Origin of the sequence: Pantoea sp. YU22 (assembly GCF_003970755.1) — a bacterium.
GTDB classification, from domain to species: Bacteria; Pseudomonadota; Gammaproteobacteria; order Enterobacterales; family Enterobacteriaceae; genus Pantoea; species Pantoea piersonii.
The window spans coordinates 57,672-115,342 of sequence record NZ_RYDU01000004.1; the positions used below are offsets into that span (position 1 = coordinate 57,672).

The 57,671-nt window shown below is 57.4% G+C and carries 48 protein-coding genes and 3 pseudogenes (2 of these 51 cut by a window edge); 30 read left to right on the forward strand and 21 right to left on the reverse strand.

All coding sequences use genetic code 11. The features are described 5' to 3' along the window. A protein-coding gene (gene tssH / locus EKL29_RS08385) for a type VI secretion system ATPase TssH (RefSeq protein WP_126689357.1) crosses the window boundary here: on the forward strand, window positions 1-1,020 show its 3' end. It extends 1,611 nt beyond the left edge of the window; only the last 1,020 of its 2,631 coding nucleotides appear in the window; its start codon lies off the left edge, out of view; its stop codon occupies window positions 1,018-1,020. Beyond that, complete coding sequence (locus EKL29_RS08390; RefSeq protein ID WP_126689358.1) at window positions 1,017-2,531, forward strand: serine/threonine-protein kinase; 1,515 nt, start codon at window positions 1,017-1,019, stop codon at window positions 2,529-2,531. Before tssH ends, EKL29_RS08390 begins: the two co-directional genes overlap by 4 nt. Here EKL29_RS08390 and EKL29_RS08395 read toward each other — a convergent pair. From EKL29_RS08395 to EKL29_RS08410, 4 genes are all read right to left on the reverse strand, one after another. Beyond that, the gene (locus EKL29_RS08395; RefSeq protein WP_126689359.1) at window positions 2,528-2,914 is read right to left on the reverse strand and encodes a hypothetical protein; all 387 of its coding nucleotides are present in this window, start codon (window positions 2,912-2,914) and stop codon (window positions 2,528-2,530) included. The two genes, EKL29_RS08390 and EKL29_RS08395, sit on opposite strands and share 4 nt — an antisense overlap. Further along, complete coding sequence (locus tag EKL29_RS08400; protein ID WP_120456646.1) at window positions 2,911-3,711, reverse strand: glycoside hydrolase family protein; 801 nt, start codon at window positions 3,709-3,711, stop codon at window positions 2,911-2,913. Before EKL29_RS08400 ends, EKL29_RS08395 begins: the two co-directional genes overlap by 4 nt. 285 nt (window positions 3,712-3,996) lie before the next feature. Further along, window positions 3,997-4,356, reverse strand: a complete 360-nt coding sequence (locus EKL29_RS08405) for an NUDIX hydrolase (RefSeq protein ID WP_126689360.1) — start codon at window positions 4,354-4,356, stop codon at window positions 3,997-3,999. After that, the gene (locus EKL29_RS08410) at window positions 4,350-4,943 is read right to left on the reverse strand and encodes an NUDIX domain-containing protein (protein ID WP_126689361.1); all 594 of its coding nucleotides are present in this window, start codon (window positions 4,941-4,943) and stop codon (window positions 4,350-4,352) included. The genes EKL29_RS08405 and EKL29_RS08410 overlap by 7 nt, the downstream gene beginning before the upstream one ends. 80 nt (window positions 4,944-5,023) lie before the next feature. On the opposite strand from EKL29_RS08410, the gene EKL29_RS08415 reads away from it, so the two are divergent. After that, window positions 5,024-5,773 carry a DeoR/GlpR family DNA-binding transcription regulator gene (locus tag EKL29_RS08415; protein WP_126689362.1) on the forward strand — a complete coding sequence of 250 codons (750 nt, stop codon included), beginning with the start codon at window positions 5,024-5,026 and terminating at the stop codon, window positions 5,771-5,773. Between the two features lie 49 nt (window positions 5,774-5,822). Here the strand turns inward: EKL29_RS08415 and EKL29_RS08420 are convergent, their stop codons facing one another. The 3 genes from EKL29_RS08420 to EKL29_RS08430 all read right to left on the reverse strand — a co-directional run bounded on the left by EKL29_RS08420 (window position 5,823) and on the right by EKL29_RS08430 (window position 8,067). Beyond that, window positions 5,823-6,578, reverse strand: coding sequence for an alpha/beta hydrolase (locus EKL29_RS08420; protein ID WP_126689363.1), 756 nt, complete (start codon window positions 6,576-6,578; stop codon window positions 5,823-5,825). Between the two features lie 103 nt (window positions 6,579-6,681). Beyond that, window positions 6,682-7,362, reverse strand: coding sequence for a type 1 glutamine amidotransferase domain-containing protein (locus tag EKL29_RS08425; RefSeq protein WP_126689364.1), 681 nt, complete (start codon window positions 7,360-7,362; stop codon window positions 6,682-6,684). A gap of 99 nt (window positions 7,363-7,461) precedes the next feature. Beyond that, entirely contained in the window at window positions 7,462-8,067 is a 606-nt protein-coding gene (locus tag EKL29_RS08430; RefSeq protein ID WP_120456636.1) for a TetR/AcrR family transcriptional regulator, read from the reverse strand. A 118-nt stretch (window positions 8,068-8,185) separates the two neighbouring features. Here EKL29_RS08430 and EKL29_RS08435 point away from each other — a divergent pair, with 118 nt between their 5' ends. Continuing rightward, window positions 8,186-9,004, forward strand: coding sequence for an arginase family protein (locus EKL29_RS08435; RefSeq protein ID WP_126689365.1), 819 nt, complete (start codon window positions 8,186-8,188; stop codon window positions 9,002-9,004). On the opposite strand, the gene rluF is transcribed toward EKL29_RS08435, so the two are convergent. Beyond that, the gene (rluF, locus tag EKL29_RS08440) at window positions 9,001-9,936 is read right to left on the reverse strand and encodes a 23S rRNA pseudouridine(2604) synthase RluF (RefSeq protein ID WP_126689366.1); all 936 of its coding nucleotides are present in this window, start codon (window positions 9,934-9,936) and stop codon (window positions 9,001-9,003) included. The two genes, EKL29_RS08435 and rluF, sit on opposite strands and share 4 nt — an antisense overlap. A gap of 250 nt (window positions 9,937-10,186) precedes the next feature. Between rluF and EKL29_RS08445 the strand changes: the two genes are divergently transcribed. The 5 genes from EKL29_RS08445 (at window position 10,187) to EKL29_RS08465 (ending at window position 16,504) form a co-directional block, all read left to right on the forward strand. After that, window positions 10,187-11,626 carry a cytosine permease gene (locus EKL29_RS08445; RefSeq protein ID WP_120456631.1) on the forward strand — a complete coding sequence of 480 codons (1,440 nt, stop codon included), beginning with the start codon at window positions 10,187-10,189 and terminating at the stop codon, window positions 11,624-11,626. A 529-nt stretch (window positions 11,627-12,155) separates the two neighbouring features. Beyond that, on the forward strand, window positions 12,156-12,848 hold the full coding sequence (locus EKL29_RS08450; protein ID WP_126689367.1) for a DUF1120 domain-containing protein: 693 nt from the start codon (window positions 12,156-12,158) through the stop codon (window positions 12,846-12,848). A gap of 61 nt (window positions 12,849-12,909) precedes the next feature. Further along, complete coding sequence (locus EKL29_RS08455) at window positions 12,910-13,590, forward strand: fimbria/pilus chaperone family protein (RefSeq protein ID WP_126689368.1); 681 nt, start codon at window positions 12,910-12,912, stop codon at window positions 13,588-13,590. Between the two features lie 14 nt (window positions 13,591-13,604). Continuing rightward, complete coding sequence (locus tag EKL29_RS08460) at window positions 13,605-15,959, forward strand: fimbria/pilus outer membrane usher protein (RefSeq protein WP_158618928.1); 2,355 nt, start codon at window positions 13,605-13,607, stop codon at window positions 15,957-15,959. Then, complete coding sequence (locus EKL29_RS08465; protein WP_126689370.1) at window positions 15,956-16,504, forward strand: hypothetical protein; 549 nt, start codon at window positions 15,956-15,958, stop codon at window positions 16,502-16,504. Before EKL29_RS08460 ends, EKL29_RS08465 begins: the two co-directional genes overlap by 4 nt. A 14-nt stretch (window positions 16,505-16,518) precedes the next feature. On the opposite strand, the gene malT is transcribed toward EKL29_RS08465, so the two are convergent. Beyond that, entirely contained in the window at window positions 16,519-19,221 is a 2,703-nt protein-coding gene (malT, locus tag EKL29_RS08470; protein ID WP_126689371.1) for an HTH-type transcriptional regulator MalT, read from the reverse strand. A gap of 281 nt (window positions 19,222-19,502) precedes the next feature. Between malT and malP the strand changes: the two genes are divergently transcribed. After that, on the forward strand, window positions 19,503-21,905 hold the full coding sequence (gene malP / locus EKL29_RS08475; RefSeq protein ID WP_126689372.1) for a maltodextrin phosphorylase: 2,403 nt from the start codon (window positions 19,503-19,505) through the stop codon (window positions 21,903-21,905). An 8-nt stretch (window positions 21,906-21,913) separates the two neighbouring features. Further along, a complete protein-coding gene (malQ, locus tag EKL29_RS08480; protein ID WP_126689373.1) occupies window positions 21,914-23,983 on the forward strand; it encodes a 4-alpha-glucanotransferase in 2,070 nt (689 codons plus the stop codon). A gap of 72 nt (window positions 23,984-24,055) precedes the next feature. Here malQ and EKL29_RS08485 read toward each other — a convergent pair whose 3' ends face one another. The 5 genes from EKL29_RS08485 to malK form a co-directional block, all read right to left on the reverse strand. Further along, window positions 24,056-24,472: a type II toxin-antitoxin system VapC family toxin gene (locus EKL29_RS08485; protein ID WP_126689374.1), complete on the reverse strand. Its 417-nt coding sequence runs from the start codon at window positions 24,470-24,472 to the stop codon at window positions 24,056-24,058. Then, window positions 24,469-24,699, reverse strand: a complete 231-nt coding sequence (vapB, locus tag EKL29_RS08490; protein WP_120456616.1) for a type II toxin-antitoxin system VapB family antitoxin — start codon at window positions 24,697-24,699, stop codon at window positions 24,469-24,471. Before vapB ends, EKL29_RS08485 begins: the two co-directional genes overlap by 4 nt. Before the next feature lie 144 nt (window positions 24,700-24,843). Beyond that, complete coding sequence (gene malM / locus EKL29_RS08495) at window positions 24,844-25,758, reverse strand: maltose operon protein MalM (RefSeq protein ID WP_126689375.1); 915 nt, start codon at window positions 25,756-25,758, stop codon at window positions 24,844-24,846. A 116-nt stretch (window positions 25,759-25,874) separates the two neighbouring features. Continuing rightward, window positions 25,875-27,176, reverse strand: coding sequence for a maltoporin (locus EKL29_RS08500; protein WP_120456612.1), 1,302 nt, complete (start codon window positions 27,174-27,176; stop codon window positions 25,875-25,877). A gap of 41 nt (window positions 27,177-27,217) precedes the next feature. Further along, entirely contained in the window at window positions 27,218-28,327 is a 1,110-nt protein-coding gene (malK, locus tag EKL29_RS08505) for a maltose/maltodextrin ABC transporter ATP-binding protein MalK (protein WP_120456610.1), read from the reverse strand. 360 nt (window positions 28,328-28,687) lie between these two features. On the opposite strand from malK, the gene malE reads away from it, so the two are divergent. Genes malE through malG form a run of 3 tightly spaced genes read left to right on the forward strand, consistent with a single transcriptional unit; the run spans window position 28,688 to window position 32,369 of the window. After that, window positions 28,688-29,878 (forward strand): maltose/maltodextrin ABC transporter substrate-binding protein MalE, encoded by a 1,191-nt coding sequence (gene malE / locus EKL29_RS08510; RefSeq protein ID WP_147402116.1) that lies wholly within the window; start codon window positions 28,688-28,690, stop codon window positions 29,876-29,878. A gap of 58 nt (window positions 29,879-29,936) precedes the next feature. Further along, window positions 29,937-31,469, forward strand: coding sequence for a maltose ABC transporter permease MalF (gene malF / locus EKL29_RS08515; protein WP_126689376.1), 1,533 nt, complete (start codon window positions 29,937-29,939; stop codon window positions 31,467-31,469). Window positions 31,470-31,478: 9 nt separating this feature from the next. Further along, window positions 31,479-32,369: a maltose ABC transporter permease MalG gene (gene malG / locus EKL29_RS08520; RefSeq protein WP_126689377.1), complete on the forward strand. Its 891-nt coding sequence runs from the start codon at window positions 31,479-31,481 to the stop codon at window positions 32,367-32,369. A 219-nt stretch (window positions 32,370-32,588) separates the two neighbouring features. On the opposite strand, the gene nudI is transcribed toward malG, so the two are convergent. The 4 genes from nudI to EKL29_RS08540 all read right to left on the reverse strand — a co-directional run bounded on the left by nudI (window position 32,589) and on the right by EKL29_RS08540 (window position 37,904). Beyond that, on the reverse strand, window positions 32,589-33,014 hold the full coding sequence (nudI, locus tag EKL29_RS08525) for a nucleoside triphosphatase NudI (RefSeq protein ID WP_120456605.1): 426 nt from the start codon (window positions 33,012-33,014) through the stop codon (window positions 32,589-32,591). 579 nt (window positions 33,015-33,593) lie between these two features. Next, window positions 33,594-34,679: an aldo/keto reductase gene (locus tag EKL29_RS08530; RefSeq protein ID WP_126689378.1), complete on the reverse strand. Its 1,086-nt coding sequence runs from the start codon at window positions 34,677-34,679 to the stop codon at window positions 33,594-33,596. A 426-nt stretch (window positions 34,680-35,105) separates the two neighbouring features. Further along, window positions 35,106-36,926: an ABC transporter ATP-binding protein gene (locus tag EKL29_RS08535; RefSeq protein ID WP_126689379.1), complete on the reverse strand. Its 1,821-nt coding sequence runs from the start codon at window positions 36,924-36,926 to the stop codon at window positions 35,106-35,108. Between the two features lie 66 nt (window positions 36,927-36,992). Then, on the reverse strand, window positions 36,993-37,904 hold the full coding sequence (locus EKL29_RS08540; protein WP_126689380.1) for a LysR substrate-binding domain-containing protein: 912 nt from the start codon (window positions 37,902-37,904) through the stop codon (window positions 36,993-36,995). A gap of 116 nt (window positions 37,905-38,020) precedes the next feature. On the opposite strand from EKL29_RS08540, the gene EKL29_RS08545 reads away from it, so the two are divergent. Both EKL29_RS08545 and EKL29_RS08550 read left to right on the forward strand, forming a co-directional pair. Then, window positions 38,021-38,650, forward strand: coding sequence for a LysE family translocator (locus tag EKL29_RS08545; protein WP_126689381.1), 630 nt, complete (start codon window positions 38,021-38,023; stop codon window positions 38,648-38,650). Between the two features lie 22 nt (window positions 38,651-38,672). Further along, entirely contained in the window at window positions 38,673-39,176 is a 504-nt protein-coding gene (locus tag EKL29_RS08550) for a DUF1543 domain-containing protein (RefSeq protein WP_126689382.1), read from the forward strand. A 4-nt stretch (window positions 39,177-39,180) separates the two neighbouring features. Here EKL29_RS08550 and EKL29_RS08555 read toward each other — a convergent pair. After that, a pseudogene (locus EKL29_RS08555) lies at window positions 39,181-40,291 on the reverse strand (class II histone deacetylase). A 227-nt stretch (window positions 40,292-40,518) separates the two neighbouring features. On the opposite strand from EKL29_RS08555, the pseudogene EKL29_RS08560 reads away from it, so the two are divergent. Continuing rightward, window positions 40,519-42,002: pseudogene (locus EKL29_RS08560) on the forward strand (aldehyde dehydrogenase family protein). A gap of 27 nt (window positions 42,003-42,029) precedes the next feature. Here EKL29_RS08560 and EKL29_RS08565 read toward each other — a convergent pair. Together EKL29_RS08565 and hpaR are read right to left on the reverse strand one after the other, a co-directional pair. After that, window positions 42,030-42,695 (reverse strand): LuxR C-terminal-related transcriptional regulator, encoded by a 666-nt coding sequence (locus EKL29_RS08565; protein ID WP_271153429.1) that lies wholly within the window; start codon window positions 42,693-42,695, stop codon window positions 42,030-42,032. Window positions 42,696-43,053: 358 nt separating this feature from the next. Next, window positions 43,054-43,503, reverse strand: coding sequence for a homoprotocatechuate degradation operon regulator HpaR (gene hpaR / locus EKL29_RS08570; protein WP_120456971.1), 450 nt, complete (start codon window positions 43,501-43,503; stop codon window positions 43,054-43,056). A 341-nt stretch (window positions 43,504-43,844) separates the two neighbouring features. Here hpaR and EKL29_RS08575 point away from each other — a divergent pair, with 341 nt between their 5' ends. From EKL29_RS08575 to EKL29_RS08635, 13 genes and pseudogenes are all read left to right on the forward strand, one after another. Further along, complete coding sequence (locus EKL29_RS08575) at window positions 43,845-45,128, forward strand: fumarylacetoacetate hydrolase family protein (RefSeq protein WP_126689383.1); 1,284 nt, start codon at window positions 43,845-43,847, stop codon at window positions 45,126-45,128. Continuing rightward, window positions 45,125-46,579 carry a 5-carboxymethyl-2-hydroxymuconate semialdehyde dehydrogenase gene (hpaE, locus tag EKL29_RS08580; protein ID WP_126689384.1) on the forward strand — a complete coding sequence of 485 codons (1,455 nt, stop codon included), beginning with the start codon at window positions 45,125-45,127 and terminating at the stop codon, window positions 46,577-46,579. The genes EKL29_RS08575 and hpaE overlap by 4 nt, the downstream gene beginning before the upstream one ends. Window positions 46,580-46,638: 59 nt before the next feature. Continuing rightward, window positions 46,639-47,712 (forward strand): 3,4-dihydroxyphenylacetate 2,3-dioxygenase, encoded by a 1,074-nt coding sequence (gene hpaD / locus EKL29_RS08585; protein ID WP_120456965.1) that lies wholly within the window; start codon window positions 46,639-46,641, stop codon window positions 47,710-47,712. Between the two features lie 52 nt (window positions 47,713-47,764). Then, window positions 47,765-48,145: a 5-carboxymethyl-2-hydroxymuconate Delta-isomerase gene (locus tag EKL29_RS08590; RefSeq protein ID WP_120456963.1), complete on the forward strand. Its 381-nt coding sequence runs from the start codon at window positions 47,765-47,767 to the stop codon at window positions 48,143-48,145. Window positions 48,146-48,155: 10 nt separating this feature from the next. After that, the gene (locus tag EKL29_RS08595) at window positions 48,156-49,622 is read left to right on the forward strand and encodes an NAD-dependent succinate-semialdehyde dehydrogenase (protein WP_120456961.1); all 1,467 of its coding nucleotides are present in this window, start codon (window positions 48,156-48,158) and stop codon (window positions 49,620-49,622) included. Window positions 49,623-49,624: 2 nt separating this feature from the next. Beyond that, window positions 49,625-50,428: a 2-oxo-hept-4-ene-1,7-dioate hydratase gene (gene hpaH, locus EKL29_RS08600; RefSeq protein WP_120456959.1), complete on the forward strand. Its 804-nt coding sequence runs from the start codon at window positions 49,625-49,627 to the stop codon at window positions 50,426-50,428. A gap of 9 nt (window positions 50,429-50,437) precedes the next feature. After that, on the forward strand, window positions 50,438-51,238 hold the full coding sequence (gene hpaI, locus EKL29_RS08605; RefSeq protein ID WP_126689385.1) for a 4-hydroxy-2-oxoheptanedioate aldolase: 801 nt from the start codon (window positions 50,438-50,440) through the stop codon (window positions 51,236-51,238). A 16-nt stretch (window positions 51,239-51,254) separates the two neighbouring features. Continuing rightward, window positions 51,255-52,606, forward strand: a pseudogene (gene hpaX, locus EKL29_RS08610) (4-hydroxyphenylacetate permease); the annotation flags it as partial. Between the two features lie 15 nt (window positions 52,607-52,621). Next, window positions 52,622-53,491: a 4-hydroxyphenylacetate catabolism regulatory protein HpaA gene (gene hpaA, locus EKL29_RS08615; RefSeq protein ID WP_120456953.1), complete on the forward strand. Its 870-nt coding sequence runs from the start codon at window positions 52,622-52,624 to the stop codon at window positions 53,489-53,491. Window positions 53,492-53,717: 226 nt separating this feature from the next. Continuing rightward, window positions 53,718-55,280, forward strand: coding sequence for a 4-hydroxyphenylacetate 3-monooxygenase, oxygenase component (hpaB, locus tag EKL29_RS08620; protein ID WP_120456951.1), 1,563 nt, complete (start codon window positions 53,718-53,720; stop codon window positions 55,278-55,280). An 11-nt stretch (window positions 55,281-55,291) separates the two neighbouring features. After that, window positions 55,292-55,810: a 4-hydroxyphenylacetate 3-monooxygenase, reductase component gene (gene hpaC, locus EKL29_RS08625; protein WP_120456949.1), complete on the forward strand. Its 519-nt coding sequence runs from the start codon at window positions 55,292-55,294 to the stop codon at window positions 55,808-55,810. 44 nt (window positions 55,811-55,854) lie between these two features. After that, a complete protein-coding gene (pckA, locus tag EKL29_RS08630) occupies window positions 55,855-57,477 on the forward strand; it encodes a phosphoenolpyruvate carboxykinase (ATP) (RefSeq protein WP_126689387.1) in 1,623 nt (540 codons plus the stop codon). Between the two features lie 155 nt (window positions 57,478-57,632). Beyond that, a protein-coding gene (locus tag EKL29_RS08635) for an FAD-binding oxidoreductase (RefSeq protein WP_120456946.1) crosses the window boundary here: on the forward strand, window positions 57,633-57,671 show its beginning. 1,263 nt of this gene lie beyond the right edge of the window; only the first 39 of its 1,302 coding nucleotides appear in the window; the start codon lies at window positions 57,633-57,635; its stop codon lies off the right edge, out of view.

Sequence of the window (57,671 nt, forward strand, 5' to 3'; positions counted from 1 at the left end):
AGCGTCGTCGCCGCCGTGGTCGCCGACTGGACCGGCATTCCGCTCGGCCGCATGCTGCGCGACGAGGCGGCATCGGTGCTCAATCTGCCCGCAGCGCTGGCGCGGCGCGTTGTCGGCCAGCCTCACGCGCTGGCCGCCATTGCGCATCGCATTCGCACCGCGCACGCGCGCCTCGACGATCCCCATAAGCCCACCGGCGTTTTCCTGCTGTGCGGACCCTCCGGCGTGGGCAAAACCGAAACGGCGCTGGCGCTGGCGGAGGCGCTCTACGGCGGCGAACAGAACCTGATCACCATTAATATGAGCGAGTTCCAGGAGGCGCATACGGTCTCGACGCTGAAAGGCGCGCCGCCGGGCTATGTCGGCTACGGCGAAGGCGGCGTGCTGACCGAGGCGGTACGTCGCCGTCCCTACAGCGTGGTGCTGCTGGATGAGATTGAAAAAGCGCATGCCGACGTGCACGAGCTTTTTTTCCAGGTGTTCGATAAGGGCTGGATGGAGGATGGCGAAGGCCGCCATATCGATTTCCGTAACTGCGTCATTATCCTTACCTCCAATATCGGCAGCGAGCTGATCGAGGGGCTGTGCGCCGATGAGAGTCTGCTGCCGGAGCCGGAGGCGCTGACCGCGATGCTGCGCCCGCCGCTGCGCCAGGCGTTCCCGGCGGCGCTGCTTGGGCGACTGACGGTGATCCCCTACTATCCGCTCAGCGACGCGATGCTGATGCGTATCGTCGGGATGCGCCTGGAGCAGATCCGCCAGCGGCTGCTGACGCATCACCGCATTCAGGCGGAGTTTGCGCCGGAGGTGGCGCAGCAGATCGCCAGCCGCTGTCAGGAAACCGAATCGGGCGGGCGCATGGTTGACGCTATCCTGACCCAGACGCTGCTGCCGCAGATCAGCGAGCGGCTGCTGACCGCGACGCTGGAGAAACAGCAGTGGAGCGCACTGCGGGTCAGCTATGCGCATCCGCAGTTCAGCTACCACTTCAGCGAGGAACAGGCGGGAATTTCTCAATGAGCGACAACCGTTCACAGGCGTTGCCGCAGGGCTATCGCTTTAATGAGTTTGAAATTGAGCAGGTGATTGGCGAAGGCGGCTTCGGCATCGTCTACAGCGCCTGGGATCATCAGCTGGAGCGCCGGGTGGCGATCAAGGAGTATATGCCCGCCTCAATGGCGGTGCGCGGGGAGAACCTGCATCTGCAGCTGCGCAGCGAGCGCTTCGTCGCTGTATTTCAGGCCGGTATGAACAGCTTTATTCAGGAGGCGCGCATCCTGGCGCGTTTCTCCCATCCCGGCCTGCTCCATGTGCTGCGCTTCTGGCAGGATAACGATACTGCCTATATGGTTACGGAGTTTTACAGCGGCGACACCCTGAAAAACCGCTATCAGAAAGAGCCGCAGCTGGTGAACGAGACGTGGATCCGTTCGCTGCTGCCGCCGCTGCTCAGCGCCTTGCGCACGTTGCACGACAACGGCTATCTGCATCGCGATATCGCGCTGGATAATATTCAGATTCAGGAGAACATGCTGCCGGTGCTGCTCGACTTTGGCTCGGCATGCAAAGAGATCGGCCATCTCACCGATAAAACCGAGATTATGCTCAAGCCCGGCTATGCGCCGATTGAACAGTACAGCGAGGGACGCGATGGCGACCAGGGGCCCTGGACCGATATCTACGCCCTCGGCGCGGTGCTGCATATGCTGGTCGCTGGCGAACCGCCGCCGGTCAGCGTCGTGCGGCTGATCAGCAATAACTATCAGCCGCTGGCGCAGCGCCAGCCGCCGGGCTTCTCTCTGTCGCTGTTGCAGCTGATCGATGAGATGCTGCAGCTGCAGCCCGAAGATCGTCCGCAGAGCATTCAGGCGCTGGCGGCGCGGCTGATGAGCCTCGACCGCGACCTTGCCGAACGTGAAACGGCATCTGTCCCTGAGGCGATCCCCACCCCGACGGCGTCGCTCCCGGCGACATTGCCGGTGGCGGCGTCCCCTGACACCCTGCTGCCGGTGCCTGCGGTGCCTGATGCCGCGCAGTCGGTGAGCGTGCAGCCAGGGAGAAAAAGCGCCGCGCGCCGTCTGCTGATACTGGCGGCCGCGGCGGCCGCGGGCCTCGCCGCTGTGGTGGTCTGGCTGGTCGCCCGGCCCGCGCCGTCCGAACCTGCGGTGGCAGCTGTGGCGACTCCCGCTTCGCCCGCTGCCACGCCGCCGCCCAGACCTGCGCCCGCGTCATCGCTGGCCGCTGCCTCCGCGCCATCATCGACGCCTGCGCCTGCGCCGCTACCGGCACCGGCTGCGAAGCCGCCTGTCGCCCAGGCGCGCGTCTATCTGAATCTTCAGAAGGACGACGCTCTCTTTCTTGACGGCGAGGCGCAGCCCGCTGCCACCGCTGACGAGCCGCGACTGCTACGGCTGGCGCCGGGCCATTATCAGCTGGCGGTGAAGCGAGGCGAGCAAAACTGGACGCAACAGCTGGAGATTACGCAGGCTGGCACCTGGCTGGTTAAGGTGCCTGAGCGCTTTACGCCTTAACGACTGACGCTGCCGTTTTCCCGGAAAACCACATCGTCGCCGTGCGGTGTGGTTTTGGTAACCTGAAGGAACCAGGCGTTGTTTTCGCTACTGCCCTCTTCCGCCGGGGCCAGCACATAGGTGTAGGGCGCCTGGCGGAAGATATAGCCGCGAAAGTCGCGCGACGGCCCGATATTCAGCGTCGAGCCTTTCAGGGTCAGCTGGTGGTGATTATTTTTATTCACCGCATGGTAGGTGACCTGATCGCACTCAATATCCTCGGCGGTGCATTTCCCCAGGGAGAGATAGACGTTATAGCTTTTGCTCTGGAAAAAGGGCTTATTATCCTGCGCCAGAGAGTGAAATGAGCAGGCCAGCAGACATAGCGCCATCAGCTTTTTCATATTTTTAGATAAACTCCTTCGTGGTATACCTTCAGTTCGCTTTTTCGCCGGTTAATTAGCCCGCGCATCGGTTTGCCGTGCGAAAGCGTATAACGCATCCAGGCGTTATCAAGGTTTTCGCCTGACTCACCGTTTATTATTTTCAAAACGGTGGAGTAGTAAAATCCCGCATGATGCCGATCGTCTCTGCTGCCGATATTGAACGCGAAGATTAATAACGCGTCAAATTCGTTCTGGGTTAAATCCACCTTCACATAGTCGCGCACCGTCGCAATAAAGGGTTTCAGATCGCGCGCGAATAATGCCTCGGCGTCGCTCTCTGAAATTCCTTCTTTATATTGCGCAAAATCGCTCTTACGGCTTATCCAGTGACCGTAACCGATGGTGGCGCCGCTGGTCCAGCTGTCGATAGTCATGGAGGTCTGGTCATCGTAGGGCAAGGTGTGCAGCTGCTCATACTGCATCAGCAGGCGCAGGCAGCGGTAGCTGGGCAGTATCTGGCGCGGCTGGCGCCGCGTGCCCTGCCGGTTCGTGCTGGTCGCGCCCTGCGGCCCGCACGGCGGCGAGGCGTTTTGCGTCAGGTGCTGCAACGTTTTCCTGCCTGGCGTCACTATCCCGTCGGGCAGATGATAAAGACGTTTCTGGTAATCGATAATGGCTTTAAGGGTATTACTGCCGCAGATTCCGTCGACCCTGAGCGCAGGGAAGCCGTTTTCACGCAGTAATTTTTGCACGACGACGACATCCTGAGGCCGGTTGACCGCACCCTTACCTACCGGGGAAGTTATGGTTTCCATCTGAGATCCGTTAATATCAGAAAGGTTTGCCAGACGCGTGCGGCGCAAACTGATCCGCAACGCCTGACTTTATCCGCAACGTATGACAGCCAGATGAAATTTAACTTTTTATCTCCTTTTAATCGGCGGGAAAATAGAGCTAATGCGGCGTGCATTAATTTCGCCAGCCGCGCCTGTTGATATTTCTCTTCAACAATGTCGATGGGGATGTTTAATTAATTGTCTCCAGGAATCTCCTGAAAATGCTTTTGCCTCTGCCTGGTTTGGACGCTATTTCCCACGCGATCACGCCTCTGCGGCAGGAAGGCTCTCTGGTGAGGTGAAAATCTGCAGCCCCAGCGACTGGCCGAGGCGAACATCATTATCGGCACCCTTCGACGCGCCAGGCATGCGCGGAATAGCGTCGCAGCAGGCGATTAAGCGATGCGCGACCGGATAGAGAAAAGCCTCGCTGATCTCGTCGCCGATGCGCGTAGATCCGGCGGTGGCGGCCAGCGGCAGCGCCAGCCACTCGCCGATAACAGGCGTATGGCCGCGTTGATAGATCGCCAGCGCCATACGGTTCATCTTCTCAAGGTTGGCGTGAATCAACGCCTGGTCGCCATTCGTGCCGCTGCGAACCGGTCCTGCAATCAGAATCAGCATCGATTTTTCTCCTGAAAAATGTCGTTGAGCGCCAGGTACTGCAGCAAAATGATGGTTTTCGCATCCTCAATCTCGCCGCTGCGTACCGCCTCCAGCGCGCGGCTGAAAGGCCATTCCAGCACGTCGATCTCTTCGCCTTCTTCCGCCAGTCCGCCGCCAGCGCCGCGGCGATCGCTGTCGCTGTATTCGGCAATGAAAAAATAGAGTTTTTCCGTCACCGAGCCGGGGCTCATGTAGGCTTCCAGCACCTTTTCAATCTGCGTGACCCGGAAGCCCGTCTCCTCTTCCGCTTCTGCCATAATGCGTGCTTCTGGCGAAGCGTTATCAAGCAGACCCGCCGCCGCCTCGATCAAATAGCCGTTGTGGCCGTTGATATAGACCGGCAGGCGAAACTGTCGGGTCAGCACCACGTGCTTTTTTGCGCGGTTGTAGAGCAGGATCACGGCGCCATTGCCGCGATCGTAGGCCTCGCGGCTCTGCTCCTGCCAGCTGCCATCGGCGCGCTGCTGTTCAAAGGTATATTTCTTTAGCGTGTACCAGTTATCGGATAACAGTTGCTCACGCATATGGCGTATTTTCGGCTGCATGTTTTCTTCTCAAGGTAGTGACAGAAAGCACGCTATCATGCACAATCGTGCAATATCAAGAAAAAACAAAGGTTGTAATTATGCTGAGTTCACAGCGCAAACAGCAGATTCTGGCGATCCTTGCCGCAGAGAAACAGGTCATGTCCAGCGAGCTGAGCCAGCGATTTAACGTCTCAGAAGACTCTGTTCGGCGCGATCTGCGGGAGCTGGCGGCAGAAGGGTTGCTACAGCGCGTACACGGCGGCGCGTTGCCGGTTTCAGCCGCAGTCGCCCCGTTTGAAACACGCAAAAACGTGCAAACAGGCTCAAAAAGGCTCATCGCGCAAAAAGCGGTCGGGCTTATTCAGCCGGGGCAGGTCGTGATTATTGACGGTGGCACGACCACTGAGGCGATGGTGCGCCAGCTGCCACAGGATCTGGTGTTTACTGCCGTGACCCACAGCCCGAGCATCGCCATGGCGCTGGTCGATTATCCTCAGGTCGAGGTGATTATGATTGGCGGCCTGCTCTATCGTCATTCCGTGGTCGCGGTCGGCGCATCGGTGCTGGAGTCCGTGGCGCGCATCAATGCCGATCTCTTTTTTATGGGCGTGACGGGCGTACACAAAAGCGCGGGATTAACCACCGGCAACTACGAAGAGGCAGGGGTTAAACGGGCACTGGCGGCGCGCGCGTCGGAAACGGTGGTGATGGTTTCGCAGGAGAAGATGAATTCAGCCTCGGCATTTGCCATCGGCGATTTGACGCTGGCCAGCACGCTGGTGGTCGACGGCGAGCCGGATGCGGAGATGCGTGAATTGCTGGCACAAAAGCAGATTGCGGTTATCTGAGCAGGCGGCGGGCGTCGCTCGTTGCGCCCGCCGTCTGCTCTATGAAACGTTACTTTGACAGCCGCTGCGCTGCGCGTTCGATAACCGCGGCGATTTTCGCCGGCTGCGAGGCGTAAATCGCATGGCTGCCCTCAACCTCAGATGTCTCACTGTGGGCGCGCGTCGCCATAAAGCGCTCCAGTTCAGGATTGATGGAGCGATCCTGAGTGGCGACGATGGCCCAGCTCGGCTTGACGCGCCAGGCGGGCTGCCCGGCAGCACTATTAAACGCGGCAACCGCAGGCATCACCTGGGCGCGCGCCATCATTGCGGCCTGTTCGGCAGGGAGATCCGCGGCGAAATCGGCGCGGAATTTCTCAGGTTTGATAAAGAGAAAGTGATCCGGCGTTTCAGCGATCGCCTTGCCCGCGGGCGGGTACTTGCCCGCCAGGCTGAGCAGACTTTCGCCCTTGTCAGGCTGAAACGCCGCGACGTATACCAGACCGGCCACCGATGGGCTGTTTCCCGCATCGCTGATGATCATGCCGCCGTAGCTGTGTCCGACCAGCAATGTTTTGCCACTCTGCTGAGCCAGCACGCGTCGGGTTGCGGCGACGTCGTCGGCCAGCGAGGTTTGCGGCTCCTGCACGATAGCGACCTTATAGCCATCTTTATCCAGAATACGCGCCACCGGATCCCAGCCGGAACCGTCGGCGAAGGCGCCATGCACCAGTACTACATTTTTAACCGGCTCGGCCAGCGCGCTTTGCGCATAAGCAGAGACCGCCAGGCTGAACGCCAGCGCAGCAAAAGATTTTTTCATTATTCTCTTCTCTCATCAGGTCTGGAAACGGCCGTCGCACGCTTTCGCTCAGCCGGGACAGTGAATTAGCCGATTCTGCGGCGGCGCGCCGCCGCAGGCTAAGCGATTATTTAGCTAACGTTTTCAGCAGCTGCGCCGCCGCTGCCGCCGAAGAGCCCGGGTTCTGGCCGGTGATCAGCAGGCCATCCTGAACGACATACGACCCCCAGTCTTCGCCTTTAGAGTAGAGGCCCCCTTTGGCGATCAGCTCGTCTTCCACCAGGAAAGGCACGATGTTCGTCAGGCCAACGCCCTCCTCTTCGCTGTTGGCGAAGCCAGTGACTTTTTTGCCCTCGACCAGCGGACGGCCCGCTGAGGTTTTCACATGGCGCAGTACGCCTGGCGCATGACAGACCAGCGCAACGGGTTTGCCTGCTTCGATAAAGCGTTCAATCAGGGCGATTGAATGACTGTCTTCCGCCAGGTCCCATAACGGGCCATGACCGCCCGGATAGAACACCGTGTCGAAATCAGCGGCGGAAACGCTATCCAGGCGCACCGTCGACGCCAGCTGCGCGTTGGCTTCCGCGTCCGCTTCAAAGCGATGCGTCAGCTCTGTCTGGAAATCGGGCTCATTGCTTTTTGGATCCAGCGGCGGGTTGCCGCCTTTCGGCGAGGCCAGGGTAATATCGGCGCCAGCATCTTTGAAGGCGTAGTAAGGCGCGGCCAGCTCTTCCAGCCAGAAGCCGGTTTTACGTCCGGTATCGCCCAGCCGATCGTGTGAGGTCAAAACCATAAGTACTTTCATATCCGTTCTCCGCGTTGTGAATGTGACATTTAAATAGTAGACCAGTCGTCTAGATTCTGCTGATAAAAAAAGCCGTCTCCGACCTGTTGTGCTGCCTCCTCAGGAGGCAGCGTTAAGACTTTGCTGCGTCAGCACCATGGCTGACTCAAAGGGCTGCTTGTTGCGAACAATCTTGACCATCACGCTGGCACCCAGCCAGAGCTGATAAAGACTTTCCGCCACAACGTCTGGCTTCTGTTCGATATGGAGCGAACCTTCCGCTACACCCGCCTCAATGGCGTCAGTCAGACGTGCTACGATCCCGGCTGTTCCCTTTTGCAGGGTCTGCCGCATCGCCTCAGAGAGATCGGCGACTTCAGCGCCCAGCTTGACGGCCAGACATTTACCCTGGCAGTCCTGAAAAGATTGCGTATCCTGCCACTGTTGCCAGTAATGCATAAGCCTTTGCTGCATCGTGCAGTTAGGCTGGCCCAGCGTCTTATCCATACTGGCGAGATACTCTTCAAAATAGCTTTCCAGCATGGCGACGCCAAAAGCGTCTTTCGAACCAAAGTAGTGATAGAAAGAGCCTTTCGGCACGCCTGCTTCGGTCAGGATCTCGTTGAGACCGACAGCCGAGTATCCTTTGCTGGCCATAATGCGTTGGCCTGTCGCAAGAATATGTTCGCGGATGTCTTCTCTGTGTTTGTGAGCGACTGTGTTCATGGGATAAAGATAGCCTTTATTAGACCGGTCGTCTAGAGGTAATGGTGATTTTTTTGCGTCTACTCTATCACGTATCGCGGTAAAGCGTTAAACGTCTTTTTAATCAAGGATATAGGTGATGAAAAGAAAAGTGGCCTGTACGATTTTTCAGGGCGTCGCTGGCGACCACAACGATCTGGCGATACCGGGCGCAAAAGCTCTCGGCGAACAACTGGCGCAACGCAGCGGCGCTACGCCGGTGGTTATCGGCTTCCCCGCGGCGGCGACCAAAGCGGACTGGCGTGAAGCGCTGACGGCAGCGCTGCCCGATTTGCAGGCGATGCGCGCCCGCTTTGAACAGATTTTCAGCGCCGGGGCGATCTCCGTGGCCGCCACCAGCCGCTGCGCCGTCTCGCTGGCGACCCTGCCCGCGCTGGCGAAATATCATCCTGACGCCTGTGTGCTGTGGTTTGACGCTCATGGCGATCTCAATACGCCTGAATCGTCCACCTCCGGTTTTCTGGGCGGCCTGGCGCTCTCGGGGCCCGCCGGGCTGTGGCTTTCCGGGCTGGGAAGCGGGCTGCGTCTCGATCAGCTGGTGCTGGTCGGCCAGCGCGATCTGGACCCCTTTGAAGAGAATCTGATCGCACAGCATAACGTCCCGCTGATTGCACCCGGACCCGATGTTGCGGAACGCCTGCGAAAAGCGGTGGCTGGTCGGCCGGTTTATCTGCATCTGGACTGCGACGTGCTGGAACCGGGTATCGTCCCGACGGACTACCGCTCAGAAGGCGGCCTGACGCTGGCGGATCTCTCCGCCTGCTGTGACGCGCTCGCAGAGAGTCCCTTTTCAGGCATTGAGATTGCGGAGTTCCAGCACGCCTGGCGGTCGGGCGGCGCGCCGGTGTCGCCCGAACCGCTCCTTGAGGCGCTGACGCCCTTGTGGAGAAGGCTTTAACGTCCTTTCTTTTTGCGTCCTGGCTGGGTAAAGCGTTTGCGGTTGCCTGCGCGCTCATCGCTCTTTTCGCTTCTCTTCGGCGCGCTGCTGATTACCGGCTTTTTCACCGCGCTGCTTTTGGCCGGCGTTTTTTTCTTCGCGGGTTTATCCTCGGAGGAGGAGTTTTCGACCAGCTTAAACAGCTCAGCCAGTTCGTCGTCGGTAAGATCGCGCCATTCGCCCAGCGGGATACCTTTGAGGTTAACGTTCATAATGCGCGTACGCTCCAGCTTCGTCACCTCAAAGCCGAAGTGCTTGCACATGCGGCGAATCTGGCGGTTCAGGCCCTGCACCAGCGTAATGCGAAACACGAAAGCGGACTCTTTGACCACCTTGCATTTTTTAGTCACGGTGCCGAGCATCGGCACGCCTGCGCCCATGCCGACGATAAACTCGTCGGTGATCGGCTTATCCACGGTCACCACATACTCTTTCTCATGGTTATTGCCCGCACGCAGGATCTTGTTGACCAGATCGCCGTTGTTAGTCAGGAAGATCAGCCCCTGGGAATCTTTGTCCAGGCGGCCAATGGGGAAGATGCGTTCGCTGTGATTGACGAAGTCGCGGATATTGTCGCGCTCTCCCTCTTCCATCGTTGTGATAATGCCGACCGGCTTGTTCAGCGCAATCAGCACCAGATTCTCTTCGCTGCGCGGCTCGATCAGTTGGCCGTTTACCTTGACGCTGTCACCCGGAAAGACCTGCGCGCCGACAGCGGCACGTTTGCCGTTGATAAACACGTTGCCCTGTTCGATATAGCGATCGGCGTCGCGGCGTGAACAGATACCGCTTTCGCTGATGTATTTGTTCAGGCGTGTGGATGAGTTAAGCAAGGGAAACCTCCAAAAAGCGCGGACTATACAATAATCTTGCGGGTAAATCCTGCGCTTCATGCAGGTTAGCCCGTTCTTCTCAACCTGCCCCGTTTATCACGACGGCAGAGTGCGCTTATGTAGCATATTCCCGCTTTCTTTTCTCCTGTTCCTGATGTCAGGCTTGCCAGCGCCATCACAATTTCCAATGACCCGCCGCCTTGTAAGTTTTACAGCCGCATGACAACATCCGTACATGTATATACATCTTGCATCACAACGGTTAACAAAGGGCAGATAATAACTAACAACCCAGCTTAGCGAGGAAACTATGTCAGCGGAACTTCCTGCAACAGAGCGTTCGGACAGCGAGAGCAAGCGGCTTTCTGAAACCCGATCGATTGATTTTATTCCCCACCGCGAACGCCACGGACATCCGTTCAGTCAGTTCACGCTATGGTTTGGCGGCAACCTACAAATTACGGCTATTGTGACCGGCGCGCTCGCCGTGGTACTGGGCGGCGATGTGATCTGGTCGCTGATCGGCCTGCTTGTCGGCCAGATTATCGGCGCGGCGGTAATGGCGCTGCACGCCGTACAGGGGCCGCGTCTGGGCCTGCCGCAGATGATCACCAGCCGTATCCAGTTTGGCGTGTTCGGCGCGGTGATCCCGCTGGTGCTGGTGTGCATTATGTATATCGGCTTCTCCGCCAGCGGCACGGTGCTCGCCGGCCAGGCGATGGCGAAGCTGCTGCACATCAATAATGCCGCCGGTATGATCCTGTTCAGCCTGATTATTGTGGTGATTGCGGTACTGGGCTACCGGGTGATCCATAAGCTGGGTAAAGTCGCGAGCGTTATTGGCGTGCTCGCTTTCCTCTATCTGTTTATCACGCTGCTGTCGACGCACGACCTGACGCAGGTCTGGCAGAACCGCCACTTCGCCTTCTCCACCTTTTTACTCGCCGTCTCCCTCTCGTCCTCATGGCAGATCGCATTTTGTCCCTACGTCTCTGACTATTCGCGCTACCTGCCGGAAGATGTGTCCGCCAGGCGCTTGTTCGGCTCCGTGTTTTTTGGCACCGTGCTGGGCACGCAGGCCTCAATGACGCTCGGCGTTATCGTCGCGGCCATCGCGGGCAGCGCGTTTTCCGGCAATGAGGTCGGCTATATCGTTGGATTAGGCAGCAGCGCCACTATGGCGATGGTGATCTATTTCGCTATCTGCTTCGGCAAGATTACCTTTACCACGCTGAATGCCTACGGCAGCTTTATGTCGCTGACCACGATTGTTTCCGGCTTCAGTCGCCAGACCTCTCTGAGCCAGCGCGGACGGATTAGCTTTGTGGTGCTGATGGTGGCGATCGCCTGCGTTATCGCGCTGGTCAGCGAGCCCGCTTTCCTCAAGTCCTTTACCCATTTCCTGCTGTTCCTGCTGGCGTTTTTCGTACCCTGGAGCGCCATCAGCCTGACCGATTTTTACCTGATCACCAAAGGCCATATTGATATCCCCGCGCTGTCGCAGCCTGACGGACGGTATGGCCGCTGGAACTGGCCGGGTATTGCGACCTACTTTATTGGCGTCCTGATCCAGCTGCCGTTTATCGACAACCCGCTGCACCATGGCTCGCTGACCTGGATCTTCGCCGGGAATGATGTCTCCTGGATCATCGGCTGGTTCGCTACGGCGCTGCTGTGGCTGGGCATGAGGCGTTTCGACCGTCGCGGCGTATTAACAGAAACGGTTTATCCGACGCGGACAAGCCTCTAGCGACCAGCGATCGTTTTATTCTTTTCTGCTTTAGTGAAAAAACCAGGCCCCATCGGCCTGGTTTTAATTATTCGGCGCAGGCGCCAAACCGGGGGCATAAGATGGCAGGCTGGCATAGTGTAAACCAGCAAATTTCTGAATCTGCCTGTTCCGTTCCCTAAATATATCCTCATCTGGATCTGCTTGTTAATCAGCTGTTGCCCTGGCGGCGTTATTTTCCCTTTATACGTCCCTTTAATAAGGAAAGGTACAATTAATTAACTTCATCATTACTTCCTTTCTAATGCGGGAGTGGATTATGGCCTGCACTAGGTATCCCGAGCGTTTTCAAATGTTATCATGCCTTGAAACCTGAATTACCTTAACGATTAACGTCATATCGTTATAAAAACGTTGCGAAACATGTTTTTAGCCTTTTATGTTTCGCAGCATATTCAGGTTTAACGCGAGGTCATAATATTAAGTTTTTAAATCGATATTATTTTCATGACCCTTTCGTACGGAAATCTTTAATAAAGAAAGGAATACTATGCGCAAGATTATTTTATCCTCTGTTATTTCTGTAGCGTTGGGAACGGCGAGTTTTGCAGGTTTTGCTGCGACCACTGCCACGCTGGCTGTAAAAGGTTCCATAGAACCGACATCCTGCGATATTTCGCTGAGCACTGCATCCATTGACTTTTCTACTATCTCTGCTGCAAGCCTGACGGACCCTGTTAATTCAAAAATGGGCGCTCCATTTACCCTGAATCTGACCTGCAGTGGGGCCACTGCCGTCGCGGTTCAGACGACTGACAACCGTGCTGCCAGCGCAATGACCACAGCGGAAGTTCTGAGCGATATGGGAGTAAACATGGGCACCACAGTGGCTAATGCATCGCTTTTTGGCATTGGCACCCACAACACAGATAAAAAAGTCGGCTTTCTGCAGTTGAGCATGAGTGAGGCGAATCTGAATGGTACCGCCAGCAGCAATCTGCTCACAAGCAGTGATAAACGAACCTGGAATAGTAAAACAGTTTCATCAAGCAAGAGATTTTCTTTAGAGAAGGACGGTTATTTTTCCCTCGCGAGCAGCGCCAGTTCCAGTACGCCGGCAGCGGCTACCAGCGCCAGTTATACCCTTACGCCTGCAATTGTTCTGAAGCACGGCGATCATTATCCAGGAGGCGAAGCGGTCAATATTGACGGCAACGTGACATTCTCAGTGGTCTATATCTGATTTTTACTTTTTTGCGAAGGCATATTGCCTTCGCTTATTTTTTTCAAATGATACTAATCCTATGTTACTTAAAAACAGCCTTATTATTGCTCTTCTCTTTTTATCCGCTTCCAGCGCTATTGCGGCGGGTATGAAACCTCAGGTTCCGGTGTTATTTATTGACGATGAAAATCGTGAGGCGACCATTACTGTAGAGAATACAGACAGCAGCCCAGCCTTACTGCACAGCAGCCTGCAAACTATTCCGGAAGATCGCGAAAACAAATTAATTCTCACGCCGCAGCTTGCACGGGTTGAGGCCGGCGATAAGCAGCAGGTACGGGTGGTTTTAAAGGAGGGCATCACGCTGACCACTCAAACCATGCAGCGCATTAATTTCACCCCTGTGCCCACTGACGACGGCAAGAAAAACCGTGCGCGCGTGACTATCGGCCAGAATATTCCCGTTATTCTCTCTCCAGCGAGCCTGCCGCTGAATACCACGCCGTGGCAAGGGCTAACAGTCCAGCGTGCCGGCACGTCCCTCTTTATTAACAATCCAACGCCCTATATCGTCCGGCTGACGACGCAGATCGATCTGCTGCCAGGCAAAACCAGGGTGGAATTGCCGAAAACCTATATTTTGCCACACGAATCGATCACGCTTGCGCTGCCCCAAGGTGTCAGTCACGCGCAAAGCCTCCGGTTGCATCCCGTTACCCGGTTCGGCATTCTGACGGCGCCTTATGAGCTAAGGCTGTGACTGACATGATAAGAATGGCGATCTTCACAGCTTCGGTGATAGCCTCAGCCAGCGCGGCGGCGACGGTAAAATATGACAGGGAGATGCTCGCATCGCTTGGTTACGATCCCAGCGCAGCGGCGTTGTTTGAGGCTGGCGCACATTTCTTTCCCGGCGAGAACGCCGTTAATATTAGCGTCAACGGGAAAAATAAAGGCGTGCATCGGGTCATTTTTGACAGCGCTGGCTCGCCCTGCTGGAACGAGGCGCTGCTGCGCAAGCTGGGCATCGATTCGCTCAGCTTTGATGGATACAGACCTGCCTGCCTGAAGCCGCTGGCGAGCAGTAAAATAAACATCAAAGAAGAGGTCAGGCGTAGCCGTTTGCAGCTACAGGTCCCCGTTAGCAGCCTGCTGCGGGAGGTACAGTATGCGACCGGCGGCAAGGCGGCTATCGTTAATTACGATGCCAGGCACTATCAGTTTCAGAGCCGTAGCGGCGAAAACCATCATTCTCAATCGCTGACGTCAGAAGTCGGCGCGAATATCAGCCACTGGATCCTTCGCAGCGGGCAGAGCTATTCGGCGCTTGATAATCAAAACACCTTCACCCGCCTTTACAGCTACGGGCAGCGATCGGTTCCTGCCTGGACGTCGGTTATACAGGTCGGTGAAATCATCTCCAGCGACGCTCTCTTCTCAGGCATCACGCTGACCGGCGCACAAATCGTGCCGGAACGCGCCACCCAAAATGGCGGGATGAATCTTGTCAGTCTCAACGTGCTTATTCCCCAGGCAGGCAGCGCTGAAGTCTGGCAAGGCAACGTTTTGCTAAAAACCTTTACCGTCACTGCCGGTATGAACAGACTGAGCAGGATACCTGCGCTTAATCATCAGGATGATTTTGTTATCATCATTCGCGATGAGAGCGGTAATCAACAACAGCAAACCTTTCCCGTTATCCAGGCGATGCCGGAAACGCTCCTGCTTGATATGGGGACCTCTCTGGCGCTGGGACAGCTGCGTTTGACGCAAGAGAAATATCCGTTGCTGTTGGGGTCAACGGGCATTTTTCAGCATCCGAGGATGGCGGTTGGCGTTGGCGGGCTGGTAAGCGAAGCCTATCAGGCGGGCGGCTGGCGCGCCTCTGTACGGCTTTCCGAATACCTGCTGGCGACCCTGTCGCAGACCTGGTCCCTTGCGCATAAAGGCGCAGATAGCGAAGGAAGAAAGCAGGGACTTAATCATCAGGCCGGGCTGATTTATCCCGTGACGCAGCGACTCTCGCTGACCGCCTCAATGAATACCCGCAGCCGTAACTATGTTGATACCAGCAGCTCCTGGTCCTCTCATAAAACCGCTGCAGAAACCGGGCAAATCAAATCGCAATATGCGGCAGGCGTGAGTTACAGCCATGAGTGGCTGGGCGTTTTCTCGTTTACCGGCAGTCAGGCCCGCAGCTGGCAAGGCGGCGATATGCTGGGGTATACGCAGGCATGGGGACGGGCCTTTGGCAAGGTCAACGTTAACCTGGGCATACAGAAAAACCGGCTGACAAGCGATCGGCGTCATTATGATAATCGTTACGCCTATCTCAGTTTTTCGCTGCCGCTGGGAGAAAACCGAAGTCTGCGCAGCTGGATTAGCAACAATGACGGGAGATCGCAGGGTGGCATCGGCTACGATCAAAGCCTGAACGATAAATTCGCATGGAGCCTGTCGAGCGAGAAGAATCAGCGCGACGACCCCTCTCTGGCTGGCTCGGCCAGCTGGACAAGTAAATATACCCAGCTAAGCGGCGGCGCGTCGCGCAGCGATACCAGCACCAGCTTTAATGCTGGCGCGCGTGGCGGCGCGGTGCTGCATAGCGAAGGGCTTACCTTCACGCCGCGCAGCGTGGGCGATACGTTTAGTGTTATTTCACTCAACAATGCCCTGCCGGACGTCGAGATGCGGACGCCCGCCGGCGCCGTGTGGAGCGACCGCGGCGGCTATGCCATTTCATCATGGATGCCCTGGCAGAAGAATACGGTGCACATCAACCCGAAAAGTCTGCCGAAAAATGTTCAGGTCCCCGGCGGCATTATTGACGTCTTGCCCTACCGCGGCGCTGTTGTTCCTGTGACGCTTCCCGCTTTCACCGTGCGTCGCACGCTGCTGAGCTTTCCTGCCAATGAAAAGCCCGCGCCGGGCAGCGCCGTAAAAGATGAAAAAGGGCTGCTGCTGGCATTTGTTAACGAAGACGGCACGATCTTTTTCGACGATCTGCCTGACGGCAGGCTTTACGTGCAGCTGTCCGACGGCAAACGTTGCGTTATCACGCTGACTTCGCCATGGGCTGCGGGCCCAGGCGCCCTTTATGCCTCCCTTTCTGCGAGATGTGTAACGTGAAACAACCTCTACTCCTTTCCCTGACGCTGGCGGCTGGGGTGCTTGCCACTGCAGACGCCAGCGCAGCGTGCCAGCTCCAGCTCAGCGACGCGCAGATTATTTATGCTCCGGTTACCCGCGGCGAACTGCTGACACGCGCAGGCAACCATTTCTCCGACAGCGAGCTGCGCGTCGGAGAACCGCGCGATCTGGATATTCTCATGACCTGCGATCGCCCTGCCCGGCTGACGCTGCAGTTTATCGGACCAGCAAAAGAGAGCGGCAGTTACCGCTTTGGCGCCTCGGGCCGGGCGACGCTGCTGCTGCACGATCTCTTTATCGACGATCGTCAGGCGAAAATCGGCAACGCGGGCAAAGAGGAGAACGAAATGGCCTTTACGCCGGGAGCCGTGCTGACCTTCTGGCAGGACGGCCGTCCCGCCACAGGCAGGGTTATGCGCGCTAAAGTGACGATCGCCGCCTGGATGTCCGCCGACGCGACCAACGTGAATGAGCAGGAGAGCTGGCAACTCAACGGCAGCTTTGTTTCAGGCGACGACAGTTAAAGCCAGGGACGCAGCTATACGTAACCCATCATTTTCAACATCGACTGCGCCTGATGCATCGCTTCGGCGCGCTGGGTCACGCCCAGCTTCTGATAGAGGTTACGGATATGGGTTTTAATGGTGGTAGCGGCGACATCAAGCTCGCTGGCGATTTGATCGTTGCTGTAGCCGGAGTAGATCAGGCCCAGTACCTGCCATTCGCGCTGCGTAAGGGGACTGGTGCGGATCAGCTCCGGCACGTCAGGATGATTCAGTAAGCGGCTGACGAAGCCCTCATCGAAATGGGCAAACTTATGGCGATGGTATTTATTGATCTCATTGAGGATGCGGCGCGCGCGATGGTTGTCCAGCTCCTCCAGCGTGTTGAGCTGAATAAGCTGACGCAGCTGCTGCGCCATGATCTCACCTTCAATAACAAAGTGGCTGATAAAACCGGTGCTGCGCGCCAGCTTCAGGGCTTCGATTAACGTGCGCTGCGCTTCGGCTTTACGCCCGGTCTGCCAGTAAATCTGATTGAGCAGCAGCAGGTTGCGGTTCATATCGCTCATCAGGCGCAGCGCGCGTGCGTTCTCGTTGAGCTCTTCCAGCACCACTTCCGCCTGAGTGAGATTTCCCTGCAGGATCTGCGCCCGCGCCACGTTGCGCCACTGTCCCTGTAAGAAGTGATTATTGGCAAAGGCGGGCTTGGCGGTATGCCGCATCCAGTGGCTGGCGCTCTGCGCATCGCCCGTCATCTGCCAGTAGATCACTCTGACCTTGTCGGCGTTAGCGATCCAGTCGCTGTGCAGGCTGCCGTTGTTCAGCAGATTTTCCAGACGGTTAAGATAGCTGCGCGCGTTATCCAGATTGCCGCGCGCCAGCGAGCACTGCACCAGCAGCCCCAGACACTGGATCTGCTGCTGCGGCGGGTAGCCTTTCAATACTTTCATTCCTTCACGCGCCGCCTGCTCCGCCTCGTCCAGCCGGCCCCACGCCCACATCAGCTGGGCGCGGATGCGCAGCAAAAACTCGTGCAGCGGGAACTGCGCCAGATGCTGCTCGCCCACCAGCACGAACCCTTTCTCCTGAATCTCCCAGGCGGCCTGCAGGAATCCCTGCGCGAAAAGAATTTCGCTTTGCTGGATCAGACTCCAGAGCACGTAGTGCCAGGCTTCATCTCGCCGCGCCATCTGTTCGGTCTGACGCATCAGCGCCAGCGAACGACTCAGCTCGCCTTTGCAGTGCATCACTTCGCCATGCACCGATGTAGCGACGATGCGGCTGTAGCGACGGGTTTCAGGCAGCGTCTCCAGCGCCAGCTGGGCAAGCCGCTCCGCCTCCTCGGTGTTGCCGTCGTTGATCGCCACCTGTGCGCGCACGGCGTTGAATTCGCCCTGCAGCGCCGCGTCGATCTCGCAGTTGCACGCCTGCTCGAACTTCGCCAGCAGCAGGTTGACTTCAGAAAAGCGATGCTGGCTCTGCATCAGCCAGGCCTGCAGCAGCACCAGCCTGGGATTTTCCAGCAGCATCGTCCAGGGCAGCGCCTTAAGGGAGGTCTCCAGCAGCGCCAGCTCGCTCTGATTAAACAGCGTCCAGGCGTGCTCCAGCAGCACGTCGCGCAGCATATCGACATCGCCGGAGGCGAGCGCATGACCAATCGCCTCGCCGGGAAATCCCTGCGCCACCCAGCTTTCGGCTGCCGCGCGATGCACCGCAGGCAGCTCGGCTGCCAGCTCCCACTGACAGCGCTGGCGCAAAAAAGAGCCAAACAGCGGGTGATAGCTGAACCACTGTCCTGAATCATCCATACGCTGCAGGAAGAGTCCCTGCCGCTCAATCTCCTCCAGCCGCATGCGCCCGTTGGCTTCACCCGTCACGCTGGCGACGAGCGCATCATTCATGGAGCGCAGCAGTGCGGTCTTCAGCAGAAAATGACGCGTCGCGTCGTCGACATTATCCAGCACCTCTTCCACCAGATAGTCGGCAAGGTGGCTGGCGTTGATGCCGGAGAGCCGTCGGGCGGAATCCTGCGCCGAGCCGCCGCCCTGACGCGCAGAGAGCGCGATCAGCTGCAGCGCGGTCGCCCAGCCCGCGACATCGTCGCACAGGCGTCCGCTCTCCTCAGTGGCGAGCGGCGCGCTCAGCCGACGGTCAAAAAACTGCTTCGCTTCGTGATGGGTAAACGCCAGCTGCTGACTGCCCAGTTCAAGCAGCTGCTCGCGCACGCGCAGATTGGCGATGCCGAGCTGCGGCAGATTGCGCGACAGCACCACCAGCGTAAGGTTGTCGGGCTGATGGCGCAGAAAAAAACGCATCGCCTCATGGATCGCGGGATTAGTGATGTGATGATAGTCATCAATAATCAGCCAGAGCGGCTGCCGCCATTCGGTCAGCTCAATAAACAGCTGGGCGAACAGCGCGTTGAGGTTAACGTACTGCCGCTTTTGCGCCAGCGTTTCGCTGCGACGGCAGCCCCCCTGCGTCGCCTGTTGCATCGCCGCGATAAGATAATCAGCAAAACGCTCCGGCTGATTGTCGCCCTCGTCTAATGAATACCAGCCCAGCTCCTTTTTATCCGCCGCCCACTGGGATACCAGCGTGGTTTTGCCGTAACCCGCCGGGCTGGTGATCAAAACCAGCCGATAGTTGGCCGCTGCGGTGAGCTTTTGCAGCAGGCGATCGCGGGTGACGGTGCTTTCAAGGCGAACGGGTCGACTGAGTTTCGAGGGTATTAACATGGGCGCACGCTTCTCCATTAACGTTTAGCGCATCATTTTTTTACGCTTCGTAATTAATCTTCATACACGTTCAGCGATTCGATGAGTGAATGCAAGCAAACCTGTAAGGCAGCCTTAACAAAAGCGAGTGTAATCACATTACTGCGCCGCTTTCAGATTTACCCTGGCTTCTCCGCCCTCGTTATCCTCCCTGCTGAATTTGATGCGGGAGGAGGAGCGCCAGAACCACGGCAGGCACACTGGCACGCATACCCTTTTCGTTCTGACAGGAAGCACAACACATGAACCCGCAACCCTTCGACACCGACCGTTTTACCGCCGCGCTTACGCGCCAGTGGCAACGCTTTGGTCTGCGCGACGCGCAGGAGATGGCTCCTCAACAGTGGTGGCACGCACTCAGCGGCGCGCTGGCCGAGCTGATGGCTGACCTGCCTGCGCAGGCGGCAAACGGGCCGCAGCGCCACGTTAACTATCTCTCCATGGAGTTTCTGACCGGGCGGCTGACGGGAAATAACCTGCTCAACCTGGGCTGGTATCAGCCGGTCAGCGACGCGCTCGCCGGTTGCGGCGTTGACTTGAGCGGGGTGCTGGAGCGCGAGACCGATCCGGCGCTCGGCAACGGCGGCCTGGGTCGACTGGCGGCCTGTTTTCTCGACGCCATGGCGACCACCGGGCAGCCTGCTATCGGCTACGGCCTGAACTACCAGTACGGCCTGTTTCGTCAGCATTTTGTCGAGGGCGCGCAGCATGAGCAGCCGGACGACTGGGGGCGTGACCGCTACCCCTGGTTTCGTCACAACGCTGCGCTGACGGTGCAGGTCGGCCTGGGTGGCAAGGTCACGACGGAGAACGGCCTTCCGCGCTGGGAACCCGCTTTTCTGTTGCAGGGCGAAGCCTGGGATCTGCCCGTTGTCGGCTACCAGAACGGCGTGATCCAGCCGCTGCGCCTCTGGCAGGCAAAACATGCGCATCCTTTCAATCTGCAACGCTTTAACGACGGCGATTTTCTGCGTGCCGAACAGCAGGGTATCGATGCGGAGAAGCTGACGAAGGTGCTCTACCCCAACGACAACCATCTGGCGGGGAAAAAGCTGCGCCTGATGCAGCAATATTTCCAGTGCGCCTGTACCCTGGCCGATATCCTGCGACGCCATCATCAGGCGGGCCGCGCGATTGAGTCGCTGCCCGACTATGAGGTGATCCAGCTTAACGATACCCACCCGACGCTGGCGATCCCTGAGCTGCTGCGCCTGCTGCTCGACGAGCATCAGCTGTCGTGGGAGCAGGCGTGGCGCATTACGCAGCGCACCTTCGCCTACACCAACCATACGCTGATGCCGGAAGCGCTGGAGTGCTGGAACCTGCGTCTGGTACGCACGCTGCTGCCGCGCCATATGATGATTATCAACACCATCAACGCACAGCTGAAAAAAGAGGTGGAGGCGCGCTGGCCGGGCAACGAAGCGATCTGGGCGAAGCTGGCGGTAGTGCATAATCAGCAGCTGCGCATGGCGAACCTTTGCGTGGTCAGCGGCTTCGCGGTCAATGGCGTAGCGGCGCTGCACTCGAAGCTGGTGGTGCAGGACCTCTTTCCGGCGTATCACGCGCTGTGGCCGGAGAAGTTCCATAACGTCACTAACGGCATCACGCCGCGCCGCTGGATCCAGCAGTGCAACCCGGCGCTGGCCGCTCTGATCGGCAAAACCCTACGTCGCCCCTGGCTTAACGATCTGGATGCGCTCAGCGATCTGGCACCGCTGGCGGAGGATGCGGCGTTTCGCGCGGAGTATCGTGCCATCAAACAGGAGAACAAGGCCGCTCTGACGCGCTGGATCGCCGAACAAACCGGTATCCGCGTTCAGCCCGACGCGCTGTTCGACGTACAGATTAAGCGTTTGCACGAATATAAGCGCCAGCATCTGATGCTGCTGCATATCATCGCCCTGTGGCAAACCCTGGTCAGCGATCCGCAGGCGAACCTGACGCCGCGCGTGATGCTGTTCGGGGCCAAAGCTGCGCCGGGCTATGCGCTGGCGAAAAATATCATCTATGCCATCAATAAGGTGGCCGCGGTGGTCAACGCCGATCCGCGCGTCGGCGATCGCCTTAAAATCGTATTTATTCCCGACTACAACGTCTCTGTAGCGGAGCGGCTTATCCCGGCCGCCGATCTCTCCGAACAGATCTCTACGGCGGGCAAAGAGGCTTCCGGCACCGGCAATATGAAGCTGGCGCTCAACGGCGCGCTGACAATTGGCACGCTGGACGGCGCAAATGTGGAGATTGCCCAGCAGGTCGGCGAGGAGAATATCTTTATTTTCGGTCATACCGTCGAGCAGGTCAGCGCGCTGAAGCAGGCGGGTTACGCACCGACAACATGGCGTAAAAAGGATCCGCAGCTTGATCGGGCGCTGACCGCGCTGGAGGACGGCACGTTCAGCGACGGCGACCGGACCGCCTTCGCCGCGCTGACGCACAGCCTAGGGCCGGAGGGCGGCGATCCTTATCTGGTGCTGGCCGATTTCCGTCACTATCTCAACGCCCAGCAGCAGGTTGAAGCGCTGTGGGCCGATCGGGACGCCTGGACGCGCGCCGCTATCCTGAACACCGCGCGCTGCGGCATGTTCAGCGCCGACCGCGCCATCCGCGACTATCAGCAACGCATCTGGCAGGCCGCGCGCTGAGGATCGCCATGAAACCAAAAAACCACCTTGATCTTGCGGCGGATGGCCTGATTGCGCCTGATTATATTGACGCCCACGGGCGGCCGCAGCAGGTATCTTCCTTTACCCGCGAGCGGCTGCTGGGGCTGATGCAGCCGTTGAGCGGCAGCGCGTCGCCGCTGCCGCCTGCAGCTATCTTTCGCCAGGGGGAGCCGCTGGCGCTCACGCCGGTTCTTTTCGCTGCGGCCGACTGGCAGCTGACCAGCGAAGCGGGCGAATGCTGGTCTGGCCGCTGTGCGGTCGGCGAGACGCTTTCGCTGCCGCTTTTGCCGGATGGCTACCACCAGCTGACGCTGGAGCATGAGGCGCAGCGCTACCGCTGCTGCATTATCGTCGCGCCGCCGCGCTGCTATGAGCCGGCCGCGCTGCTTGCGGGCGAATCGCTGTGGGGCAGCTGCATTCAGCTTTATACGCTGCGTTCGGCGAATAACTGGGGCATCGGCGACTTTGGCGATCTGCGGCAGATGATCGGTGAGACGGCGAAACGCGGCGGCGCCTTCGTCGGGCTGAACCCGCTGCACGCCCTCTTCCCTGCCGAGCCGGAGAGCGCCAGTCCTTACAGCCCCTCTTCCCGCCGCTGGCTCAATATTCTCTACATTGACGTCAACCAGGTGGCTGATTTTCAGCAGAGCGACGCGGCGCAAACATGGTGGCGGCTTGAGGCGACGCAGCAGGCGCTGCAGGCGGCGCGCAGCGCTGAATATGTCGATTACCGCGCCGTGACGCGCCTGAAGCTGGAAGGGTTGCGGCTGGCCTGGCAGCAGTTTCGGCGTCGTGACCCAGAGGATGCGGAGACGGCGGCGTTTGATGCCTTCGTCGAGGCGGGCGGCGACAGCCTGCTCAGCCAGGGACTGTTCGATGCGCTGCACGCCGAGCGGCGCGAGCAGGATAGCGACTGCCACGGCTGGCAAAGCTGGCCGGAAGCCTTTCAGCATCCTGACAGCGCCGCCGTGCTGGCGTTTCGCATCGAACAGAGCGACGAGGTGCGCTTCTGGCTCTGGCTACAGTGGCTGGCGGCGCAGCAGTTCGCAGGCTGCTGGCAGCTTTGTCAGCAGCAGCAGATGTCGATTGGGCTCTATCGCGATCTGGCGGTAGGGGTGGCGCGCGACGGCGCTGAGACATGGCGTGAGCGGGAGCTTTACTGCCTTGAGGCGAGCGTCGGCGCGCCGCCCGATATTCTTGGCCCGCTGGGGCAAAACTGGGGGCTGCCGCCGATGGATCCGCAGGCGATGGCGGCGCGCGCCTTCGAGCCCTGGATTACGCTGCTGCGTGCCAGTATGCAGGACTGCGGCGCGTTGCGTATCGACCATGTGATGGCGCTGCTGCGTCTCTGGTGGATCCCGCAGGGCGAAAGCGCGGCTGAAGGTGCCTATGTTCACTACCCGGTGGACGCGCTGCTGGCGATCCTGGCGCTGGAGAGCCAGCGCCACCGCTGTATGGTGATAGGCGAAGATTTAGGCACTGTGCCCGCGGCGATTGTCGATAAGTTGCGCGACGCCGGCGTTTACTCCTACAAGGTGCTCTATTTCGAGCAGACGTCGAAGCAGGCTTTCCGCCCGCCAGCGCAGTGGCCGCGTCAGGCGATGGCGGTCACCACTACCCACGATATGCCGACTTTGCGCGGCTGGTGGCGAAGCGACGATCTTCATCTGGGAAGCGAGCTTGGCCTCTATCCCGATAAAACCATTCTGGCCGGGCTTTACCGCGACAGACAGGCGGCGAGACAAGCGCTGTTGAGAACCCTGCTGCGTAGCGGCGCGCTGCCGCCGCGTCAGCGGTTTCAGCGCGGCCGTGCGCGTATGACCGGGATGCTCGGCCGGGCGATACTGGGTTATCTGGCGGGGACGCAGAGCGCGCTGCTTGGCCTGCAGCCGGAAGAGTGGCTGGATATGGCAACACCGGTAAACGTGCCGGGCACCACCGATGCCTATCCCAACTGGCGACGCAAACTCAGCGCAACGCTGGAGGAGATGTTCAGCGACGCTGCTGTCGATGCGCTGCTGGCGCAGGTTAACAGAGGCAGAAAAGAGGTTAAGTAGCGGTTAAACGTTAGCCCGCCGCGTGCGGGCTGACGTTCTTGCGCCAGCGATATTCGCGGCGCAGTCGGGCGATCATTTGCACCAGTCTTCAAAAGTAAGTCCGGGTACGCGCTCAAATTCTTTTATGTTATTGGTAACAAGAATAGCGCTGGTCGCAATAGCATGCCCGGCGATGGCGGTATCATTTGGACCTATGGGGTTGCCGGCAGCGGTCAGGACAGCTTTGATTTCCGTGGTCGCGTCTACCGCGTTGCGATCCCAGGGCAGAATGGCGTCAAGTCGCGCACAGAAAGCTTCAACCAACTGCGCATGGCGGGGCGACGCTTTCTTGCCAATCGCACCAAAACGCATTTCGGCATAGGTTATCGCTGACACTACGATCCTGTCACGGCTTAGCACTGCCTGTTCAAGGCGCATTAGCACCGCCTCCGGCTGCTCTCGCATAATAAAAGAGCAGATATTAGTGTCCAGCATATAGGTTTTACTCACAACTCAAAGCGTCCTTCATCGCTGACCACTTCTTCGCGTTCCGTCATAAAGTCTGGATCAGCTTTTTCTTGCTCGCGGAATGAGCGCCAGCTGGGCTTGACAGGGCGCAGGAGCAAGGTGTCGCCTTCACGAATAATCTCCAGCTCGTTTACGCCATCGAAATCGAGATCGCGAGGCAAACGAATTGCCCGATTATTACCATTTTTAAATACAGATACTGTTCGCATGATGTTACCCTCCGCGTTAAAGCATATGCCAAGTATATGTGTGTCCGGAAGCGATGTATAGCGATGTGCAGTAACCTACTTTCTCCATAAAAAAGGTGCGCCGTAGCGCACCAGGTGGGGCAACTCAGCACTGTCGGGGCAGCTTCACCCCTTGCCTTTAACACTGCTGATAAAGGTTTTACGCGCCGACGTCGAACCCAGTCGTTCCGCCTCGTCCAGCAGCCTGAGCGCCTTGTCGATATTGCCCTGATCCACCGCCTGACGAATGCTCTGATTAAAGTAACTTTCGGTGTCGCTCACCAGCGGCGCCGACGGCGTCGCGGGCGCGGTACGGACCGTCGCCTGCGTAACCGGCTGAGCGCTGCCGATCGTGACCGGCGCCGGGCTGGCGGAGCCAAACAGCGGGCCGACCAGAATCGAGGAGGCGGAGCTGGTAGAGACTTTCAGCTTAATCTTGCCGTCTACGCCGTGACGCGCGACGGGATCGGGAATATCGGGCACCGCATGGCCGGTGCCTCTGGCGTAGGCTTTTGCCGGATCGACCAGCGTGGTGGTCTGGTTGAGATCCTGCGCGGTGGTGAAGACCAGCAGATAAATTTTCTGCTGACCAGGCGCGGGCGTCAGCTTCATCACCCCTTCCAGACGGTCGGCGCTCATGACGCCCGGCTGCTGATAGGTAAAAAAGCGGCTCGGAAACCAGGCGGCGGGACGCAGATTCTCGTCAAGCACCAGCACGTTAGGGGCGAATACCTGATTGTGCGACACTTCGCTGCTCAGCGTTACCGTCATTTCGCCCTGGCTGGCGGGCAGGCTGTAGGCGGCGACCGGCCCGGTGATGCCGCTGGCCTCAAGCTGGGTACCGCTGGTGGCCAGCGTGGTGATCTGTGGACGCGAAGAATCAACGGGCTGCCAGTTCAGGCGCTGCAGGCTCGCTGTCGGAATAGTGGGTGCGGCAGAGAGATCCTGCGGCACCAGATTGATCTCAGCATGCGCTGGCAAGGCGAAGCTCGTCAGCAGCGCGGCGCTCAGACAGAGCGCGGTAAGCGTTTTCTTTTTCATTTTAGGTTCTCAACAGGCTATCGGGCAGCCGCTCAGGCCTGGCAATGGCCGCTGCCGCCCAGAAAATGCCGTACGCTGAACGTACGGCTTCTGCTTGCTTTACAGGACGAGGCGGCTTACCACCAGATTTCCATCTGCGCGCCGAAACTCCACTCATCGTTGTCGCCGCGGCTGTTGGTGAACAGGCCGTTGCCGGTGCTATCCGCGGCAGCCAGCGTCGTCAAATCGCCCGAAGCGTCTTTGCTGTAGCCCCACTTCTCATCCCATTTGGCGTAGGTGGCGAACAGACGCAGCGCCGGACGCGACCAGATGCTGTCGCCCGCCTGCCACTGCTGGGCCAGGGTGATTTTGTACTGGCCGTTGCGTTCGCTGACCTGCTGCGACTTCACGTTGTCGTAGCCCACTTCCAGCAGGGTGCTCATGATGGGCGTCCATTTGTACATAGGACGCACGCCGACGGTGTACCACTCGGTGCCGCGGTTGTTATCCAGATCGACGTTCTGGTACATCGCGACATACATCAGGTCCCAGCGATCGGCGAGGGAAATCGCGCCGTGATCGAGAACGCGGTACATGCTGCCGTTGTTGTTGATGTTGGTGCCCTGCGGCACGCCTTTACCCTGCGACGTCAGCGCATCGGTGGCGTACTGCAACACGAACTTGTTGTAGCCTTTGAGCATGCTCTGGGTATGCTCCGCCGTAAACATCCAGCCATCTCTCGACGCGCCGTCTTCGATACGGTAGCCGTCACGCGCGTTGGCGCGGCCATAATCGACGCCCAGCTCCAGCACGCCGTTCGGGTTGGTTTCCAGTCCGGCAAGGCGCACGTCGAAGACGTCATTAGCGGTGCTGGTGGCATAGTCGCGGATGCGATCGCTGGAGAAGGTGTAGGAGCCGCCCGCTTCGGAGGAGCGCGTCGCCGCGAACGAGAGCTTGCCGAAACCGAGATCCACATCTTCCAGACCGGCGCCGGGACCAGAGATATCCCAGTAGTAGAAGTCGATCATATGCACGTCGTGGCGCTGATAGAAGCGTTTACCCGCCCAGATGGTAGAGCCAGGCAGCGCGTCGATCAGGTTTTTGCCTTTGACGTTCGCCTCGCGGAAGGCGGGTGAAGTCGCTTCCCAGTCATTCTGTTGCGATACTGAGTAGGCGACGTTGGTGTCGAAGTAGAAGCTCTTGTCGCCCTCTTTCCACACTTCCTGTCCCAGTTTCAGCTCGGCATAGGTTTCGCATTCGTTGCCCAGACGGTATTTGCTTTGCGCGCCGGTGGCCTGAAAGCACTGTTGTTCGCCGCCGCTGCCGGTCCAGCCGATGCCGGAACGGGCGTAGCCGGTAAAATCGACCGCCATCGACGGGGCAGAGATCGTGCCCGCCGCAATGGCGATAGCGAGGGGAAGTTTGCGCAGAGTTATCATTTTCTGTCTCCTGAGGTCATTGCTTTTATTGTTTTGCAGGGCTAAACACCAGGCTCCTGATGCAGCCTGCGACAGGCGCTCCCGTCCTCGCGGAACAGGTGACAGCGCTCCGGCGGCAGGCCAATGCCCATCACGGCGCCCTCTTCTACCAGCACGACGTCCTCCTGGCGGTAAACCAGGTTCTGACGGATAGCGGGGATTTGGATATGAATTTGCGTTTCGTTTCCGAGCTGCTCGACCACCTGTACCTCGCCCTCGAGCGTGACGTCGGCGATATCGCTGGAAAGCAGGTGTTCGGGACGAATGCCTAACGACATATTGCTGCCGACCTGTACGCCTGCGCTCTCGACCGGCAGCCAGATGCGCTGATCGTTGGGCAGGCGAACCTGCACCTGATCGATGGCGGTGGCGGTGACCTTGACGGGCAGGAAGTTCATCCTCGGCGAGCCGATAAAACCGGCGACGAAGCGATTGGCAGGATAGTGATAGAGCTCCAGCGGCCGGCCGATTTGCGCGATGCGTCCGGCGTCCAGTACCACGATTTTGTCCGCCAGCGTCATCGCCTCGATCTGATCGTGCGTGACGTAAATCATGGTGCGCTTCAGACGCTTGTGCAGACGTGAAATCTCAATGCGCATCTGCACGCGCAGCGCGGCGTCGAGGTTGGAGAGCGGCTCGTCCAGCAAAAAGACGCGCGGCTCGGCGACCAGCGTGCGGCCGATCGCCACGCGCTGACGCTGTCCGCCGGAAAGCGCTTTAGGACGACGATCCAGCAGATGCGCCAGCTGCAGCACTTCCGCCACCTGGTTGACGCGCTGCTGGATCTCGCCGCGCTTAACACCCGCCAGTTTCAGGCCGAAGGACATGTTTTCCGCCACGGAAAGGTGTGGATAGAGCGCATAGGACTGAAACACCATGCCGATGCCGCGCTCAGCCGGCGGCACCTCGTTCATCCGCCGATCGCCGATCAGCAGCTCGCCGCTGGTAATGGTCTCCAGACCGGCGATCATGCGCAGCAGCGTGGACTTACCGCAGCCCGAAGGGCCGACGAATACCACGAACTCTCCTTCGCCGATTTCCAGATTGATGTCCTTTGAGACCAGGGTATCGCCCCAGGCCTTGGTGACATTGCGTAACGCGACGCTCGCCATTGCTTTCCTCTCCGCTTGCTCACTCTTGCCCGCATCGCCGCAGGCAGACTCCGGCGACCACTATGGGAAAGGTTCAGTCGCCGCACATCCTCCGCCGTGGGCGGTTTAGCTGGGGGATGAGAGAGGAGGAGGAGATCGCCGCGCAGGACGGTGCGAAGGCGGCAACCTGCTGTTTTTTGTGATCGAACGCGCAGAGTCGCGGCGACGAGAGTGTGCGCCAGCCCGTGATAACGGTGCCGTTTTGCAACGGCGATCACGGCTTAGGGTCAGCAGGCGTAGAGCGCGGGAGGATGAGAAGTCGCAGCGGATCGCCACAATGTGCGGGAAAACGATTTCCGTTTCCGCTAACAGGATGGAGTTATGAAAATGAAAACCGGCGCACGTATTTTTGCCCTTTCCGCCCTTACGGCCATGCTGTTTTCGGCCTCGGCAATCGCGAAGATAGAAGAGGGGAAACTGGTTATCTGGATCAACGGCGACAAAGGCTATAACGGGCTGGCCGAGGTGGGTAAAAAGTTTGAGCAGGATACCGGCATTAAAGTGACGGTAGAGCATCCGGATAAGATGGAAGAGAAGTATCCGCAGGTAGCCGCCACCGGCGACGGCCCCGATATTATCTTCTGGGCGCACGACCGCTTTGGCGGCTACGCTCAGTCAGGCCTGCTGGCGGAGATTTCGCCGGATAAAAGCTTCCAGGAGAAGCTCTTTCCCTTCACCTGGGATGCGGTGCGCTTTAACGGCAAGCTGATCGGCTATCCCGTGTCGGTCGAGTCGCTGTCGCTGATCTACAACAAAGACCTGCTGCCCACTCCGCCGAAAAGCTGGGAAGAGATGGCGGCCGTTGACAAGCAGCTGCGCGCGAAAGGCAAAAGCGCCATTATGTTCAACCTGCAGGAACCCTATTTCACCTGGCCGCTGCTGGCCGCAGGCGGCGCTTATGCCTTTAAAAAGACCGACAGCGGCTACGACGTTAAAGACACCGGCGTAGATAACGCTGGCGCGAAGGCGGGCATGCAGTTCCTCGTCGATCAGGTCAAAGCCAAAACCCTCAACGCCGACACCGATTACTCTATCGCTGAAGCCGCCTTCAATAAGGGGCAGACCGCGATGACCATCAACGGCCCCTGGGCCTGGAGCAATATCGACAAGAGCGGCATCAACTATGGCGTAACGCTGCTGCCGACCCTCAACGGCAAGCCGTCGAAAACCTTTGTTGGCGTGCTCAGCGCAGGCATCAACGCGGCCAGCCCGAATAAAGAGCTGGCGAAAGAGTTCCTGGAAAACTACCTGCTGACCGACGCCGGTCTGGACGCGGTGAACAAAGATAAGCCGCTGGGCGCGGTGACGCTGAAGTCGTTCCAGCAGACGCTGGAAAAAGATGAGCGTATCGCCGCCACCATGAACAACGCGCGCAGCGGCGACATTATGCCAAATGTTCCGCAGATGGCGGCGTTCTGGTACGCGATGCGCACCGCCACGCTTAACGCCCTGAGCGGTCGCCAGAGCGTAGACGCCGCGCTGAAAGATGCGCAGGCGCGCCTGAATAAGTAATGCCCCCTCGAAGCCGGCTTGCGCCGGCTTACCACTGGCTGTTAAGGAACACCGAATCATGTCAGGAAAACCGAAAACAGGAGGCGCCAGCCAGCTGCTGAAGCGCGTTCTCGTCGGGATCTGCTGTCTGCTGGTCGGCTACCTTCTGGTGCTGATGTATGCGCAGGGCGAATATCTGTTTGCGCTGGTGACGCTGATTGTCAGCGCGGCGGGCATCTGGATTTACGCTAACCGGCGCGCCTATGCCTGGCGCTATGTCTATCCCGGCCTCGCCGGTATGGCGCTGTTTGTGCTCTTCCCCCTCGCCTGCACTGTGGCGATCGCTTTTACCAACTACAGCAGTACCAACCAGCTTACCCAGGCGCGCGCGCAGCAGGTGCTGCTGAGCCGTCAGTATCAGGACGGCGCGGGAATGAACTTCGCGCTCTATCCGGCGGGCAGCCGCTGGCAGCTGCTGTTAGCCAGCGAGAGTGAAAATTACGTTTCGCCGCCGTTCGATTTTGGCGGCGATCAGCAGCTCAGTATGACCCGCGCCGCGCCGCCTGCGGGCCAGCGCGCGACGCTGAAGGTCATCACCAGCAATCGCCAGGCGCTCAGTCAGATCCGCGCCCGGCTGCCGGACGGCCGCGAGCTGGTAATGAGTTCGCTGCGGCAGTTCTCCGGCACGCGCCCGCTCTATCTGCTTACTGCTGACCAGCAGTTGAAAAATCAGCAAAGCGGTGAGCTGTATCAGGCGAATGATAAAACCGGCTTCTTCCAGCGCGTCAACGCCGACGGCAGCTGGGGCAGCGAGCAGCTTAGCCCGGGCTTTACGGTGAATGCGGGCTGGAAGAACTTTGTGCGCGTCTTTACCGATGAGGGGATCCAGAAGCCTTTCCTGGCGATTTTCGGCTGGACGCTGCTCTTCTCGCTACTGACCGTGGCGCTGACCGTCGCCGTCGGCATGGTGCTCGCCTGCCTGGTGCAGTGGGAAGCGTTAAAGGGGAAAGCGATCTATCGCGTGATGCTGATCCTGCCCTATGCCGTACCGGCCTTTATTTCGATACTGATATTTAAGGGCCTGTTTAACCAGAGCTTCGGCGAGATTAACGTGCTGCTCAACGCGCTGTTCGGCTTCCAGCCCGCCTGGTTCAGCGACCCTCTGCTGGCGCGCGCCATGCTGGTGATCGTCAATACCTGGCTGGGCTATCCCTACATGATGATCCTCTGCATGGGGCTGCTGAAGGCGATTCCAGACGACCTGTACGAAGCATCGGCGATGGATGGCGCAGGACCGTTGCAGAATTTCTTTTTGATTACGCTGCCGCTGTTGTTGAAGCCGCTTATGCCGCTGATGATCGCCAGCTTCGCCTTTAACTTTAACAACTTTGTGCTGGTGCAACTGCTGACTAACGGCGGCCCCGACCGGCTTGGCACCACAACGCCTGCGGGCTATACCGACCTGCTGGTGAACTATACGTGGCGCATCGCCTTTGAGGGCGGCGGCGGGCAGGATTTCGGTCTGGCGGCGGCGATCGCGACGCTGATCTTCCTGCTGGTAGGCGCGCTGGCGGTGATTAACCTGAAAGCCGTGCGGATGAAGTTCGACTAAGGAGGCGTTATGGCTATGGTACAACCTAAATCGCAGAAGCTGCGTTTGCTGCTGACTCATCTGCTGCTGCTCGCGTTTATCGCCGCGATTCTTTTCCCGCTGCTGATGGTTATGGCAATTTCACTGCGCGCCGGCAACTTCGCGACCGGCAGCCTGATCCCGGAGCAGATATCCTGGGAGCACTGGCGGCTGGCGCTGGGGTTCAGCGTCACCCATGCCGACGGCCGCGTGACGCCGCCACCTTTCCCGGTGCTGCTGTGGCTGTGGAACTCCGTTAAGATCGCGGGCATCAGCGCGATTGGCATAGTGGCGCTTTCCACTACCTGCGCCTATGCTTTTGCTCGCATGCGCTTCGCTGGACGCGCCAGCCTGTTGAAAGGGATGCTCATTTTCCAGATGTTCCCTGCCGTTCTCTCGCTGGTGGCGCTCTACGCTTTGTTCGATCGGCTGGGGCAGTATCTGCCTTTCCTCGGGCTGAATACGCATGGCGGCGTGATTTTCGCCTACCTTGGCGGCATCGCGCTGCATGTCTGGACGATTAAAGGTTATTTCGAAACCATCGACGGTTCGCTGGAAGAGGCGGCCGCGCTGGACGGCGCGACGCCGTGGCAGGCGTTCCGGCTGGTGCTACTGCCGCTCTCGGTGCCGATCCTGGCGGTGGTGTTTATTCTGGCGTTTATCGCCGCGGTAACAGAGGTGCCTGTCGCCTCGCTGCTGCTGCGGGACGTTAACAGCTATACCCTGGCGGTCGGTATGCAGCAATATCTGAATCCCCAGAACTATCTGTGGGGGGACTTCGCTGCCGCCGCTGTGCTCTCTGCTATCCCGATTACGCTGGTGTTCCTGCTGGCGCAGCGCTGGCTGGTCAGCGGCCTGACGGCGGGAGGCGTTAAGGGCTAATCTCTTCATCAATGCAGTGCCACTGCTTCCTCAATACTAACCATAATTGAGGGTTTTTGGCGGCCTTCGGGCCGCCGTTTTTATTGGGCTTAAACCCGGCGTTCGGCATATTCGGTGCCTGACAGGCATCAGCGCGCTGATGCCTGGCAGTTCAGATCGAGCGGGTACATTTGCCGAACGTGAGACTTTTAATACGCCTTCGTACGTTCTGAGGAAGAGCTAAAGGAGTCCTTTTTGTGCAAAAGTCACCCGGGTCGCCTCATTAAGATCCATGCTTTTCAGAACGTCAGGGGAAACCCAGGCAACCTCCTGAAATTCTTCGTTAAACGTAATCGCCCGGTTTGAACTTATGCAGTCAAATATAAGGTAAATCATGTAAATTTCTTCGGTGGCGCCGTCCGGATAGGTTTTAGTTCGGATATCATCACGAAAAGCCCAGGGTTTAACCTCGGTGATAAGCAGTTCCTTCCCTAACTCTTCCATGATTTCCCGCCTCAGGGCGATTTCCATCGTTTCGCCAGGCTCCATGCCACCGCCAGGCAGAGCCCATTGCCCCGGGAAAACCCCACGATCTGAGGCCATTTTACAAAGTAAAAATTCACCTTCATTTTGTATTACTGGGCATACGATTACTCTCTGACGCATGTTAGCTCCTTATTAAAAGGCCTGAGTTCCGTTGGGATGAATACCTGTCACCGCTTGATATCGAAGGTATACCGGAAAGTTATCTGTAAATTGCTGATATTGCGCATGACAGTCGGCAATCTTTTTAAGCCTGGTCGCCGGTCAGCTATTTCGTGCGGCCGTAGAGGCTTTCAGGCTGAAGCCTGCTGAACTGACGGGGCATAGCCACAGGCAGCAACAACGTGCCGACAACGCTGCACAAGGCGCTAACTGTTTCGCCTCTTCTGTTACGCTGTCACGTAAAAAGAGGTAGCAAGGGTTAATTTTGCACTTCACTCTCGGGCGCTTACGCCAGGCGAAAGGAGGAGATGCCAGCAGCCAGGCAGGCGTACGCGTTTGTACGGCCCTGCGCAGGGACGCGGGAGGTTCGCTACAAGGTTTTGTGAAAAGTTTAACTGAACACCTCAGGCTTATTGCCAGGAAATTGTTTTTTCCTGCAAAGCGCTGATGAAGCAGACCTGTCTGTTTAACCGTTGCGGAGGTATTAAAGCGTGAGTGCTGCTGGATAAGGCTGACCACATCGCGTGGCCAGCCAGAGGCTTATTTCTGCGCCTGGTCTTTGCGTTCGTCGAGAGTCTGGCGATATTCATCCAGGAAGGGTTGTTCAGCTGGATCGATGCGATCCATGCCGCTGGTGAAGCGGTGCCAGTAGGGATAACGCGGAGCCGGACGCGTCACTTTTTCAATGCGCTGACGCTGCTCATCGCTGAGGGTTAGCTCAAAGGCGTTCAGATTTTCACGCAGGTGAGTTTCGCTGCGGTTGCCGACGATAAGCGCGCTGACCCCTGGACGGTCCGCCAGCCAGGCCAGACAGACCTGGGCAATAGAGGCGTTAATTTCTTTGCCGACCTGCTCCAGCACCTCGATAACGTTATAGGCGTGTTCCATATCGTGCACATAGGGTTCTGGCCAGCCGCTGCCCTGACGGGTCGACTCAGGCGCTTTGCCGTTACGGCTGACCGCGCCGGTCAGCAGGCCTTCGCCCAGCGGCCCCCAGATCAGCGTGCCGATCTCCTGGTCGAGCGCCATCGGCAGCAGCTCGAACTCTGCTTCACGCGATTCCGGCGTGTAATAGATTTGCTGGCTGACAGGCTTGAGCAGGTGTCGCTCGCTGGCGCAGCCCAAGGTCTTCATCATCTGCCAGGCGGTATAATTAGAAGTACCGAAGTAACGAATTTTGCCGCTTTTCACCAGATCTTCGAGCGCGCGCAGCGTCTCTTCTACCGAGGTGACGCCATCCCAGTTATGGATCTGATAAAGGTCAATATGGTCGGTTTTAAGTCGGCGCAGGCTCGCTTCGCACGCCTTGATAAGGTGGTAACGGCTGGCGCCGCTCTCATTCGGGCCATCGCCGAGCGGGCTGCGCGCTTTGCTTGCCAGAATGACATTGTCGCGCTTGTCGCCGAGCGCTTCGCCGACAACCTCTTCTGCGCCGCCCATGGAGTAGAGATCGGCGGTATCGATCATATTAACGCCGTGATCCAGCGCGATATCGATAAAACGGCGCGCTTCGCTGGCGTTAACGTTGCCGGTTTTTTCAAATCCCGCTTTGCCGCCAAACGGCACGGTACCCAGCACGAATTTTGAGACCAGCAGGCCCGAGTGGCCCAGTTTCCTGTATTGCATTTACTTTCCTCCTTTACAGCTTAAAAAGGCGATCGTAGTCGCAACGGTTTACGCATGTTCAAGGGGAAAAGCGTAGGAGAGGATTAGGGGTGGTGCAAATGCGGTGGGGTTACCCTGTAACGTTTCAGGGGTGATTAGCTATTGCTAATGCCCTGTTTACTGCTTTTTCTGCTGAGAGCCCGCATAAGTCAGTTTGCCTTATTTCAGACAGGCTGCTGATGCAAATTTATGGTTAGTCCTGCAGGGAATAACCTTTGTTTGACAACCATAATCCGCCAACGTAATGGCTACCTCCTCGCGGCAAAAATTATTCAAACAGTAACACGCCAGTTCAGTATTTTCTGAGAGACATCGTTGCCTATCCATTGTGCCGGACTGGCAGGTAAAGCAAGCAGTTCGATGGGAAGTTTGAAAATATGTGTCTCCCTAACTGGCCTGCTTTTTCCACAGGGTGTAATAGCGACCTTTCTGCCGTATCAATTCATCATGAGTGCCCTCTTCTTTAATCATCCCTTGATTAAGCACCAGAATCCTGTCCATGTCAGCCACCGATGACAAACGGTGCGCAATCGCAATCACTGTTTTACCCACCATTACTTCGTTTAACGCATCGCGAACATCTGTCTCAGTTACAGAGTCAAGCGCAGAGGTGGCTTCATCCAGAATCAGTATCGGGGCATTACGTAAAATGGCCCGGCAAATGCTCAGCCTTTGCCGCTGCCCACCAGACAGCCGGGCTCCGCGATCGCCGATACGTGTCTCGAAACCTGTATGGCTGCCATCAGTTGCCTGAAGGATAAAATCCAGCGCTTTAGCTTTTTGCGCAGCAGCGCGAACATCTTCTTCACTGAAGTTGCTACAACCGAAGGTAATATTTTCATAAATAGTTCGGTTAAAGAGGATGTTATCTTGCGTCACAATGCTGAACTGTCGACGCAAATGATTAAGAGGGTAATGTCGTATATCCGTACCATCGAGCATAATGTTGCCGTCGAGAGGATCGTAAAATCGCATTAGCAGGCTAATTAGCGTGGATTTACCGGAGCCAGACTCTCCTGTAATTGCTATCTTTTCACCCGATTTGATATGCATAGACAATCCGTTGATAACGGGCTTTCCTGCTTCATAATGAAAGTGCAAATCCCTAAAAAGGATATCTCCCTTTACCTTTTCCCGTGAGAAGGTTTTATTTTTTTCTGTAACAAGGTTCGGATGTTGTATTACGTCAATGGAAGCATTGAACAGTCCCAGCGCCCGCATCGCACCAGTGATTTGATCCATTAGCGCAGCTAGCTGTCCCTCCAGGCGAAAAATAAGCCCAAAAATAACGGCTATCTCACCCACAGATAGCAATCCTGTGTGCCAGGAGGATATGCATATATACCCTATTACAACCATCGCGGCGGAGCTGATCATCAGCAGGAGAGTTTCGGCACAGGTAATCGCCCGGAGAAATTGCTGGTTTTTATTAATAAAATTAAACAGCTTTCCTTTCATAAACTCGCGTTCATCTCCATCAGGCGATAAAGATTTAACGTTAATGATATTAGAAAAAATGTCGACAAGATGACCGTTTATTCTATTAGAAGCATCGGCCGATTTGCGGGATCGCCTCTTAATTTCATGTGCATATTTTATCGAAATCCAAAGATAAATCGTTAGCCAGAGGATAACCGTTACAGTAAACCAAACGTTTAAAACGCTTATAAATCCTAAAGCCAGAATGACGTAGGCGATATTCGACCATAACATCTGTAATGTGCTGAGCAAAAGCTCCGTCATAGCCTGCCCAGATTGCCAGACTGCCGATGCGATTTTTCCTGAATGATTGTGACTAAAGTATGCTAAGTCGTTTTTTATTACTTTATTGTAAAAGTTCCACCGAACCATCGGGCTAAAACGAGCACGAATGCACTGGTCACATAGCAATCCTAATGTTAATGATGTTAAGGGACGGAAAATCAAAAATAAAAAAGCCGTTGTTATTAAGAGTTGGTTCTGGGTGAATATATCACTCAGGACAGGCGATAGTGTGCCGTTGAGTGAGTCAATCACCAGTCCTACGGTATAAATCAGGCTGACATCCACAGCTGCTTTGATTAACCCGACAAGAGCAATTAAAAGCACTATGGTCTTAACTTTATTAGCGAAATATAAAAAACCATATTTCTGCTGCGGGCCAGAATCTTTTTCTACCTGAAAAGGATCAATCAGGTTCTCAAAAAAGCGGAACAGCCTCTCCAACATATCTTTTTCCTTAAGGCGATAGTTGTATGAAAGTGGTGCGGCACGTCGTGCTTATAGGCAGGTGATTCACGCATTTTTCACGTAACTCAGTGTCTTGTCCGGGAGGCCAGGTACGTGAAGCTTTAGCCAGTTCAGCAGCAGCTCAATATGTCGCGTTTTGCCTGAGTGACGCGGCCACACAAGGTAGTAACCCTCCCCGGTCGCCACCGCTTCACTGAATGGAAGCGCCAGCAGTCCGCTATTTATGGCATCCAGACTTAACAAAAGATCGCCTACCGAAACGCCGTGACCGCTCAGTGCAGCCAGATTACCCTGCTCAAGCGTGTCAAACACCTTGCCGCCGGTAAGATCAAGCGCAGGTAAGCGTCCTGTCTTATTCAGCCACCTGCGCCAGTCGCGCCGATCCGGTGACGGATGGATTAAGTCGCAGTCAGGAAGATGATGCTTCGCTTTTTCCAGCAGCGCCGGTGAGCAGACCGGAATAAGCCATTCGCTAAAAAGCAGCCTGCTTTCAGTCGAGTCACCGTAATCACCTTTGCCGAGCAATATCGCGCAGTCGTATGGCTCGCGCTTAAAGTCCACGCTGTCTGTATCCATCCAGACGCTGGTGATCTCTATGCGAGGCGTTGTGTGATTTTCACGAAAAGCATTCAGCACATCCAGCAGCCAGCGCATGGTGAGGGTTGAAGGTGCCTTAAGCCGCAGCTCCAGGCTGCTGCTTTTGAAAGCGTAACAGGCTCGCTCAATGCCAAGAAAGCTCTCAGTTAACTGACTTGCCAGGATTCGCCCCGCCTCGCTAACCTTCACTCGCGGCCCGTTTCTTTGAAAAAGCTCGCACTCAAACCAGGCCTCAAGAGTACGTATATGCCTGCTGACCGCGCCTGGCGTGATATTAAGGACGGCTGCCGCCTTACTGAAGGATTCTAATCGCGCAGCGGCTTCAAAGGCGCGCAGGGCATAAAGCGGTGGCAGGGACATAGCTTTCTTCATTGTGAGTTTTAGTCACATTAAGCGCGAGTTTTATCCGTTTTTCAACCGCCTCGCCTGCCTCAATAATCTGGCGCGAGCTAAGAGAAAAAAGGATAAAGAGCGAAATGAATCTGATCTTACTGAGTGCCTACATACTGGCTGTACTCGTGCTGCTTATTACTCCTGGCCCGGTCGTGGCGCTGGTGACCGGGACGGCAGCACGCCACGGCAGTCGCCGCGCCTTTGCCACGGTAGCAGGAACAAACAGCGCGTCGCTGGTTCTGATTATGCTGGCTGCGCTAATGCTGGCAGGCGCGATCTCCTTTTCTCCCCTCTTCCTCTACTTGCTGGCAATGGCGGGTTCGCTCTATATCGGCTGGGGCGCGGTTGCCAGCCTCAGAGCAATCAAAGCAGACGCAGCCGGTAAAGAGGCCGACAAATTGCGCGGCCAGGGAGGGTTCAGTAGAGGTTTTCTGATAGGGCTATCCAATCCCAAAGATATCCTCTTTTTCGTCGCTTTTTTTCCGCAGTTCATCGCCGTCACGCCAGATTTTACCACCAGTATCCTGACGCTCTCTCTGGTATGGATGTTTTCCGATTTTACCGTTTTGTCGCTCTATATCCTGTTGATAACGCGATGGGTACCGGAACGACATAGCCAAGGTCTTGAGGGAATATCGTCTTTGTTTCTGGTTGCCGTTTCGTTGTATGGTATCGTATATAACGCAAGCGAAATCATTACCTGGTACGCCTGACGCGCAGGCAAAGGAGAGCGGTGTGTATCTGTTTATGTTTTACCTGGGCGGTAATGCCGGCAGGTCCAATATTGAAGTCCATGATATTCAGTTTGTAGTCGCAGACCACCCGGAGGCCGCCTGGCCTGCGCTGCGTGAAGCCTGGTTCGGTGATGCCGACAAAGTGCATATCGACGGCTATGCGCGCATTAGCTGGGCAGACGGTTACGCAGTCAGCCTGGCTGACACGCCGCCTGAAAACAGCCAGCGGCTATGGTTTGTTAACGCTGGCGCCTACCATCCCTGCTCCCTGGCGGAGCTGCACGCCTTTGATTTGTTTGTCGCGCAAGACAGCAAAGAGGCCAAAGCGAAAGGGCTGGCATCGCTGCTTAATGGCGCGCTTCACCAGCACAAAGACAATCTGAAGGATGTGGATGACTGCATCCTGCTGGAAAAGGTCGGCAATAAATATATTCATCTCACGCCATCGGACAGCGGCGCGCCTTTCCGGCCGGAGTGGCAGGGCTACCAACCGATAGGCGTGTGAGGCATTACAGCTTTAAGGCGTGCGCCAGTTCATCAATCAGCGCGCACTGCACGCGATTGAAGGTGTCGCGAGGCTGTTGCTGTTCGATAAACGAGAGCAAAGGATCGGTTACCTCGGTTTTAAAACCGCACAACTGTTCCATCACTGCCAGCCCGCAAAAAGGCACGTAGGCTTCAGAGTACCCCCCCCTCATGCACCATCACCAGGCGGCCAGCGCAGAGTTCTCGGGCCGCCAGCTGAATCTTACTGGTCATGCTGCGGTAACTTTCGCTGTGCAACAGCATCCGCCCGAGCGGATCCATTGCGCTGGCGTCGTAGCCGCAGGCAACAATAATCAGGTCAGGTTTAAAGCGCGTCAGCGCAGGCATTACGATGCGGTCAAACGCATAGAGCCAGGCATCATGACCCGCGCCCGCCATCAGCGGAATATTGATATTGGCGCCATCGCCTTCTCCGACCCCGGTATCCGTTTCCCCACCATAACCTGCCGGAAAGCAACCATCCTGATGAAGCGAAATCGTCAGCACATCGCCGCGCTGATAGAAAATATGCTGCGTCCCGTTGCCGTGGTGCACGTCCCAGTCAACGACAGCGATCTTTCCGACATTCATTATCGCTTTGGCGCGTTCAATAGCGATTGCGATGTTGGCCAGAAAACAGAAGCCCATCGACGTATCCGGCAGGCAGTGGTGTCCCGGCGGACGACCAAGCGAGTAGGCATTAACGCAATCTCCCGTTAACACTGACTCAACGGCGGCGCAGGCAAGACCTGCGGAGAGGCAGGCTATCTCATAGCTCCCCGGCCCCAGCGGTGCTTCGTCACCCAGCATCCCTCCACCGTTATCGCTGAGATCTTTAAAGCGCGCGAGATAGCGTTGATCGTGAACGCGTAAAAGATCGGCTTCGCTGGCGGGCGCGGCCGATGCATGACGCAAATGAGCCGACAAACCTGAGACATCAAGCAGGTTTTTGAGCCGCCGTTTGGTTTCAGGGTTTTCCGCATGTGCCGCGCCTGAAGGCGGCTGGACCCAGCCGCCAACCGGCAAGGTAACGACATGCAGGCCTGTACTGTGCCAGAAGCAGCGTTCATCAAAGAAAAAACCAGTGTTGTTCATTTTTGTCTCCTCCAGGGGCTTTACCGCACGTTAAAGCGCTACTGATATCGCATTCACGCCGCTGTGGTAATCGTCCTGAAGGAGGAAGCGCAGATCTGCCGTCGCGCTGAAAAGAGGATATTGTCACTCTGTCTCGTCCTTATGGCTGATGGGGCTGGGCGCGCTCTTGTGCTGTGATACGCCTGAACGCGCCTTGCGCGCCTGGCCTAATTACAAGAGGACTTTTTATGCCGCAGATTCCGTTATTAAGCGAGGTAACGGCATTTATTGCCCGCGACCATGGTAGTTACATTGATGGCGAAGCTGTTAAAGGAATGGACGCGCCCTTTCAGGTTATTAATCCCGCTACCGGCGAGCCGCTGCTCACGCTGAACAGCGCCAGCCTGGCGCAGGCAGATGCGGCGATGCGCAGCGCGCAGCGGGCGTTTACAGCCTGGCGAGAAATGGCGACGCTGCAGCGTGGCACGCTGCTGCTGAAGCTGGCCGACAAGCTCGCGGAGAAGCGTGAGGAGCTGGCGCAGATTGAAACGCTCTGCTCCGGCAAAACCATCCAACTGGCGCGCATGCTTGAACTGGACCAGTCTGTTGCCTTCCTGCGCTATTTCGCGGGCTGGGCCGGTAAAATCAACGGCGAGACGCTGGATGTCTCTCTACCCTCTTTCGCCGGGGAAAAATATACTGCCTTCACCCGCCGTCAGCCGCTGGGCGTCGTTGTGGCTATTGTGCCCTGGAACTTTTCAATCATGATTGCGGTATGGAAAATCGCGGCGGCGCTGGTGTGCGGCTGTACCGTTGTGGTGAAACCCAGCGAATATACGCCGCTTACGCTGCTGCGTCTGGCGGAGCTGGCGAGCGAATGCGGCTTTCCGCCCGGCGTTATTAACGTGGTTAACGGCCCTGGCGGCGAGCTGGGACCAGCGCTGATTGGACATGAAAGCTGCGCCAAGGTGAGCTTTACCGGTTCGGTTGCCACGGGCAATGCGGTCAGCCGCTCCGCAACCGCACAGGGTAAACGCGTCACGCTGGGCTGGGCGGAAAAAACGCCGCGCTGTTTCTTGACGACCTCTCGGTGACAGAGATAGTTAACGGCATTCTTGAGGCAGGCTATCTCAATCAGGGACAAATCTGCGCCGCCGCAGAATGTTTCTGGCTGCCCGCTGACAAAATCGATGCGGTGCTGGAAGCGCTGAAAGTGCACCTCAACAATACCGTCATCGGTTCGCCGCTGGATGAGACGACGGCGATGGGGCCGCTGGCGAACCGGGCGCAGCTGGATAAGATTTCAGATCTGCTGGCTATTGCGCGCCGCGAGGGAGATGAGATCGTCTGCGGCGGAGAAACGCTGGAGGGAAGCGGTTATTTTCTGCGTCCCACCGCTGTACGCGTAGCCTCCGCCAGCAGTACGCTGATGAAAGAGGAAACCTTTGGGCCGGTCGGCAGCTTTATCGCCTATGAGGATGCTGAACAGGCGTTACAAAACATCAATGCCTCTCCTTTTGGCCTGGCAGCCAGCGTCTGGTCGCGCGATATCAGCCAGGCGCTGCGTTTCAGCGAGCGGCTGGAAGCCGGGATTGTCTGGATCAATATGCACACGTTTCTCGATCCAGCTGTACCTTTTGGCGGGGTTAAAGGTTCTGGTTCTGGACGCGAATTCGGCAGCGCGTTTATTGATGATTACACCGAGCTGAAGTCGATAATGGTGCGTTACTGAGCCGCGACGGCGAGCGCTGGCTCGCCGTTAGCTCGCCCGCTCGGCATACCAGCTGGCATTCACGTTACGCAAAAGTTCGGTACGGTTGCTGGCGTGCGTTTTGCTGAAAATATTGCGTAAATGGGTTTTTACCGTCGAAAGCGAAATATCCAGCTGGCTGGCGATACGCTTGTTGCAGGCGCCTTCGCGGATCATATCAACGATAATTTGCTCTTTAGGCGTCAGCCGCTGCGCTGCGCTATGCGGCATAAGCTCATCGGTGGCCACTTCAACCAGTGACAGCATAGCGCGCAGGCGCATCCGCTCCTGCAGGCTGTAGACTTTGTCACGCATCAGCGACAAGCCCGCCACGATTTTACGGTTTTTGCGCACATAGACCTCAATGGAATCGCCCATTGAGTTGGGCTTCATAAAGTGACGGTAGTAGGCGGTCTTACGTGACGCATCGTCCATACCGGCAAAGCTCACTGGCTGGGTTGCATAACGCTGCGGATGAAAGGGATCGAGAGTAATAAAATCGCGCATATAGGCCTGATGCGTCTCGTCAGAAATGCCGAATCGTACATGCTGGTACGGCATCATATTTTCATCCACCAGATAAAACACACCGATAGAACCGGGAATGAGTTGAGTAAAATTTTCCAGGCAGCGGCAAATAAAGGCATCCGCCTGAATGGACGAAATTTCAGCCATGCTATGTTCCTCATCATTGCTCACCGTGCCGGGCCGTCGCGCAAAGCGTTCAGCAGCGCCGTGCGGGGAAGTATCGAAGCAACACTAAATTAACATGTCTATACATACCCTATTTTCATAGTCATACCAGCCTCGTCTTGTCTGAAATCCGATATCGATCAGAATTTTTAAAAGTAATTAAACCCTTCGGTATTCTATTTTTTATCTCTATTTTCATATAGATAATATTTGTCCGGGTACTTTTCGCCTCAGCCATAAGGACGATAACCTTAACGTTGCCAATGCGATATATACAGAGGCAGTAACGTCGAATTTAATGCGTAAGGTTAGTTAAATGTTAATGAATTACAGGGTCAGTTCAGCCTGCCAGCTCTTGCCCTCCGCTCTCTGGCGACTCCGCCTGCAGCCTGTTGAACTCCTCCAGCAGGGCTTTCAACTGCGCCATCTTATGTTCGCCGAACTGTGCCTCAATCTGCTGATAGCCAGCATCAATTTCACGGCTCGCCTGCTGAAAAATGTCGACGCCGCGCGGCGTCAGCGAGGCGAATAGTTTGCGCTGATCGTTGAGCGGTTTCAGGCGAAACACCAGTCCGTCTCGTTCCAGCCGCGTCAGGATGCCGGTCAGGCTGGGACGCAAAATACAGGCCTGCTGCGCCAGCGCATGGAAATCCAGCGAGCGGTGCTCCGCCAGAATGCGAATGATGCGCCACTGCTGCTCGGTTAATGCATACCGGTTAAGAATGGGCCGGAAATAGCCCATCGCCGTTTCACGAGCCTGCAGCAGAGCAATAGTCAAAGAATCATGCATATCACGTCACTTTGTTAGGGAGTGGCTTGGGTGATAGCCAGTATAGGGATTGCCAGCGCTGCTGCACAGTTTTGGAGAATAACACCGCAAAAATAACTTTAAACATTAACAGGTTAATAAAGTGATCGACATCACGAAATGTGAAACAAAAATTTAACACTCGATGTCATCTCTTTTTTTACTCTATTGATAGTAATGATATTTATTAATTTAAGAGAGGTCGTGAACAGGGTTTTAGATGGTTTTCACCTCTTGATCTCAAATGCAAATGCGATCTTATAATAAATCATTAACATGTTAACAAAATAAATCAGCAGCTCGATTCGCCTGAAGGAAACACTATGAAAAGGTCTGTTTTTGCCGTTGCGCTAAACCATTCATCGCAGACAGAAAAGTGGAATGACGCGTTTCACCAGCCACCCTATAAAACGCCGCCGAAAACGCCGGTCTGGTTTATCAAACCGCGAAATACGCAGCGTCAGTCTGGCGATGCCATCGCCTTGCCTGCAAACCAGCAAACCTACAGCGGCGGTACGCTGGCGGTGGTGATTGGCGCAACGGCACGCAAAGTGTCGGTTGCGGACGCGCCGCGCTATATCGCCGGTTACGCGCTGGCTAACGAACTGAGCCTGGCCGAAGAGAGCTTCTATCGTCCGGCTATCAAAGCGAAATGCCGCGACGGTTTCTGTCCGATCGGCGAAGCGGCCCCGCTGGCTGACGTCAGCGCGCTGGAGATCGTGACCGAGATAAATGGCGTAGTGAAGCAGAGCTGGTCAACTGCCGATCTTCATCGCAATGCGGCTGAGCTGATCGCGGCGCTAAGCGATTTCGCCACGCTGCAGGCAGGTGATGTGATCCTGCCAGGTACGCCGCAGGAGCGTATTCCGGTGAGCGCGGGCGATACCGTGACGATTAAAGCGCAGGGTTTACCGCCGCTGAGCAACCTCTTCACCGACCGTGAGAGCGTGCAACTCCAGCCGGACAATCATCCCACGCTGTTCGCCCTCGGCCTTAATTACGCCGATCACGCCGCCGAACTGGAATTCAAAGCGCCTGAGGAGCCGCTGATTTTTATCAAAGCGGCCAACACGCTCACCGGCGACAACAGCGTGAGCGTGCGCCCGGACCATCTCGAATATATGCACTACGAGGCTGAGCTGGTGGTGGTGATCGGCAAAACCGCGCGCGGCGTAAAGCGTGCCGAGGCGCTCGACTATGTAGCGGGCTACACGGTGTGTAACGACTACGCGGTGCGCGACTACCTGGAAAATTACTATCGCCCTAACCTGCGCGTGAAAAGCCGCGACACCCTGACCCCGCTGCTACCGCGCGTCACACCGCGCGAGGCCGTACCCGATGTGCAAAATCTGCAACTCAAAACTTTCGTTAACGGCGAGCTGACGCAGTCGGGCACCACGCGCGACATGGTGTTCGACGTTGCCTTCCTGATTGAATACCTGAGCGAATTTATGACGTTACAGCCGGGCGACATGATCGCTACCGGCACGCCGAAAGGGCTTGCCGACGTTAAGCCGGGCGATGAGGTCGTGGTCGAGGTAGAAGGCGTGGGCCGGTTAACTAACCGCATTGTGAGTGAGCAACAGTTTGAGGAGAGCCTGAAATGAAAAAGATTAATCACTGGATCAACGGCAAAAGCGTCACCAGCAGCGACTACTTCACCACGGTAAACCCGGCTACCGGCGAGGTGCTGGCGGAAGTGGCGTCAGGGGACGAACAGGAAATTCATCAGGCAGTCGAAGCGGCGAAAAATGCTTTTCCCAAATGGGCCAACACGCCCATGAAAGAGCGCGCGCGCCTGATGCGCCGTCTCGGCGAGCTTATTGATGAGAACGTGCCGGACATTGCGGCGATGGAAACGGCGGATACCGGTCTGCCGATCCACCAGACCAAAAACGTGTTGATCCCGCGCGCGTCGCACAACTTTGAGTTCTTTGCCGAAATTTGTCAGCAGATGAACGGCCGCACCTATCCGGTCGACGACAAGATGATGAACTACACGCTCATCCAGCCGGTTGGCGTTTGCGCGCTCGTCTCGCCGTGGAACGTGCCCTTTATGACCGCGACCTGGAAAACCGCGCCTTGTCTGGCGCTGGGGAATACGGCCGTGTTGAAAATGTCCGAGCTCTCTCCCCTGACCGCCGATCGCCTGGGCGAGCTGGCGCTGGAAGCGGGCATTCCGGCAGGGGTGCTGAACGTGGTGCAGGGTTACGGCAGCACCGCAGGGGATGCGCTGGTGCGCCATCATGACGTGCGCGCCGTCTCCTTCACCGGTGGCACCGCAACCGGGCGCAAAATCATGCAGAGCGCCGGGCTGAAAAAGTACTCGATGGAGCTGGGCGGCAAATCGCCGGTGCTGGTGTTTGAAGACGCCGATATTGAGCGCGCGCTCGACGCTGCGTTGTTCACCATCTTCTCAATCAACGGCGAACGCTGCACTGCCGGCTCGCGCATCTTTATTCAGGAAAGCATCTACCCGGAATTTGTTAAACGCTTTGCCGAACGCGCGAACCGCCTGCGCGTTGGCGATCCGACCGATCCGAACACGCAGGTCGGCGCGCTAATCAGCCAGCAGCACTGGGAAAAGGTGTCCGGCTACATTCGCCTCGGTATTGAAGAGGGAGCAAAAATGCTGGCGGGCGGCCCGGACAAGCCTGAAGGACTGAGCCACGGCAACTTCCTGCGCCCTACGGTTTTTGCGGATGTGGATAACCGCATGCGTATCGCCCAGGAGGAGATCTTCGGGCCCGTCGCCTGCCTGTTCTCTTTCAGGGATGAGGCTGAAGGTTTGCGTCTGGCGAACGACGTGGAATATGGCCTCGCCTCCTATATCTGGACTCAGGACGTCAGCAAGGTGCTGCGCCTCTCCCGCAGCATTGAGGCTGGAATGGTCTTCGTCAACACGCAGAACGTGCGCGATCTGCGTCAGCCGTTCGGCGGCGTGAAGGCGTCCGGCACTGGCCGGGAGGGCGGCGAATACAGTTTCGAAGTGTTTGCTGAGATGAAGAATGTCTGCATTTCCTTTGGCGATCACCCGATCCCGAAATGGGGCGTGTAATCGGCCAGCACTCCTCTGCCGCGCAGAGTCGCTATTTCTTACCCTGAAAGGAGATAACAATGACAACAAAAAAATTAACCGCAAAGCTGCCGGCGCCGGATGTGTTGCGCTGCGCCTATATGGAAATCCAGGTCACCGATCTGAAAGCTTCGCGTGAGTTTTATGTCGATATCCTCGGCCTGCACGTTACGGCTGAAGATGAAAAAACGCTTTATCTGCGTTCGCTGGAGGAGTTTATCCACCACAACGTGGTGCTGCGTGAAGGTCCGGTAGCCGCCGTAGCCGCCTTCGCATTTCGCGTGCGCAGCCCGGAAGATGTCGATCGCGCTGAAGCGTATTATCAGGCGCTTGGCTGTAAAACCGAACGCCGCGTTAACGGCTTCGTTAAAGGCATTGGCGACTCCGTACGAGTGGAAGATCCGCTCGGCTTTCCCTATGAATTCTTCTATGACGTGCAGCACGTTGAGCGTCTGGCGTGGCGTTATGAGCTTTATACCCCAGGCGCGCTGGTTCGCCTCGACCACTTCAACCAGATCACGCCTGACGTACCAAAAGCGGTGGAGTATATCGAAGGGCTGGGCTTCCGCGTAACTGAAGATATCCGCGACGATAACGGCACGGTCTATGCCGCATGGATGCGTCGTAAAGCGACCGTACACGACACCGCGATGACAGGCGGCGCGGGCCCGCGCATGCACCATATCGCTTTCGCCACGCATGAAAAACATAACATCCTGGCAATTTGCGACAAGCTTGGCGCGCTGCGTAAATCGGACATGATCGAGCGTGGCCCAGGTCGACACGGCGTGTCGAACGCTTTCTATCTCTACATCCGCGATCCGGATGGACACCGCATCGAAATCTATACCCAGGACTACTACACCGGCGACCCGGACAACCCAGTGGTGAGCTGGGATGTGCATGACAACCAGCGTCGCGACTGGTGGGGCACGCCGGTGGTTCCAAGCTGGTACACCGACGGTTCGCTGGTGCTGGGGCTGGATGGTCAACCACAGCCAGTACGCGAACGCGAGGAGGCGAGCGAAATGGCGGTAACCATCGGCGCGGATGGCTTTTCCTACACCCGCAAAGGCGAAGCAGAGACCGGCTACAAGCTCGGCAATACCCTGTAACCCACTGGCTGCTGCGCGTAGCGCGGCAGCCTCTTATCTCGCGGAGTCTTAAATGCCCCACTTTATCGCCGAATGCACCGAAAACATTCGCCAGCAGGCCGATCTGCCCGGCTTGTTCGCGAAGGTTAATCAGCATCTCGCCAGCAGCGGCATCTTTCCGGCAGGCGGCATTCGCAGTCGCGCGCACTGGATCGATACCTGGCTGATGGCCGATGGCAAACACGATTTCAGCTTTGTGCATATGACGCTGAAAATTGGCCATGGCCGCGCCCTGGAGGAGCTACAGCCGGTTATGACCGTGCTGTTCGAGATCGTTAAGACGCACTTTGCGCCATTAAGCGCCAGCCGCTATCTGGCCCTTTCGCTGGCCGTTGAGGAACTGCATCCGGTGCTGAACTTCAAACAGAACAATGCGCACGCGCTCTACCGCTGAGGAGGCTGTCATGAAAGATGAGATACAGATTCGTCGGCAACACGCCTATATCAACGGTGAGTGGGTCCAGGCGCTTAACGGTAAACAGTTTAATGTCTGCAATCCGGCGACCGGTGAAGTGCTTGCCCAGGTAGCGGATTTAGGCGCTGCTGAAACCCTCTCCGCGGTGGCGGCGGCCGAACAGGCATTAACGACCTGGCGCGCTATAACGGCCCACGAGCGCAGCGTTATTCTTAAACGCTGGTTCAAGCTGATTACCCTGCACCAGATGCCGCTGGCTCAGTTGCTCAGCGAGGAGCAGGGCAAACCCTTGAATGAGGCGCTGGGCGAAATCGCCTACGGCGCCAGTTTTATTGAGTGGTTTGCGGAAGAAGGCAAACGTACTTATGGCGAAACCATTCCCTCACCCTCGTCGCAGCGCCGCCTGCTAACCATTAAGCAGTCGGTTGGCGTGGTTGCCGCCATTACGCCATGGAATTTTCCCTGCGCGATGATCACGCGCAAAGTCGGTCCGGCGCTGGCAGCGGGCTGTACCGTCGTCCTGAAACCGGCGGCGGAGACACCGTTGTCCGCGCTGGCGCTGGCTGCGCTGGCGGAAGAGGCCGGTCTGCCCTCTGGCGTGCTCAATATTATCACTTCAAGCGACGCGGTCGCCGTTGGTGCGGCGCTTACCGCAAGCCCCACCGTACGCAAACTCTCTTTCACCGGCTCAACCCGCATCGGCAAGCTGCTGATGGCCCAGTGCGCCGAAACGGTGAAAAAACTGTCGCTGGAGCTTGGCGGCAATGCACCGCTGATTGTTTTTGACGATGCCGACCTGGAGAGCGCAGTAACCGGCGCGCTGGCGGCGAAATTTCGCAACAGCGGTCAGACCTGCGTCTGCGCTAACCGCATTCTGGTGCAGGACGGTATCTACGATGCCTTCGCAGAGCGCTTTGCCGCAGCGGTGGCGGAGCTGAGGGTCGGGCCTGCGAGCCATCCCCAGTCACAGCAGGGCCCGCTTATCTCACGCGCCGCGTGCCGCAAAGTGGAAGAGCATATTGCGGATGCCGTACGCCAGGGCGCGACGGTGCTGACCGGCGGTAAAGCGCACAGCCTGGGCGGACAGTTCTGGCAACCCACGGTGCTGACCAATGTCACGCCCGCGATGCGTATTGCGCAAGAGGAAACCTTTGGTCCGGTCGCGCCGCTGTTTCGCTTTCACTCGGAAAAAGAAGCCATTGCGCTGGCCAATGAGAGCGAGAGCGGGCTGGCTGCCTATTTCTGGTCGCAAAATGTGCAGCGCTGCTGGCGCGTCGCCGAGGCGCTGGAGAGCGGCATGGTCGGCATTAACGAAGGGCTGATCTCTAACGAAGTGGTGCCATTTGGGGGCATTAAGCAGTCCGGGCTGGGACGTGAAGGCTCACGTTACGGCATCGAAGACTATTTAGAAGTGAAATATCTCTGCTTCGGCGGAATGAACCAGACAGGAGTCTGACGATGTTAGATCAGCAAACGATTAAGCGTCTGGCGCATGAACTGCACCAGGCAGAGCAGAACCGCGAGCAAACGCGCCAGCTTTCGCTGCGACACAGCGAAATGACAATTGATGACGCTTACGCCATTCAGCGTGAATGGGTTGCCGCCAAAATCGCTGAAGGACGCGTGCTGAAAGGCCATAAGATCGGCCTGACCTCTAAAGCGATGCAGGCTAGTTCGCAGATCAGCGAGCCTGACTACGGCGCGCTGCTCGATGACATGTTCTTTGAGGATGGCAGCGATATTCCGGTCGATCGTTTTATCGTGCCGCGCGTGGAAGTTGAACTGGCGTTTGTGCTGGCCAAACCGCTGCGTGGGCCCAACTGCACGCTGTTCGATGTCTATAACGCTACTGATTATGTCATTCCGGCGCTGGAGATTATCGATGCGCGCTGCCACGGCATTGACCCGGAAACCCAGCGTCCACGCAAGGTCTTCGACACCATTTCTGATAACGCCGCCAACGCGGGCGTGGTGATGGGCGGACGTCCGATTAAGCCTGACGCGTTAGACTTGCGCTGGATATCGGCGCTGATGTACCGCAACGGCGTGATCGAAGAGTCCGGCGTAGCGGCGGCGGTGCTGAACCATCCGGCCAACGGCGTCGCCTGGCTGGCAAACAAGCTGGCTCCGCATGACGTACAGCTGGAGGCAGGGCAAATCATTCTTGGCGGCTCCTTTACCCGCCCGGTCGCCGCGCGCAAGGGCGACACCTTCCATGTGGATTACGGCGTGATGGGCGCGGTCAGCTGCCGCTTCGTCTGAGGAGAACCTATGCTCACCAATACCTTTAAACAGGCGCTGGCCGCGAAAAAACCACAAATCGGCCTGTGGCTCGGACTTGCCAATAGCTACAGCGCTGAAGTGGTCGCCGGCGCTGGCTTCGACTGGTTGCTTATTGACGGCGAACACGCGCCAAACGACGTGCGCTCGGTGCTCGACCAGCTCCAGGCTATCGCGCCCTATCCCAGTCATCCAGTGGTGCGACCGCCCTGGAACGACGCGGTAGTGATTAAGCAGCTGCTGGATACCGGCGCACAAACGCTGCTGGTGCCTATGGTGCAGAGCGCTGACGACGCGCGCAGCGCGGTAAAAGCCTGCCGTTATCCGCCGCACGGCATACGCGGCGTTGGCAGCGCGCTGGCGCGCGCTTCACGCTGGAACCGCATTCCCGACTATCTGCAGCAGGCTGACGCGCAGATGTGCGTGCTGGTGCAGATTGAAACCCGCCAGGGCGTCGAAAACCTTGATGCGATCCTGGCGGTAGAGGGCGTCGATGGCGTGTTCATTGGTCCGGCCGATCTCAGCGCTGACATGGGCTTTATGGGCAATCCGGCCCACCCGGAGGTGCAGGCGACCATCGACAGCTGCATTGAAAAAATCCTCGCCGCCGATAAAGCGCCAGGCATTCTGATGGCAAATGAAACGCTGGCGCAGCGCTATCTGGAGCGAGGAACGCTGTTTGTTGCGGTCGGCGTCGATACCACTCTGTTAGCGCGCAGCGCCGAGGCGCTCGCCGCCCGGTTCCGCCCTTCCCTACAAAAACCAGCGAGCGGCGAACAGACCGTCTATTAAGCCGCCGGGAGAAACCATGACGAACTTAACGCAACAGCACGAAGAAAACAGCCTGACCGCAACCGAACAGCGCGTGATGAAAAAGCTCTTCAGACGCCTGATTGTGTTTCTGTTCGTCCTGTTTGTTTTCTCTTTCCTTGACCGTATCAACATCGGTTTCGCTGGTCTTACGATGGGCAAGGATCTTGGCTTAACGTCCACCATGTTTGGTCTGGCCGCGACCCTGTTTTACGTCACCTATGTGCTGTGCGGTATTCCCAGCAATATTATGCTGAGCATAGTTGGCGCGCGACGCTGGATCGCCAGCATTATGGTTTTATGGGGCATTGCCTCTACCTGCACGCTGTTTGCCACCAGCGCGCATACGCTCTACCTGTTGCGTATGCTGGTTGGCATAGCTGAAGCGGGCTTTTTGCCGGGGATCCTGGTCTATCTCACCTGGTGGTTCCCCGCTCATTTTCGCGCCCGCGCCAATGCGCTGTTTATGATAGCCATGCCGGTGACGATGATGATTGGTTCCGTTCTCTCGGGCTATATTCTGGCGCTGGATGGCGTCTGGAGCCTGAAAGGCTGGCAGTGGCTGTTCCTGCTGGAAGGCCTGCCTTCGGCGATCCTCGGCGTCGCCACCTGGGTTTTCCTGGACGATCGCCCCGAGCAGGCACGCTGGCTGGACAACGAAGAGAAACGCGCGCTGACGGCGATGCTCGAACGCGAACGCGAGATGCCAAAACCGAACTTCGCCGCGCGCAAACCTTTATGGCGCGAGGTTCTGACACCCGTGGTGTTGCTCTATACCTGCGCCTACTTTTGCCTGACCAATACGCTGAGCGCCATCAACATCTGGACGCCGCAGATCCTGAAAAGTTTTAATGAGGGCAGCAGCAATATTGTGATTGGCCTGCTGGCAGCTATTCCACAGGCCTGCACCATTCTGGCGATGGTCTGGTGGAGCCGCCGTTCTGACCGTTTGCAGGAGCGTAAGCGCCATACGATTTTGCCCTATCTGGCCGCGGCTGCGGGCTGGCTGCTTGCTTCGGTGAGCGACCATCCGCTGCTGCAGCTTGCTGGCATTATCATTGCCTCTTCCGCCGCTTTTACCGCCATGGCGATTTTCTGGACCACGCCGGATCAGGCGATCAGTTTTGCCGCACGTGCCGTCGCACTGGCGGTGATCAACGCCTTTGGCAACGTCGGCTCGGCGGTCAGCCCGCTCCTGATTGGTGTCCTGCGAGATCTGACCGGCAGCTTCAGTTCAGGGCTGTGGTTTGTTGCGGCGCTGCTGTTGCTGGGCGCGCTGGTGCTGACGCGCATCCCGATGAACCGTGACGATCCGACGGTGCGGCTGCATACGGCTTCGGCGCGCGGCGTGCGGCAGGAGACACCATGAGCGGCTTCGAAAATATCGATATCAGCAAGGTGTACGATGCGCGCTACGCCAGCGAAGAGGTTCACTATGAAACTTTTGCGCGGCTGGCCAGCTTTTTTGGCCGTGATATGCACCCGCACTGGCACGATCGCTCATTTCAGCTGCATATGCTGGTGACAGGAAAAATTACCCTGCAGCTGGACGAGCACTTTTACGCTCTCAAGGCGCCGCTGTTTATCCTTACGCCGCCTTCGGTGCCGCACGCGTTTATCACCGAATCGGACAGCGACGGCCACGTGCTGACCGTGCGGCAGGAGTTAATCTGGCCGCTGGTGGAAAGTCTGTGGCCAGGCAAGGCGGAGGCCATTAACCGCACCGGCATTTGCCTTTCTCTTGAGTCTTCCCCCGCGGCGCTGGAGGCGCTGCACGCCTACTGGGCGTTAATTGCAGCTGAATTCAGGCGCAACGCGCCGGGCAGGCAGCAGATGCTGGTTGCGCTGGCGCAGGCCATCTTTACCCAGGTTCTGCGCGAAGCGCCGCCAGATGAAATGTCGCCCACCAGCGTGCGCGGCGAAATGCGGCAGTTTCAGCGCTTTAACCGCATGATAGACGCCTGTTTTCGTCAGCATCTCACCGTGCCGGATTATGCGCGCGAACTGGGCATCAGCGAGTCGCGGCTGACGGAGATCTGTCGCCGCTTTGCTAACCAGTCTCCCAAAAAACTTATTTTTGAGCGCGTGCTGCGGGAAGCAAAACGCCAGCTGCTGTTCAGCAGCGACAGCGTTAACCAAATATCCTATGCGCTGGGCTACAAAGATCCCGCCTATTTTGCCCGCTTCTTTCACCGCATGGCCGGCTGCTCGCCCAGCCAGTTCCGTAACCGTTAACCGCCCGCGCTGCCAGGGCGAGAAGCGTTATTGCTTGTCGCCCTGATTTATTGAGTTTGATCCCGCTCTCACTTTGTCCGCCCGTGGCGAAAAGTACCAGAAATCCCCTGATTCATCTCTTCCGGCCTTCGCGTTACAGAGCTTAAATCGATTAACACAAGATAAACATTTAAATAACAACTCTGGCGTTTGTACCCGAAGCGTCCCCTTTTGTGAGGTAGATTCTATGAAACCTGAAGATCATCGCGCCGCTGCTAACCGCCCTTTTACCGGGGAGGAGTTCCTGAAAAGCCTGCAAGACGGACGCGAGATTTATATCTATGGTGAACGCGTCAAAGATGTCACCACTCATCCTGCCTTCCGTAATGCGGCAGGCTCTGTTTCAACGTTGTATGACGCGCTGCACGCGCCGGAAACGCACGACAAACTCTGCTGGCAGACAGACACCGGCAATGGCGGTTATACCCATCGCACTTTCCGCTTCGCCCGTTCGGCAGAGGAGATCCGCCAGCAACGCGACGCCATCGCCGACTGGTCGCGACTGACCTACGGCTGGATGGGCCGCACGCCAGACTATAAAGCCGCATTCGGCTGCTCACTGGGCGCGAACCCGGAATTTTACGGCGAATATGCCGATAACGCGCGTCGCTGGTATCAGCGCATTCAGGAAGCGGGTCTCTACTTCAACCACGCTATCGTTAACCCGCCTATCGATCGTCATAAACCGGCGGATGAAGTGAAGGATGTTTACGTTAAGGTCGAGAAAGAGACCGATGCAGGGATTATTGTCAGCGGCGCTAAGGTGGTAGCGACCAACTCGGCGCTGACGCATTACAACTTTATTGGGTTCGGTTCGGCGCAGGTGATGGGAGAGGATCCGAGCTTCGCCCTGATGTTTGTGGCGCCGATGGATGCCGAGGGCGTCAAGCTTATCTCGCGCGCCTCCTATGAACTGGTAGCTGGTGTGACGGGTGCGCCGTTTGATTATCCGCTCTCCAGCCGCTTCGATGAAAACGATGCGATTCTGGTGATGGATAAGGTGCTTATCCCCTGGGAAAACGTGCTGATTTACCGCGATTTTGACCGCTGCCGCCGCTGGAGCATCGAAGCCGGGTTCGCCCGTCTTTATCCAATGCAGGCCTGCGTGCGCCTGGCAGTGAAGCTCGATTTTGTCACCGCGCTGCTGCAAAAAAGCCTGGAGTGTTCGGGCGTGCTGGAGTTCCGCGGCGTACAGGCGGCGCTGGGGGAAGTCGTGGCGTGGCGCAACCTCTTCTGGTCGCTGAGCGACGCAATGGCGGCCGAAGCGCAGCCGTGGAAGAACGGCGCATGGCTGCCTGATATGCAGGCGATGCAGACCTACCGCGTGATGGCCCCGATGGCCTACGCCAAAATCAAAAACATCATTGAAAGCAACGTCACCAGCAGTCTGATCTATCTGCCATCCAGCGTGCGCGACCTGAATAACCCGGAAATCGACCGCTATCTGGCGCAGTACGTGCGTGGCTCGAATGGCATGGATCACGAGCAGCGCATCAAAATCCTGAAGCTGATGTGGGACGCTATCGGCAGCGAGTTTGGCGGACGCCATGAACTCTATGAGATTAACTACGCCGGAAGCCAGGATGAGGTGCGCCTGCAGTGTCTGCGCCACGCGCAGGGCTCCGGCAATATGAAAAGTATGATGGAGATGGTGGATCGCTGTCTCGCTGACTACGACCGCAACGGCTGGACCGTGCCGCATCTGCACAATAACACCGATATTAATCAGCTCGATCGTCTGCTTAAGTAAAAGAGGTAATCATGTCCAGAGAAGAACAGCATCGCCTGAATTTCCGCGACGCGATGGCCAGCCTGCCAGCAGCCGTGAATATCGTCACTACGCAGGGCAGCGCCGGGCGCTGCGGCATCACAGCCACCGCCGTTTGCTCGGTCACCGATACGCCGCCTACCTTGCTGGTCTGCATTAACAATCGCAGCGCGATGGTGCCGGTGTTTGAGCAAAACGGCAAGATGTGCGTCAACGTGCTTAATCACCAACAGGAGGAGATGGCGCGCCATTTCGCCGGGATGACTGAACTGAGCATGGAGCAGCGCTTTACGCTGGATGGCTGGCGCGGGGGCGCGTTGCAGCAGCCGATCCTGCAACAGGCGCTGGCCAGCCTTGAAGGCGAAATTCAGCAGATCCAGACCATCGGCACGCATCGGGTTTATCTGCTGGAGATAAAACACATCACGCTGGCCAGCGAAGGCCAGGGTCTGATCTATTTCAAACGTCAGTTTCACGCCACGCCGCATCAGCAGCATGCGGTAACGGCCTGATCTCAGGGGGCGCTTGCGCCCCCTTTTTCTACCGGAGAGTACAGATGAAGATCTCAGCAGAGCTGCTTGCCTCGCTGGAACGCCTTGGCCTGCGCGAAATCGCAGATATCGTTTATAACCCCGACTATGACACGCTGTTTATTGAAGAGACCCGACCGTCGCTAACGGGCTACGAAAAGGCGGTGGTGACGACGTCGGGCGCTGTCGCCGTCGATACGGGCGAATTTACCGGGCGCTCGCCTCGTGACAAATATATCGTACGCGATGAGGCCAGCCGCGATCGCCTGTGGTGGTCCGATGCGGGACAGGGCAAGAACGATAATCAGCCGATTACGCCTGCCGTATGGCAGCGTTTAAAAGCGTGCGTTACGGAGCAGCTCTCCGGCAAGCGTCTGTTTGTTGTGGATGCCTGGTGCGGCGCTAACCCTGAAACGCGGCTCGGCGTGCGGTTTGTTACGGAAGTCGCCTGGCAGGCGCACTTTGTCACCAATATGTTTATCCGCCCTTCTCCCGAAGAGCTGCGCCACTTTCCGGTTGATTTTGTGGTGATGAACGGCGCGAAGTGTACCAATCCGCACTGGCGCGAGCAGGGACTTAACTCCGAGAATTTCGTGGCCTTCAGTCTGACGGAAAAGATGCAGCTGATCGGTGGCACCTGGTACGGTGGCGAGATGAAAAAAGGGCTGTTCTCAGTGATGAATACGCTGATGCCGGCACGCGGTATCGCCTCGATGCACTGCTCCGCCAACGTGGGCAGCAAGGGCGATGTCGCGCTTTTTTTCGGCCTCTCCGGCACCGGGAAAACCACGCTTTCTACCGATCCGCAGCGCCAGCTGATTGGCGATGACGAACACGGCTGGGACGATGACGGCGTGTTTAACTATGAAGGGGGTTGCTACGCCAAAACCATCAATCTTTCGCCTGCGGCAGAGCCGGAGATTTTCCAGGCGATCCGACGAGATGCTCTGCTGGAGAATGTCGTAACCAACGATCGTGGCGAGGTTGACTATGCCGACGGCAGCAAAACGGAAAATACCCGCGTCTCCTATCCGCTTACGCATATCGCTAATCGCGTCAGGCCCGTTTCCGCTGCCGGCCATGCGCAGAAAATTATTTTTCTGACCGCTGACGCTTTTGGCGTGTTTCCCCCCATCAGCCAGCTAACGGGCGATCAGATAGCCTGGTACTTCCTGTCAGGTTTCACCTCTAAGCTAGCGGGTACCGAGCGCGGCATCAGCGCGCCCACGCCGACCTTTTCCGCCTGCTTTGGCGCGGCGTTCCTGACGCTGCATCCAGATGTCTATGCTGACGTGCTGCTAAAGCGAATCAGTCAGGTGCAGGCGCAGGTATGGCTGGTGAATACCGGCTGGAACGGCCGCGGCGAGCGCATCTCCATCAAAGATACGCGGGCCATTATCAACGCAATTCTGGGGGATCAGCTGGATGATGTACCGCGAACTACTCTGCCCGTCTTTAACCTGTCAATGCCGCTGCGGCTGCCAGGCGTCAATAGCCAGCAGCTCGACCCACGCAACAGCTGGGAAAGCCACGATAAATGGCACAGCAAAGCGCGCGAGCTTGCCGCAATGTTCCACGAGAACTTCCGCAAGTTCAGCGATACGGAACGCGGTAAGGCGATTGCTGACGCCGGGCCGGAGCGCCCATAAATAGTCCTTTATTTACCCGGCTTTGCCGGGTTTTTTGTGGCCTGGCCCACATATCGCAGTGCCAGTCATCCCTCCTCCTTCTTATGGGCGATAGTGCCTGTTCTGCGCAACGTGGTGTTATCTCAACCGGTTTGACATTCAGACAGGGTACGAGGATGAACATCAAAATTGATGCGCTGAACTATTACGGCGCC

Excerpts from the sequence above, each read along its gene's own strand:
- hpaA (WP_120456953.1), top strand. The coding sequence starts at position 52,622 with ATGAGCGGCTTCGAAAATATCGATATCAGCAAGGTGTACGATGCGCGC.
- malP (WP_126689372.1), top strand. The coding sequence starts at position 19,503 with ATGAACCCGCAACCCTTCGACACCGACCGTTTTACCGCCGCGCTTACG.
- EKL29_RS08425 (WP_126689364.1), bottom strand. The coding sequence starts at position 7,362 with ATGAAAGTACTTATGGTTTTGACCTCACACGATCGGCTGGGCGATACC.
- malK (WP_120456610.1), bottom strand. The coding sequence starts at position 28,327 with ATGGCGAGCGTCGCGTTACGCAATGTCACCAAGGCCTGGGGCGATACC.
- pckA (WP_126689387.1), top strand. The coding sequence starts at position 55,855 with ATGAAGATCTCAGCAGAGCTGCTTGCCTCGCTGGAACGCCTTGGCCTG.
- EKL29_RS08590 (WP_120456963.1), top strand. The coding sequence starts at position 47,765 with ATGCCCCACTTTATCGCCGAATGCACCGAAAACATTCGCCAGCAGGCC.
- EKL29_RS08405 (WP_126689360.1), bottom strand. The coding sequence starts at position 4,356 with ATGCTGATTCTGATTGCAGGACCGGTTCGCAGCGGCACGAATGGCGAC.
- EKL29_RS08565 (WP_271153429.1), bottom strand. The coding sequence starts at position 42,695 with ATGGCTGAAATTTCGTCCATTCAGGCGGATGCCTTTATTTGCCGCTGC.
- malG (WP_126689377.1), top strand. The coding sequence starts at position 31,479 with ATGGCTATGGTACAACCTAAATCGCAGAAGCTGCGTTTGCTGCTGACT.
- EKL29_RS08540 (WP_126689380.1), bottom strand. The coding sequence starts at position 37,904 with ATGTCCCTGCCACCGCTTTATGCCCTGCGCGCCTTTGAAGCCGCTGCG.
- malT (WP_126689371.1), bottom strand. The coding sequence starts at position 19,221 with ATGTTAATACCCTCGAAACTCAGTCGACCCGTTCGCCTTGAAAGCACC.
- malF (WP_126689376.1), top strand. The coding sequence starts at position 29,937 with ATGTCAGGAAAACCGAAAACAGGAGGCGCCAGCCAGCTGCTGAAGCGC.
- hpaR (WP_120456971.1), bottom strand. The coding sequence starts at position 43,503 with ATGCATGATTCTTTGACTATTGCTCTGCTGCAGGCTCGTGAAACGGCG.
- hpaI (WP_126689385.1), top strand. The coding sequence starts at position 50,438 with ATGCTCACCAATACCTTTAAACAGGCGCTGGCCGCGAAAAAACCACAA.
- hpaC (WP_120456949.1), top strand. The coding sequence starts at position 55,292 with ATGTCCAGAGAAGAACAGCATCGCCTGAATTTCCGCGACGCGATGGCC.
- hpaD (WP_120456965.1), top strand. The coding sequence starts at position 46,639 with ATGACAACAAAAAAATTAACCGCAAAGCTGCCGGCGCCGGATGTGTTG.
- EKL29_RS08535 (WP_126689379.1), bottom strand. The coding sequence starts at position 36,926 with ATGTTGGAGAGGCTGTTCCGCTTTTTTGAGAACCTGATTGATCCTTTT.
- hpaE (WP_126689384.1), top strand. The coding sequence starts at position 45,125 with ATGAAAAAGATTAATCACTGGATCAACGGCAAAAGCGTCACCAGCAGC.
- EKL29_RS08500 (WP_120456612.1), bottom strand. The coding sequence starts at position 27,176 with ATGATAACTCTGCGCAAACTTCCCCTCGCTATCGCCATTGCGGCGGGC.
- EKL29_RS08410 (WP_126689361.1), bottom strand. The coding sequence starts at position 4,943 with ATGCAGCCGAAAATACGCCATATGCGTGAGCAACTGTTATCCGATAAC.
- rluF (WP_126689366.1), bottom strand. The coding sequence starts at position 9,936 with ATGAAGCGCAGGATTTACCCGCAAGATTATTGTATAGTCCGCGCTTTT.
- EKL29_RS08395 (WP_126689359.1), bottom strand. The coding sequence starts at position 2,914 with ATGAAAAAGCTGATGGCGCTATGTCTGCTGGCCTGCTCATTTCACTCT.
- EKL29_RS08415 (WP_126689362.1), top strand. The coding sequence starts at position 5,024 with ATGCTGAGTTCACAGCGCAAACAGCAGATTCTGGCGATCCTTGCCGCA.
- EKL29_RS08450 (WP_126689367.1), top strand. The coding sequence starts at position 12,156 with ATGCGCAAGATTATTTTATCCTCTGTTATTTCTGTAGCGTTGGGAACG.
- EKL29_RS08445 (WP_120456631.1), top strand. The coding sequence starts at position 10,187 with ATGTCAGCGGAACTTCCTGCAACAGAGCGTTCGGACAGCGAGAGCAAG.
- EKL29_RS08390 (WP_126689358.1), top strand. The coding sequence starts at position 1,017 with ATGAGCGACAACCGTTCACAGGCGTTGCCGCAGGGCTATCGCTTTAAT.
- malQ (WP_126689373.1), top strand. The coding sequence starts at position 21,914 with ATGAAACCAAAAAACCACCTTGATCTTGCGGCGGATGGCCTGATTGCG.
- EKL29_RS08530 (WP_126689378.1), bottom strand. The coding sequence starts at position 34,679 with ATGCAATACAGGAAACTGGGCCACTCGGGCCTGCTGGTCTCAAAATTC.
- malM (WP_126689375.1), bottom strand. The coding sequence starts at position 25,758 with ATGAAAAAGAAAACGCTTACCGCGCTCTGTCTGAGCGCCGCGCTGCTG.
- EKL29_RS08435 (WP_126689365.1), top strand. The coding sequence starts at position 8,186 with ATGAAAAGAAAAGTGGCCTGTACGATTTTTCAGGGCGTCGCTGGCGAC.
- EKL29_RS08595 (WP_120456961.1), top strand. The coding sequence starts at position 48,156 with ATGAAAGATGAGATACAGATTCGTCGGCAACACGCCTATATCAACGGT.
- EKL29_RS08460 (WP_158618928.1), top strand. The coding sequence starts at position 13,605 with ATGGCGATCTTCACAGCTTCGGTGATAGCCTCAGCCAGCGCGGCGGCG.
- EKL29_RS08575 (WP_126689383.1), top strand. The coding sequence starts at position 43,845 with ATGAAAAGGTCTGTTTTTGCCGTTGCGCTAAACCATTCATCGCAGACA.
- EKL29_RS08400 (WP_120456646.1), bottom strand. The coding sequence starts at position 3,711 with ATGGAAACCATAACTTCCCCGGTAGGTAAGGGTGCGGTCAACCGGCCT.
- malE (WP_147402116.1), top strand. The coding sequence starts at position 28,688 with ATGAAAATGAAAACCGGCGCACGTATTTTTGCCCTTTCCGCCCTTACG.
- EKL29_RS08430 (WP_120456636.1), bottom strand. The coding sequence starts at position 8,067 with ATGAACACAGTCGCTCACAAACACAGAGAAGACATCCGCGAACATATT.
- EKL29_RS08545 (WP_126689381.1), top strand. The coding sequence starts at position 38,021 with ATGAATCTGATCTTACTGAGTGCCTACATACTGGCTGTACTCGTGCTG.
- hpaB (WP_120456951.1), top strand. The coding sequence starts at position 53,718 with ATGAAACCTGAAGATCATCGCGCCGCTGCTAACCGCCCTTTTACCGGG.
- EKL29_RS08455 (WP_126689368.1), top strand. The coding sequence starts at position 12,910 with ATGTTACTTAAAAACAGCCTTATTATTGCTCTTCTCTTTTTATCCGCT.
- vapB (WP_120456616.1), bottom strand. The coding sequence starts at position 24,699 with ATGCGAACAGTATCTGTATTTAAAAATGGTAATAATCGGGCAATTCGT.
- hpaH (WP_120456959.1), top strand. The coding sequence starts at position 49,625 with ATGTTAGATCAGCAAACGATTAAGCGTCTGGCGCATGAACTGCACCAG.
- nudI (WP_120456605.1), bottom strand. The coding sequence starts at position 33,014 with ATGCGTCAGAGAGTAATCGTATGCCCAGTAATACAAAATGAAGGTGAA.